Source organism: Ruminococcus sp. AM42-11 (assembly GCF_003480145.1).
Taxonomy (GTDB): Bacteria; Bacillota; Clostridia; order Lachnospirales; family Lachnospiraceae; genus Blautia_A; species Blautia_A faecis.
In genome coordinates this window covers 57,672-99,311 of sequence record NZ_QUIO01000016.1, presented here as the reverse complement: position 1 = coordinate 99,311, position 41,640 = coordinate 57,672, and the positions used below count along the sequence as shown (strand labels likewise).

Annotated in this window: 39 protein-coding genes, 2 pseudogenes and 1 other annotated feature (1 of these 42 cut by a window edge); of the genes and pseudogenes, 7 read left to right on the top strand and 34 right to left on the bottom strand. The window is 41.5% G+C overall.

All coding sequences use genetic code 11. From position 1 onward, the window contains the following. Positions 1–191 precede the first annotated feature (191 nt). The 3 genes from DW904_RS11170 to DW904_RS11160 form a co-directional block, all read right to left on the bottom strand. Complete coding sequence (locus DW904_RS11170) at positions 192–476, bottom strand: YgiT-type zinc finger protein (protein WP_118580492.1); 285 nt, start codon at positions 474–476, stop codon at positions 192–194. Positions 477–515: 39 nt separating this feature from the next. Beyond that, entirely contained in the window at positions 516–674 is a 159-nt protein-coding gene (locus DW904_RS11165; RefSeq protein WP_334291744.1) for a transposon-encoded TnpW family protein, read from the bottom strand. Positions 675–1,018: 344 nt separating this feature from the next. Then, entirely contained in the window at positions 1,019–1,387 is a 369-nt protein-coding gene (locus DW904_RS11160) for a hypothetical protein (RefSeq protein WP_226815322.1), read from the bottom strand. A 12-nt stretch (positions 1,388–1,399) separates the two neighbouring features. Between DW904_RS11160 and DW904_RS11155 the strand changes: the two are divergent. Further along, positions 1,400–2,373: pseudogene (locus DW904_RS11155) on the top strand (ATP-binding protein); the annotation flags it as partial. Between the two features lie 132 nt (positions 2,374–2,505). Here the strand turns inward: DW904_RS11155 and rpsI are convergent. After that, positions 2,506–2,898, bottom strand: coding sequence for a 30S ribosomal protein S9 (rpsI, locus tag DW904_RS11150; protein WP_118580486.1), 393 nt, complete (start codon positions 2,896–2,898; stop codon positions 2,506–2,508). Positions 2,899–2,915: 17 nt separating this feature from the next. After that, on the bottom strand, positions 2,916–3,344 hold the full coding sequence (gene rplM, locus DW904_RS11145; RefSeq protein ID WP_117853326.1) for a 50S ribosomal protein L13: 429 nt from the start codon (positions 3,342–3,344) through the stop codon (positions 2,916–2,918). 644 nt (positions 3,345–3,988) lie between these two features. On the opposite strand from rplM, the gene DW904_RS11140 reads away from it, so the two are divergent. Then, entirely contained in the window at positions 3,989–5,131 is a 1,143-nt protein-coding gene (locus DW904_RS11140) for a cation diffusion facilitator family transporter (RefSeq protein ID WP_118580483.1), read from the top strand. A 132-nt stretch (positions 5,132–5,263) separates the two neighbouring features. Here DW904_RS11140 and DW904_RS11135 read toward each other — a convergent pair whose 3' ends face one another. From DW904_RS11135 to DW904_RS25525, 19 genes and pseudogenes are all read right to left on the bottom strand, one after another. After that, positions 5,264–6,325, bottom strand: coding sequence for a substrate-binding domain-containing protein (locus tag DW904_RS11135; RefSeq protein ID WP_118580480.1), 1,062 nt, complete (start codon positions 6,323–6,325; stop codon positions 5,264–5,266). Next, a complete protein-coding gene (locus tag DW904_RS11130; protein ID WP_118580477.1) occupies positions 6,322–7,917 on the bottom strand; it encodes a response regulator in 1,596 nt (531 codons plus the stop codon). Before DW904_RS11130 ends, DW904_RS11135 begins: the two co-directional genes overlap by 4 nt. A 69-nt stretch (positions 7,918–7,986) precedes the next feature. Beyond that, positions 7,987–9,489 carry a histidine kinase gene (locus DW904_RS11125; RefSeq protein ID WP_118580474.1) on the bottom strand — a complete coding sequence of 501 codons (1,503 nt, stop codon included), beginning with the start codon at positions 9,487–9,489 and terminating at the stop codon, positions 7,987–7,989. Continuing rightward, positions 9,490–10,500: a substrate-binding domain-containing protein gene (locus DW904_RS11120; protein ID WP_118580471.1), complete on the bottom strand. Its 1,011-nt coding sequence runs from the start codon at positions 10,498–10,500 to the stop codon at positions 9,490–9,492. A 193-nt stretch (positions 10,501–10,693) separates the two neighbouring features. Next, positions 10,694–11,851: a sugar ABC transporter permease gene (locus tag DW904_RS11115; protein ID WP_118580516.1), complete on the bottom strand. Its 1,158-nt coding sequence runs from the start codon at positions 11,849–11,851 to the stop codon at positions 10,694–10,696. 17 nt (positions 11,852–11,868) lie between these two features. After that, complete coding sequence (locus DW904_RS11110) at positions 11,869–13,407, bottom strand: sugar ABC transporter ATP-binding protein (protein ID WP_118580468.1); 1,539 nt, start codon at positions 13,405–13,407, stop codon at positions 11,869–11,871. Between the two features lie 98 nt (positions 13,408–13,505). Continuing rightward, positions 13,506–14,633, bottom strand: a complete 1,128-nt coding sequence (locus DW904_RS11105) for a sugar-binding protein (protein ID WP_118580466.1) — start codon at positions 14,631–14,633, stop codon at positions 13,506–13,508. Positions 14,634–15,601: 968 nt separating this feature from the next. After that, positions 15,602–16,996, bottom strand: coding sequence for a magnesium transporter (gene mgtE / locus DW904_RS11100; RefSeq protein ID WP_118580463.1), 1,395 nt, complete (start codon positions 16,994–16,996; stop codon positions 15,602–15,604). A gap of 111 nt (positions 16,997–17,107) precedes the next feature. Further along, positions 17,108–17,254, bottom strand: coding sequence for a DUF6783 domain-containing protein (locus DW904_RS25545; RefSeq protein WP_334285712.1), 147 nt, complete (start codon positions 17,252–17,254; stop codon positions 17,108–17,110). Positions 17,255–17,710: 456 nt separating this feature from the next. Beyond that, positions 17,711–19,036, bottom strand: coding sequence for a phospholipase D family protein (locus DW904_RS23945; RefSeq protein WP_243110395.1), 1,326 nt, complete (start codon positions 19,034–19,036; stop codon positions 17,711–17,713). Positions 19,037–19,270: 234 nt separating this feature from the next. Continuing rightward, positions 19,271–19,576, bottom strand: coding sequence for an MGMT family protein (locus DW904_RS11085; protein WP_118580512.1), 306 nt, complete (start codon positions 19,574–19,576; stop codon positions 19,271–19,273). A 142-nt stretch (positions 19,577–19,718) separates the two neighbouring features. Further along, on the bottom strand, positions 19,719–20,099 hold the full coding sequence (locus DW904_RS23940; protein ID WP_243110396.1) for an IS5 family transposase: 381 nt from the start codon (positions 20,097–20,099) through the stop codon (positions 19,719–19,721). Next, a pseudogene (locus DW904_RS25540) lies at positions 20,084–20,482 on the bottom strand (IS5 family transposase). The gene DW904_RS23940 and the pseudogene DW904_RS25540 overlap by 16 nt, the downstream one beginning before the upstream one ends. A gap of 266 nt (positions 20,483–20,748) precedes the next feature. After that, entirely contained in the window at positions 20,749–21,138 is a 390-nt protein-coding gene (locus DW904_RS11075; protein WP_118580460.1) for a VOC family protein, read from the bottom strand. After that, complete coding sequence (locus DW904_RS11070; RefSeq protein ID WP_118580457.1) at positions 21,138–21,398, bottom strand: HPr family phosphocarrier protein; 261 nt, start codon at positions 21,396–21,398, stop codon at positions 21,138–21,140. The genes DW904_RS11075 and DW904_RS11070 overlap by 1 nt, the downstream gene beginning before the upstream one ends. 13 nt (positions 21,399–21,411) lie before the next feature. Beyond that, positions 21,412–22,770 carry a gluconate:H+ symporter gene (locus DW904_RS11065; protein WP_118580454.1) on the bottom strand — a complete coding sequence of 453 codons (1,359 nt, stop codon included), beginning with the start codon at positions 22,768–22,770 and terminating at the stop codon, positions 21,412–21,414. A gap of 119 nt (positions 22,771–22,889) precedes the next feature. Then, positions 22,890–23,225, bottom strand: a complete 336-nt coding sequence (locus DW904_RS25535; protein WP_347562125.1) for a hypothetical protein — start codon at positions 23,223–23,225, stop codon at positions 22,890–22,892. Positions 23,226–23,232: 7 nt separating this feature from the next. Then, positions 23,233–23,982, bottom strand: coding sequence for a hypothetical protein (locus tag DW904_RS25530; RefSeq protein ID WP_347562124.1), 750 nt, complete (start codon positions 23,980–23,982; stop codon positions 23,233–23,235). Then, positions 23,865–24,506, bottom strand: a complete 642-nt coding sequence (locus tag DW904_RS25525) for a hypothetical protein (RefSeq protein ID WP_347562123.1) — start codon at positions 24,504–24,506, stop codon at positions 23,865–23,867. The genes DW904_RS25530 and DW904_RS25525 overlap by 118 nt, the downstream gene beginning before the upstream one ends. A gap of 407 nt (positions 24,507–24,913) precedes the next feature. Between DW904_RS25525 and DW904_RS11055 the strand changes: the two genes are divergently transcribed. The 5 genes from DW904_RS11055 (at position 24,914) to DW904_RS25510 (ending at position 28,104) form a co-directional block, all read left to right on the top strand. After that, the gene (locus DW904_RS11055) at positions 24,914–26,047 is read left to right on the top strand and encodes an ROK family transcriptional regulator (protein ID WP_118580451.1); all 1,134 of its coding nucleotides are present in this window, start codon (positions 24,914–24,916) and stop codon (positions 26,045–26,047) included. A gap of 273 nt (positions 26,048–26,320) precedes the next feature. Beyond that, entirely contained in the window at positions 26,321–26,473 is a 153-nt protein-coding gene (locus DW904_RS25520; protein WP_347562122.1) for a hypothetical protein, read from the top strand. Further along, positions 26,470–26,772, top strand: a complete 303-nt coding sequence (locus tag DW904_RS11050) for a MarR family transcriptional regulator (protein ID WP_347562121.1) — start codon at positions 26,470–26,472, stop codon at positions 26,770–26,772. Before DW904_RS25520 ends, DW904_RS11050 begins: the two co-directional genes overlap by 4 nt. Beyond that, a complete protein-coding gene (locus DW904_RS25515) occupies positions 26,762–27,604 on the top strand; it encodes an MATE family efflux transporter (RefSeq protein WP_347562120.1) in 843 nt (280 codons plus the stop codon). The genes DW904_RS11050 and DW904_RS25515 overlap by 11 nt, the downstream gene beginning before the upstream one ends. 8 nt (positions 27,605–27,612) lie before the next feature. Then, positions 27,613–28,104, top strand: coding sequence for an MATE family efflux transporter (locus tag DW904_RS25510; RefSeq protein ID WP_347562119.1), 492 nt, complete (start codon positions 27,613–27,615; stop codon positions 28,102–28,104). Positions 28,105–28,179: 75 nt separating this feature from the next. Here the strand turns inward: DW904_RS25510 and DW904_RS11040 are convergent, their stop codons facing one another. From DW904_RS11040 to DW904_RS10995, 10 genes are all read right to left on the bottom strand, one after another. Continuing rightward, entirely contained in the window at positions 28,180–29,883 is a 1,704-nt protein-coding gene (locus DW904_RS11040) for a carbon starvation protein A (protein WP_118580448.1), read from the bottom strand. Positions 29,884–29,957: 74 nt separating this feature from the next. Next, positions 29,958–30,211 (bottom strand) — a binding site (T-box leader). Between the two features lie 78 nt (positions 30,212–30,289). Beyond that, complete coding sequence (locus DW904_RS11035; RefSeq protein WP_118580445.1) at positions 30,290–31,612, bottom strand: sensor histidine kinase; 1,323 nt, start codon at positions 31,610–31,612, stop codon at positions 30,290–30,292. Continuing rightward, positions 31,609–32,319 carry a LytTR family DNA-binding domain-containing protein gene (locus tag DW904_RS11030; protein ID WP_118580442.1) on the bottom strand — a complete coding sequence of 237 codons (711 nt, stop codon included), beginning with the start codon at positions 32,317–32,319 and terminating at the stop codon, positions 31,609–31,611. Before DW904_RS11030 ends, DW904_RS11035 begins: the two co-directional genes overlap by 4 nt. Before the next feature lie 178 nt (positions 32,320–32,497). Then, entirely contained in the window at positions 32,498–35,512 is a 3,015-nt protein-coding gene (locus DW904_RS11025) for a glycoside hydrolase family 3 C-terminal domain-containing protein (protein WP_118580439.1), read from the bottom strand. A 424-nt stretch (positions 35,513–35,936) separates the two neighbouring features. After that, positions 35,937–37,133 carry a hypothetical protein gene (locus DW904_RS11015; protein WP_005333823.1) on the bottom strand — a complete coding sequence of 399 codons (1,197 nt, stop codon included), beginning with the start codon at positions 37,131–37,133 and terminating at the stop codon, positions 35,937–35,939. A gap of 13 nt (positions 37,134–37,146) precedes the next feature. Continuing rightward, complete coding sequence (locus tag DW904_RS11010) at positions 37,147–37,989, bottom strand: serine/threonine-protein kinase (protein WP_005333818.1); 843 nt, start codon at positions 37,987–37,989, stop codon at positions 37,147–37,149. Positions 37,990–38,001: 12 nt separating this feature from the next. Then, complete coding sequence (locus tag DW904_RS11005; RefSeq protein WP_118520129.1) at positions 38,002–38,730, bottom strand: hypothetical protein; 729 nt, start codon at positions 38,728–38,730, stop codon at positions 38,002–38,004. 119 nt (positions 38,731–38,849) lie between these two features. Continuing rightward, complete coding sequence (locus DW904_RS23930) at positions 38,850–39,011, bottom strand: hypothetical protein (protein WP_243110393.1); 162 nt, start codon at positions 39,009–39,011, stop codon at positions 38,850–38,852. Then, the gene (locus tag DW904_RS11000) at positions 39,008–40,402 is read right to left on the bottom strand and encodes a recombinase family protein (RefSeq protein WP_243110392.1); all 1,395 of its coding nucleotides are present in this window, start codon (positions 40,400–40,402) and stop codon (positions 39,008–39,010) included. Before DW904_RS11000 ends, DW904_RS23930 begins: the two co-directional genes overlap by 4 nt. A gap of 69 nt (positions 40,403–40,471) precedes the next feature. After that, a protein-coding gene (locus tag DW904_RS10995) for a recombinase family protein (protein WP_243110391.1) crosses the window boundary here: on the bottom strand, positions 40,472–41,640 show its 3' portion. 409 nt of this gene lie beyond the right edge of the window; the window shows 1,169 of its 1,578 coding nt (coding positions 410–1,578); its start codon lies beyond the right edge, outside the window; its stop codon occupies positions 40,472–40,474.

The following is a 41,640-nucleotide window of genomic DNA, read 5'->3' as shown; positions in this document are numbered from 1 at the left end:
ACTTAACAATACTACTTGTAGGACTTGGTTTCCACTGCTTTTTATTAAAGTGTAAAGAAAAACTGCGCCATAGCCTTGGCAGGCCATCGCGCAGCGATTTTGTTCAACTGGAATTTTGATAAGAAAAAAAGCAGTCAATCCTAAGACTAACTGCTTTGTGTGTATGGATATGAAATTGTCAAAATTGAAATTCACAATATTAATTGAGAGGCAGAAGCTTCTTCATTTTCACATTCTGCATAATCAATATTTTTTACATTTCTTTGAGTGGCATATTGAACAATTCGTTCTTGAATTATTTCATATATAGTTATTTTCCCACATTCAGGACATATTTTTGCTGGTACATTTGTGGCATGATATATTGTGCCATCATAAACTACATCAGTTTCTGTTGTAATATTTTTTAACCATTTTTTACATTTTTGACATCTAACATAATCGCTCTCTCCTTTAACTCCCGATTTGTTACTCACATGATATCATATTTTTCCTTCAATTACATCCACCTAATTTTAATACACTGCCTGTCGGCTTGCTTCTGTAACCAGCATCCGGTTAATTTTCTCCTGCATTGTTTCCTTTGCATCTTCATTGAAATGATAACGAACAACATAGACTGTCTGCCCGATTTTCTTTGTAAATGTGTTCCCCTCTGTTTTTGTATTCATCATTTTTTCCATAATCATTTTTTCCTTTCCTTTTGGATCCCCGGTAGAAAGTCATTCCATTTGTCTCTGTCAGGACACTATTCTTTAAATCAGGCCCAAAATGGGCACTTCCAGTTTCGCAGGCTACCTATATATAGCCTTTTCATTTTTGCTTGCAAAAAGCCTTGTGATCACAGCACTTTTTTAACGTAAAAAGCGTTTTAATATGATGCAGCCAGCGACAAGAAGCATACCTAACAAATGTCATTGTCTATCACTTCTGTTTTCTCTGCTGATATCGCTCTGGTTAATTCTTAATAATGAGCAAAACAAAAGGCACTAACTTTTTTACGGTTAATGCCCTTTGCTTAGTTATTAAGTTTTTCTTTATAGATTTCTATTCTTTCTGCCTGCCGAACTTTTTGACCTTTTTCTGGCAGTTTTTCAGAAACAATTTTATACCATGATTTATCAAAACCAACTGCTTTAAGAATTGTTGATTTATCCATCTGATCTGGTTGTTTTATAGAAATGTGTAAGCGATCTTGAGGTATTTTCTCTATAATTGTAAACTGGCTTCCTCCTGGTTGCCACGTGAATTTATGCAATCCAGATTCTTTCTCATATCCTTCTAAATTTCCACGTTTATTCCACTTAAACTCATATAACTCAGGATCATATCGAATTGTATCAAATTCGAAAACAAGATAGTCTTTATAATCTTTTGATTTAACCAAAACAACAGTTCTACCCTAACAACAGACGCGGTAAAAAAGGATTACAGCTTTACACTTCTGGAAGCAACCTATCTGGAACGGACCGGTCTCCGCTTTGAGCCATCCGATTATGTTTCCTTTGGTTTGACTGATAAAAATGGACTCCTGACCAATGCCGGAAACTCATGACCGATCAGCACACGTTTTATAACTCCCGTATGTTCTGTACCCGGTGGAATGGCTTGGAAAAAGGCTCTATCTTTGATGATGCGCTGGACGATAAAGAATACGAGGGAAATTTGATTTATTTACTGAACAGCGGCAGTGAATTTATTCGCAATAATTCCAAAGTCCGTTTTGTCAAAAAGGCACAGTATCGTGTAGACAAGCCGGATTATGCTGAACGAGCTGTGACAGAGGCTCTTGTCAATGCGCTTATCCATCGTGATTATATTGTGCTTGGCAGCGAAATCCATATTGATATGTTTGATGATCGGGTGGAAATCACATCTCCGGGCGGTATGTTTGGCGGCGGCTCAATTCAGGAATACGATATTTACAGTATTCGTTCGATGCGACGAAACCCTGTGATTGCTGACCTGTTCCACCGCATGAAGTACATGGAACGCCGTGGAAGTGGTCTGCGCAAAATCGTCAGTGAAACTGAACAGCTGCCCGGATACAAAGAGGCATATAAGCCCGAATTTTCCTCAACAGCGACAGATTTCAAAGTCATCTTGAAAAATGTAAACTACAACTTAGAGGGTGGCGCCCACCAAGTTACCCACCAAGATATTGAACTATCAACGGTGTCCAAACAGATTTTGGCTTTTTGCACAACACCAAAATTCAAGAAAGAGCTTGCAATATTTTGCAGATTCAAAGATTTAAGAAACTTCACTTTGAAGCATATCAATCCGCTTTTAGAATCCGGGCAATTAGAAATGACTATTCCCGATAAACCTAAAAGTCGCAATCAAAAATATATTACAGTTCGTTCCGAATAAACAGAGAAGCAGGACATTGGGTCTCATCTCCCATTGTCCTGCTTCTTTTTATTGCCATACAAGTAAGAAAACCCCGGAAAGCCTTGATTTTCCGGGGTTTTTGAACCATTTTGATATAGTCTGAGCAGTCGATTATCGCTTGCTGAACTGTGGAGCGCGACGAGCTGCTTTGAGACCGTATTTCTTACGCTCTTTCATACGAGGATCACGAGTAAGGAATCCAGCTGCTTTAAGAACTGGTCTGTACTCTTTGTCTGCCTCAAGGAGTGCTCTGGAGATACCATGTCTGATAGCACCAGCCTGTCCTGTGTATCCGCCACCATGTACGTTTACAAGTACGTCAAATTTTCCTTCTGTTTCGGTAGCAGCCAGTGGCTGACGAACGATAACTTTAAGTGTGTCTAATCCAAAATACTCATCAATGTCTCTTTTATTGATAGTGATTTTACCAGTACCTGGGGTAAGGTAAACTCTTGCTACTGATTTTTTTCTTCTTCCTGTTCCGTAGAATTTTGCGCTAGCCAATGTTTTCTACCTCCTAATTAAAATGTTAAAACTTCCGGTTTCTGAGCCGCATGTTTGTGTTCAGGTCCGGCATAAACGAAAAGTTTTGTGTACATTTCTCTTCCTAATGGTCCTTTTGGAAGCATACCTTTAACTGCCAGCTCAACAACTTTCTCAGGTTTCTTAGCCATCATCTCTTTTAATGTAGTCTCTTTCATTCCACCTACATAATCAGAGTGATTGTAGTAGATCTTCTGATCCATTTTCTTTCCTGTAACTTTGATCTTGTCAGCGTTAACAACGATTACATAATCACCTGTGTCAACGTGTGGTGTAAACTGAGGTTTGTTCTTTCCTCTTAAAACGCTTGCTACGCCAGAAGCCAGACGGCCAAGGGTGCAGCCTTCAGCGTCAACTACATACCATTTTCTCTCGATTTTATCTGGATTAGCCATATAAGTCTGCATGGTTTTACCTCCTGTTATTTATCAACGATTGTTTGTATAAATGCGAATTCTCGCATATGTTAGTAATATGGAAACGATGGTGCAATTACTGCGGAAATGTCCGAAACCGCTGATAAATACCGTCGCCGGGGCTATTGGCTAAAGTATCTCGCACTACGTCACATTGAGTTATTATATTATAAGCCTCCGTTTCTGTCAACCACTTTTTCCCCATATTTCCATCTTTTTTTCAAAAAGTTTTCCACATTCTTCCTGGATTGCTGATCAGCTTTTCCACAAAGCCTGCTTGCTGTCTCCACCTTATACACGCCCATCCACAACAGGTGTCTTTTGGAACAACAATTTATACACACTTTAATCAGGCATTTTATAAATTTTCTCTGTCAAGCATTTTTTATAAATTTTCTCTGGTATTTTTCTCCGCAATGTGCTACATTAAAAAGAATGTATTCACAGGATACACAGTAACTATTTTATTTTTTCAGATAACTATTCAGCAAATACTATTCCGCGAGGCATTTTCACTATGAAAGCCCCAGGAGACAGCTGTGGAAGTGCCGCAGGAGGGTTCGCCTTTCTGTGCATCACAAAGCGCGTAACTGTAAGAGAACTGAACAGTTACTTTTATTTGAGGTGAAGTTTTCATGATAACATTTTTATCCCGTTTTTTCATCAAAGATTACAAAGACTACAATTCCCCCCAGGTTCGCCAGTCTTATGGCATGCTCTGCGGAGCTGTTGGAATTGCCTTGAACATTTTTCTTTTTATAGGAAAATGGCTTGCCGGAATCCTAAGCGGCTCTATTGCCATCACGGCGGATGCCTTCAACAACTTATCGGATGCAGGCTCCTCTGTGATCACTCTGGTGGGCTTCAAGCTCTCCGGACAAAAACCGGATACAGAGCATCCCTTTGGACATGGACGCATGGAATATATCTCCGGACTTCTTGTCTCAGTTGCGATTCTGATCATGGGCTTCGAGCTGATCCGCTCCTCCATTGACAAGATCCGCACCCCGGAGCCCATTGAATGCAGCCCGGTTATTATTGCTGTCCTTATTGCATCTATTCTGGTAAAAATATATATGTACTACTATAACCGCACTATCGGTCACAAAATCGACAGTACTGCCATGCAGGCTACAGCCGGAGACAGTTTAAGTGACACAGTTTCCACCAGCCTGGTTCTTCTGGCAACCATCATCAGTCAGCTTACCGGACTGGTGCTGGACGGATGGTTCGGTGTCCTGGTGGGCATTTTTATCTTCTATACCGGAACCACTACAATGAAGGATACCATTGATCCCCTTCTCGGACAAGCCCCGGAGAAAAATTTAGTAGAGGAAATCGAAGAGATCGTTCTTGCCCATCCCCTTGTCCACGGCATGCATGACCTGATTGTCCATGACTACGGTCCAGGCAGACTAATTCTTTCCCTCCACGCTGAGGTTCCCGCCCACGGAGATCTGCTGATTATCCACGATGAGATTGACAACATTGAGCATGAGCTTCAGGACAAACTGAATTGTTCTGCCACCATCCACATTGATCCCATTGTCACAGACAACAAGGAGGTCAATGAAATACGCAGCCAGATTGAAGAAATCACCCGCAATCTGGACCGTCGTCTTTCCATTCACGATTTTCGCATAGTAGAAGGTCCTACCCACACAAACCTGATCTTCGACATAGCGGTTCCTTTCGAATGCAAACTCACCAACGTGGAGATCACAAATCTCCTCAAAGAACGCATCCGCAATATGGATGATGGCAACTATTGTGCGTGATTCAAATCGACAGAGTATATTCATAAAAAATTCTTTTCCCCATACAAAAAGACTGGTTCTTCATGCAGCTGCATGAAAAATCAGTCTTTTTGTTATTTCGTCCGCACTGCGTCCGCTTTGAAGCACCTTTCCTTATCGAATATTCAAATAGACATCCTCTCTCGTATGAAATCCCCCGTCAATGATCACCTTATCCATATTTTCCGCCGTCACCGCTATTGGATCGATTTTATAATAAGGAATGTCATATGTCCCGTCATTGAAGGTTTCTACTGCCTTGTATTCCCCTTCTCCGGAAGTAATATCCTCTCCTTTGCCAAGCGCCACTGCGAACTCAGCCGCCGTATTCGCTTCCTGTTCAATAGGCTTATAGACGGTCATTTCCTGTGTACCTTCCACAATCCTCTGACAAGCTGCCAGATCCGCATCCTGGGCCACCACAGCAACCTTCCCTGCCAGCCGATTCTCCGACAATACCTTCACTGCCTGACTTGCCAGATCATCATTTCCGCACATCACCCCTACAATATCTTTTGTAACTTCCAACCCCTGAGTCACATAGTTTCCGGCCAGCTCTGCCATCCAGTTATCGCAATATCCCGTATAAACCACATTCAGATTACTGTCCTCAATAACCTTATTGAAGCCACGCACAACTTCATCCACATTTCTGTCTGTAGGAGATCCATTGATGGCAAAAATATTTCCTCCCTCCGGGCAAGCCTTGACCAGAGCCTCGCCCATAAGGGTTCCAACCTTTTCATTATCAATGGTAATATACAGATCTGCATTAACATTTTCCACAATGCGGTCATAGCAGATTATATAAATTCCCATTTCCCGTGCTTCCTTCAGCACATCATACAGAGCATTTCCATCAATAGGGATCACCACGATCACATTCATCTTTTTCTTAATGAAATACTCTATCTGGGAAATCTGCTCTTCCACAACACCTCCGGCTACCTGCACATTCACTTCTGCCCCAAGGCTCTGGGCAGTAGAAACAAACATATCCCGGTCCCGCAGCCATCTCTCAATTACAAAAGAGTCAAAGCTAAGCCCGATCTGCAGCTTATCTTCCTCTTTTGCTTCTTCCTTCTGCGACTCCTGAGGCTTACCTCCGCAACCTGCTGCCAATGCAGCTGCCAGGAGCAAAGCCAACGACAAGAGCAGCCAACGACACTTTCTCATTTTCCATACCTCGCTTTATACTCACTTGGAGTCATATCCATCTGCTTCTTAAAAATCCTGCTGAAATAATTGGGATCCGAATAGCCGCTCTGGATTCCCGCTTCCTTTACGCTCACATTTGCATCTACCAAAAGCTCTTTGGCTTTATCGATCCGGACTCTGGTCAGATACTCAATAAAATTCTCTCCAGTCTCCTCCTTAAAAATCTTGCTGAAATAATAAGGACTGATATTCACCTGACTGGACACATCATCCAGAGAAATATCCCTGCTGTAATTTTCCTGAATATAAAGCATGGCCTTCTTTACCGCGGAATTAGACTGATCTTCCTTCTGATCCCGGATTGCCCGGCATACATTTACCATCTTTTCCTGGAACCATTTACGAAGATCCTCATAGGTTGAAAGCGACATGGCAGTATCCAAATAGTCCCTGCGGTAACTAAATCCATAATTGATCGCGCCGCTTTCAAAAGCAATCTTCTCACCCCAGATAATAAACTCCAGTATTTTCAGGCGGATATTATTCATATCCTGTGAATAATGCTCTACCATCCAGTCACAGAAAAAGTTCACCTCCTGGAGCATCCCCTCCTCATTTCCCTCCTCAAGGCAGCGGAACATTCGCTTCTCATCATTGCCTGGAAAAGCCTCGTCATAGACGCCATTCTGGGAAAGATCCTCTATATGTATTACCCTGCTCAGGCTTCCGTTTAATGCCCGGAGTGCTTCGCGGTAAGATCTCTCCAGCTCTTCCATTTCCCATACTCTTCCAATTCCCACACGGAATTTTGCATCCAGTCTGCCCTCAAGCCTTGTCACCAGTTCTCTTGCCTTTTCCACCAGATCGATACGGTCTTCGTAAGGATTCTGGAAAATTTCACAAGGCACTACCACAGGAATACGGTTGGACATAATATTTCCAACCACACAGGGAAAAGCAGACTTCACCACATCCCGGAATTCCGGATAAAAGCTCTGCGCCTTCACATTCATTCCAACCGGGCTTACCAGTCTTCCATTTTCATAGCTTTGTCCAAACTGCACCACCATAACATAGCCCTGGCCATATTCAATATCCAGAAGCTGCTGGTAATAACCTGCTGCTGCCATCTCCTTCTGGAAAAGAAGAGAATTCACATAACCAGATTCTACAACCGGGATAACTGTCTCCAGCTTTTCCTGGATTTTCAACAGATTACTTCTCTGATCACGAACCTTATCCACCTTTGCTGTCGCTTCTTCCACCACAGAAATAATCTTACTTTTCGAAATCGGTTTCGTAAGATACTGTTCCACACCAAGATTGATGGCTTCTTTGGCGTAATCAAATTTGTCATATGCAGAAACTACATAAAACAAGGCGGAATTGTTGAACTTCCGGATTTCCCGCATAGCCTGGATTCCGTTAATTCCAGGCATGTGAATATCCATAAACACAATATCCGGGTGAAAGGTCTCCGCCTTCTCGATTACCGCCCTTCCTGTTTTCGCAGTTTCCACACTGCATTTATCTCCGAATTCAGCCAGAATCACTCCTTTAAAAGCCTCCAGCATAAGTCCTTCATCATCTGCTATCAGAATACGGTACATTTTTTTGCTCCCCTTTATTCAGCCTCTGTCACTGCTCATTGCAGCATACTCCATGCTATCACTTTTTACTCATTCACTGGTCCCTTCAACCTCCACAGGTAAGGTGATATGCACACTGGTTCCAAGTCCAAGACCCTCACTTTCTATGGTAAGAAGATCTTTTTGTTTATAATACAGTTCCAATCTGTCAATTACATTTCCTACTGCTATGCCTGTAGAATAACGATCCTCTCCATTATTTCGTGCTTTCCCTGCCATAACGGATTGAATCATCTCCTGTGTCATTCCGGCGCCATTATCACTGACTGTGATTTCCAGGTCATCCCCATCCTTGTGAATGGACATTCTGATTTTCCCAGTTTCCATACAGTCGTGAATTCCATGCTGCACGGCATTTTCCACCAGAGGCTGCAAAATCATGCTTGGAATCCTGAAATTCCCGATTCCCTCATCCACATCTTTTTCATAATTGATATCTCCGGCAAATCGGACATTTAAAATATAAATATAATTGTCAACTGCATCCACCTCTTCCCAGAGAAGAGCATCATCCTCCATTTTCCGCACATTATATCGGAAAAAGTCTGCCATCTTTTCCAGAAAAACGCCAGTACGCTCTGCATCCTCCAGCATGGCAAGCTGGGCCCCGGCATTCAGACAGTTAAACAGGAAATGAGGATTGATCTGAGCCTGAAGATATTTCAGCTGTGCTTCTTTCAGATGAGTCTCCATAAGAAGCTCCCTCTCCTTCATCTGCGCCTGCTTTTCTATACTTTCACGCTGTTGTTTAATATGAATGCGTATGCTGTCCAGCATCTGATTAAAGCTCCGGGTTACCACGCCAACCTCATCCTCGCAGACAACAGGCAGAATTGGCACATTCAGATTTCCCATGGCAACCTCATGCGCAGTACTGGAAAGCTGGGTCAGCGGCCGGATCATGGATTGCACAAACAGAATGATAATGGCCACACCTACTGCCGCCACAATGAAAATAACCACCAACGCCAGCCGATACAGTACATCCATAGAAGAAAGCAGGAGCTGGTAATTGGAGGAATTCATCCGGAAACGCAGATTATTCAGCTTGTAAATATAAGAATTGATATATTCATAAAGCTGCAGTTCTTTTTCATAAGAAGCCTTGTACTTCTCAATATTTCTGCCTCGCTTGGCTTGAACAGTCTCGCTGGTCTGATTCAGATAGCTTTCTGACATTCTGCGTATATTTTTTTCCAGCATTTTTACTTCATTGTCCACATTCCGGTCATTCAGCTTATCCAGAAGCTCCCGGTAATCCTGCTCATAGCGATAGTAATTTTCCAGAGCCTTGGTTCCCTTTATATTCAGATATTCGTAAACCGTTCCTTCCAGCTTGTTTAAGGTATCCGAGAGATCATTAATCGCTGCATTGCTGGAAAAAACAGCATCAATCCGGTCTACACCGGTATGGATCTGTTCAAAGATAAAAAAATTGATGCATACTACAAACACCATGACAAGGGCCATAACAAAGCTTAATCTTGTCTGTATGGAATTCTGGACGGAAAGGCTTCCTTTTCTCTCTCTCACTTAATCCCCCTCCGTTCTGTAAGTCCCAACATTGCTTCTGGTGATCACATGCTGTCCCACACTGTAATAATTGCTGGTATGTCCCAGGGAGGAAAACTCTTCCAGGGCATTCACGCTGTATCTTCCGATTTCATCCATATCCAGAGCGATAGCTGAAGAAATAATCCCTTTTCTGATACCATCCAGAATTACATCGGAATAATAAAAACCAACTACATCCACATTTCCAACCTGGTTATAGTCAACCAGAGCCTGGTAAACGCACTCTGTCACAACCTCGTCCATGCACACCAGCACATCTGGCAGGTTCTCCTCGCTTACAAAAATATCCCGGACAAATTCCTCTGTATCAAAGCCAGAGCTGCTGTCAATGTTGTATTCTGAAATCGTTACGGTCTGATAATCCTTCTTTTTTTCCTCCAGTTCTTTTTTAATCTGGTAATAGATCAGATTGGTCTCCTGTGTCTTGGACTGGGAATTTGACAAAAGAAGGACCTGCGTATTCTCATGCTCCTTTAAAAGTCCAAGGATCTGTTCCGTGTAAGCATTTCCCAGCTGATAACTATTCAGTCCAACAAAGCTGATTCTGGCACTGGAGGAATCATCTGTCAGCACCGTAACTACCGGAATATCCGCATCTGAGGCCTCCTGGATCAGTTCCTGCTCTTCATCGCTTCCATCAGCTTCCAGAATGATCCCGTCCACCTGGGAGGCAATTCCAATACGCAGATAATCCGCCTGACTATAATTGGAATCGTGCCCGGGCTCGATCAATTCCAGATAAGCATCTGCATCCTTTGCCGCCTGGCTGGCGCTTTCATAGATAGAATCCCACATCAGGGTATTTTCCGCTCCTGCTATCATCAGATAATGTTTTGCGTAGCTGGATGCACCCTCGCCTTCACCAAGATCCACCTGATCCAGTTTTTTCTGGAAATAAATCCAGATTCCAGAGAGAAATAACATACAGCCTACTATAATAAAAAAAACAGTCAATGTGGATTTTTTCATAATTAATAAGTTCCTTTATTGCCCGCGCTTTTGCCTGTAGGCAAACCGCCATTTTATTATAAAATAAATATGCTTTCAAATATCTACAGTTTACCATATTTGCATGCTATATGCAAAAGAAGCCATTGCATTTCTGCAACAGCTCCTTTCTAATTACTTTTTACTGCACTCTCAGCAGTTTTTTTGCAATTATTTAGTTGGATTTTCTGTTAGAGATAACATCAAATACAACTGCGATCAGAAGTACAGCACCTTTTACAACATACTGCCAGGAATCACCGATACCCATGATTGACATACCCATGTTGATAACACCAAGGAGAAGAGCACCGATTACAACACCACCTACAGTACCACTTCCACCGTATGCAGAAGCACCACCGATGAAACAGGAACCGATTGCATCCATCTCGAAGGATGTACCTGTACTACCATTTACAGAACCTACACGTGCTGCGCAGAGAAGACCTGCAAGGCCAGCAAGTAAGCCCATGTTTGTATATGCAATGAAATAAACCTTATTTGTATCGATACCGGAAAGCTGTGTTGCTTTCTCGTTACCGCCGATTGCGTAGAAGTAACGTCCAAACGCTGTCTTGGATGTGATGAAGTTGTAGATCATGCAGATTGCAACTACCCATACAAGCATTACGGAGATACCTTTGTACTGATACAATTTGTAGCAATACCACAGAATAACAACTGCAATCACGGCTGCTCTGCTGTAATCAGAAGCTGCGGTATTCTGACGATAACCTTTTTTCGCTTTGTTTGCTCTGGAACGCATAGTGGAGAAAATAATGTAGCATGCGATCAGAACACCAACGATCAGTGCAGAATATTTCTTTCCATCATCAAGTCCCGGAATGTTAATGTAGGATGTAAATACATTCAGGAAAGATTTGTTCTGGATAGATACTGTCTTATTATCCAGTACCAGACGTCCAAATCCACGGAAAATGAACATGCCGGCAAGTGTTGTGATAAATGGAGGAATTCTCTTATAACCAATCCAGTAGCCCTGCCATACACCAACCAGAAGGCCGATTACCAGGCAAAGGAGAATGGTGATAAATGGATTGAAGCCCTTGCTGCCGATCAGAACAGCTGCAACACCACCAACGAAGCAGATAACAGATCCAACAGAAAGATCGATGTTACCACCAGTTAAGATACAGAGTAACATACCACATGCAAGAACCAGTACGTATCCGTTCTGGAGCATAAGGTTTGACATGTTCTGTGCGAAAAGAAGTCGTCCATCAGTCAGAGCACAGAACAGGATAAATACGATTACAAGTGCAATAACCATCGTATATTTTCTTAAAAAATCCTTGATTTTGGAATTCATAGTGTTTTCCCCTTTCATTATTTCTTCTGATTCTGCATGATATGTGCCATGATGCCTTCCTGAGTTGCTTCTTTCGCATCCAGCTCACCGGCCATCTTGCCTTCATTCATAATGTAAACCCGGTCGCACATACCAAGGATTTCAGGCATTTCAGAGGAAATCATGATTACAGATTTTCCCTGTTCCACCATCTGATTGATCAGACAGTAAATATCATATTTTGCACCTACGTCGATACCACGGGTAGGTTCGTCCAGAATCAAAATATCCGGTTCTGTAAACATCCACTTTCCAAGAAGGGCTTTCTGCTGGTTACCACCAGACAGGTTACCAATACGCTGTTCATTGGAAGGTGTTTTCGTTCCCATTTCTTTTGTCATCTGCTCCGCCAGCTGTACCTCAAGGTCCGTGTTGATAATTCCATTATCACAGACTTTGTTCAGACGGGCAAGAGTTGTATTGAAACGAATGGACTCATCAAGGATCAGTCCGTTTGTCTTACGGTCCTCAGTTACATATGCAAGACCATGCTGGATGGCTGCACGAGGATCTTTCAAATCTACTTTTTCACCCTTTATGTACAATTCTCCGGAAATTGCACTTCCATAGCTCTTACCGAAGATGGACATTGCCAGCTCTGTACGGCCTGCACCCTGCAGTCCTGAGAAACCAACAACCTCACCTTTATGTACTTTAAAGGAAATATTGTCGTCTACTATTTTTTCCGGATACAGAGGATGATGAACCGTCCAGTTCTTTACCTCCAGCATCACTTCTTTACTTACATTATGCTCACGTTTCGGATAACGATCTTCCATAGGACGTCCAACCATTCCTTTGATGATCCTGTCCTCGCTTAAGTCATCCACGCCTTTTGTAAGTGTCTCGATTGTGCTTCCGTCTCGAAGAATGGTACAACGGTCTGCACAGTAAATGATCTCATTCAGTTTGTGTGTGATAATAATAGATGTCAGTCCCTGTTTCTTAAATTCCATAAGCAGGTCCAGAAGCATCTTTGCATCTTCATCATTCAGGGATGAAGTCGGCTCATCCAGGATGAGCAGTTTAACATCTTTTGAAAAAGCTTTCGCAATTTCTACCAGCTGCTGTTTGCCGGTTCCGATATCTTTGATCAGGGTCTGGGCAGATTCATGAAGACCTACCTGAGCCATATGTTTCTCAGCCTCGCTGTATGTTTTATCCCAGTCGATGGCTCCTCTTTTATTTTTGATCTCGTTTCCGAGAAACATGTTTTCACCGATGGAAAGCAGTGGGATCAATGCAAGCTCCTGGTGAATAATAACGATACCTTTTGCCTCGCTGTCATTAAGCTTTTTAAACTTACACTCTTCACCCTCGTAGGTAACCGTTCCAGTATAGCTGCCGTATGGATACTGACCACTTAATACGTTCATCAATGTGGACTTTCCCGCACCGTTCTCACCGATCAGCGCATGAATCTCGCCACGCTGAACTTCAAGGTTAACGTTATCCAAAGCTTTGACACCGGGGAATTCCTTCGTAATGTGTTCCATTACTAAAATATTGTCAGCCAAAATGGCGCCCCCTTTCCCATAAAACAGGCGGGGCTTTTCACCCCGCCCACATTTAAAACTTTATTTTTGATTTGTATGACGTTTTCGTTCAGCCTTTATTAGTTTGCCGGATGAAGATATCCGTCATCGTCCATTGTGTAGTATCCTGGGTCAACCAGTGCTTCCTGAAGGTTGTCTTTTGTTACAACTGTAGGAACCAGAAGGAAGGATGGGCATTTGTTGCCTTCAGATGTCTCATAGGACTCTGTATCATATGCACACTCGAAATCCCAACCAGATTTTTCAATCAGGGACTCATCAACTGTATCACCAGCCAGCATTGCTTTTGCAAGATCAAGTGTTACGACTGCTTCATTAGCAACTGCTTTGTAAACGGTCATGGACTGTTTTCCATCAACGATGTTTGCAAGGTTTGCTTCGTCACCATCCTGTCCTGTGATCAGAACTGTGTTATCACCAGCATAGTCAGACTCGATTGCCTGTGTTACACCAAGTGCTGTGGAGTCGTTGGAGCAAAGAGCTACGTCAAGCTGTGTTCCGTCTGCATAGTAGGATGCCAGAATATTCTGCATTCTTTCAAGTGCTGTCTGGGTATCCCATGCAGGTGTTGCAACAGAATCAAAATCAGTCTGTCCGGAAACTACATTTAAGGTTCCTGCATCAATGTATGGTTTTAATACATCAAATGCACCATTGAAGAAGTATCCGGCATTGTTATCAGCAGGATCACCAGCTGTAAACTCGATATTGTATGTCTTGTCTCCAGCATTGTCCAGATCCAGAGTATCTACTACGTACTGTCCCTGAAGAGTACCTACTGTGTAGTTATCAAAAGAAATATAATAGGAAACAGCGTCGGACTTGATCAGACGGTCATAGGAAATAACTGGGATTCCTGCATCTGCTGCTTCATCCATAACTGTATTAAGAGCCTCGCCATCGATAGCTGCTACAACTAACAGGTTAACTCCGTCGGAAATCAGGTTCTGAATATCGTTTACCTGACGGTCTGTCTCGTTGTCAGAGTATGTAAGCTCTACTTCGTATCCAGCATCTTCGAACTGTTTCTGCAGATAGGAACCATCACGATTCCAACGCTCCAGAGACTGTGTAGGCATTGAAATACCGATTTTTCCGCCAGCTGCTCCGTCTTCTGCCATTACTGGAACTGCAAGTGAACCAACTGCCATTGCTGCTACCATTGCCATTGCTACTTTTCTCTTCATGAAAAAACCTCCCGTATCATTTTTATTTGCTATGTTCTATAGCTTTTTGATGGGATTATAATATCATATCGGTACTCTGTGTAAAATGGACTAATTTTGGATTGCTCTTTCATTTTTTGTGTTATGATATGCACAAAATTGTGCTGGGGTGGACATTTTTGTTGTGAAATTATGCTAGATTGTAATTATGTGCTATTGACATTTTTAATGTGTGAAGTGATATGCCAAAAAGAAGTATTGGAAAGGTGCATCTCGAAAATTTGCTATTTAATATGTTGAAAGTTGTTCAAGGCGGACGCATTCGGACAATGGTTATTGCTCACTCGCTGGAGCAATAACCATTGCCCAAATGCTGTGTACTGGCTGGGACTTATTTATACATAGGAACTTTCAACAGGGGGGGGAGGGAGAGTGACTGGTTTCCCTATACTGTATCGCAAACGAAAGTTTATAGAGATTTTGCCCGAAATTAGCGACTTTTACAATTTCAATGAAGTATTTGCACATTTTAAGGGCTGTTTTGCAAGCAAAAAACTTGACATATTATTTTATGCGCCTTCGATATCCCATTTAGATGGTTGATACTTCGCTGCTTTATTAGTTTTACCTAATCTATCATTGCCAAGAAAGTATCGAGAAACAATCACTCCCACCACCTCCTTGTTAAAAGTTCCTAAACAGCATCAGTTTCAGCCAACACACAGCATTTGGGCAATGTGTATTACTCCAGCGAGCCATTTCAGGCGCGTTCTTAGCGTAAGCGAAATCCAGCGCTTACGTAGACTTATGCGTGAGGGCTCTCCCGAACGCATTAGTCGCAGTTAGCGCTTAGTTTGCTGGAGCGTTGCGCCGGCGAGTGAGTAATACACATTGTCCAAATGCGTCCCTCCTGAAGAACTTTTTAACCATAAAAAAGCCCCTTAGGGATTTTTATTGACTTCCTAAAGAGCTTTCAATATACAATCTTATTAACCTGCCAGGTGAAGGATTCCAATGAGGAATACCCAGCCAAGTCCATAATATGTCACAACAGCAACAAGGTCGTTGACGGTGGTGATCAATGGACCAGAGGCTACGGCTGGGTCTACGCCTACTTTTTTGAAAAACAGAGGGATACAGGTACCTACGGCACTGGAGATCAGCATTGCAAGGAGCAGGGCAACTCCGATGCAGCCGGATACGGCGTATGCAAATACCAAAGTCTTTCCTTTAAATAAGTAAATGTAAAGTCCAATGAGTACAAAGGACAATATACCAAGCAACGCACCATTGCAAAGACCAATCCGCATTTCTTTAAATACAAGTTCCAGCTTCTGCTTGCCGGTGAGGGACTCATCCATCAGGACACGGATGGTAACAGCCAGGGACTGCGTACCGACGTTTCCGGCCATATCCAATATAAGGGACTGGAAGGCCATGATGATGGGAAGCTGGGTAACTACGTTCTCAAAGACACCAACTACAGAGGATACAACCATTCCAAGACCAAGAAGAACGATCAGCCATGGCATACGTTTCTTCATACTCTCTTTCAGCGGCTCCTTCAGATCTTCCTCTGCGGTAAGACCTGCCAGCATGGCGTAATCCTCTCCCATTTCATCATCAACCAGGTCGATGATATTGGAAGATGTGATAACACCTAAAAGGCGGTTGTCATTATCCAGCACGGGGATGGAATCCTCGGAATACGCTTTCAGTTCTTCGATACAGTCGTCAATATCCTCTTCGGCATATACATATGGGTAAGAGGTTGCCACCAGATCTTCCAGGGATTTATCCTGTCTTGCAATGATCAGGTCTTTCAGATCAATGGCTCCGTAAAATTTCTGTGACTCGGTTACCACAAAGATTGTGGAAATATTATCGTTCTTAGCAGCCTGTTCTACAAGGCTGTTCATAGCCTGCTTCACAGTCAGGTTCTCACGAATGATAATGCAATTGGTCGTCATGCGGCTGCCGATTTCATCCTCATCAAAGGAAGCAATCATCTCAATATCGTGGCGGACATCATCGTCCATTAATTCGAACAGCAATTTCTTTTTGGCTTTATCAATCTTATGAAGAACCTCTACAAGGGCATCGGTCTCCATACGTGAAAGAATGGCTGCACCTTTTTTCACATCCATCTCTTTCACATATTCTGCTGCATTATCTGAGTCCGTATACTCAAAAACATCGGACAGCATATTCAGGTCCAGAATACGGTACAGTTTGCAGCGTTCCTGAACAGTCAGCCTCGGCATTGCATCTGCAATGTCATTGGCATGAAAATCTCCCAGCTTATCGCTCATAGCTGCCGGAGAGGTATTACTTCTTACTACAGCCAGAATATCCTGGGTGTAGTCCTGCACTCTTTTCTCCATCCTACTTTCTCCAATCTGACAATAAGACAGTTCACCATTTCCAGGTGTTTATCTTATGTATTTTTGACAGACTTATACAAAGTCCATTTTTACGGACAGTAAAATCCGTATTTAAACAGAATATAAGCGTATAGCTTTTCTGTTCTTTGAGCGTGTTTGAAAAAGGTTTTCTGCAAGATGTACGTCACAATTTGTGGGAGATTTTACCAGAATGAGGGCACCATAGTGGGCTACGGCAACCGAATTCGGGTAAAATATACTGCAAAATGGAGCGCAGATTGCGGAAATGCTTTTTCAAACAGGTTCTAGGGAATATTGGATTCTTCTGAAGAACTCATAGGATAGAAAAAAGAAATGAAACAGTGTTCTTAAGCGCAATGCGCCTTTTACATGAAAAGAAGAACAGAATGTGTGCGATGCTCATCTGTCATTTCGTTTTTCCATCCTATGCAACTACTTCGCCCATGAGAATCGCAACTATCCATTCTGTTCACCTGCCTTTGTTCTTAGATTTTGTGGGAATATATTTTATTCCCACAGGTCATTCTAACTGCTTTTATACAAAAAATCAATTCCTATTTTGCTATTTACCTGATTTTTCACCTGATTTTTTCAAGTTTCTTTCCATTTCTTTACATAGCTGTCATTTTTCTGTGGGCAAATAGAAAAAGAGAGACGGCAAAAGCCGTCTCAAAAGAATCAACACGATATCAATTACAGCAACTGGCGCAATGGTCTTATTATAATTCTTAATACTCCATAGAACAGCTTTTTCTGCCAGTTCAGCACTTTCGTTTCGTACTGTGCTCCTTCGGTCTCCTGTCCGTTTGACAGAACTTCTTTACTTTTTTCTATGTAAGTACCTTCCGTGGACTGAATCTGCTGATTCAGTTCTTTGCTGTCGATAACAAGCATTAATTCCGTATCCAGATAAGCACTTCTCATGTCCAAGTTATGGGATCCGACGACAGAAAGTCGGTCATCAAGCAGAACAGCTTTTGTGTGAACTGGAACCTCGTTCATCAGCTCATAGACATCGGCACCGGTATTCAGAATTTTCTTTTTCTGATTCAGGTAGTCGGTGCATCCCCAGGGGTTGGAGCCTTTTTCTACTGCGTTAAGAATGATCTTTAACTGGGCATGGGACGCGATCTCATTTAAAGTGTCGTACATGTATCCGTTGCAGATCACATATGGGGTCTGGATCGTTACATTTTCTGCGTTCTGCGCCAGATAGCGGATTGTCTGAAGTACCAGGGGCGTCTTGGGACCTGCATGGGTTCCGTTGTTGACAAGCGTAATTTTATTCGCCGGAATGGTATCCTCCTGCCAGGAGCTGTAATCTTCAATATCGGTATATTTTTCTTTTAGGGAAGCGTAACGCATTTCTAAAGACTGGTACTGTTTTTCGTACTTTGAAAGCTTTTCCTCTGTCTCGTCTGTTATCTCATTTTCAGCATTCGATTTTCCATTCACAATATCAGAGTTTTTCAAATTACTTTCTGAACCCTCACTGTCGTCTGCTGCTTCTTCTAACACAGAAATTTCCGAACTATTCTTTTTTCTTCCCCCCTTTATTTTTACGCAACCTTCATTCCAAATCTGCTGAAAATATGCTTCCAGGTCCTGCAAGGATTCACCCTTGCCGTTTGTTGTACCGCATACCAGAATATCCCGATCCACATTGATATCTGTGGTATAATCTCCAAGGAAAATATCATTGCTGTTGCGGCCACCAAGCAGATACATTTTGTCATCCACAATCACATATTTATCATGCATACGGTAATTGAGCTTAAATAAGCCAACCGGGCTCACCGGGTTGTAAACACCTACCTCCACATTTTCCCGCGACGCAAGTGCCTGAAATTCCTTGCTTCCATTCAAGAACAACTGCTGGTAAATTCCGTCAATTAAGAGCTTGATTTCCACACCTTTTTCAGCAGCGTGATCCAATGCTGCAAGAAGATCTGTTCCGCTTTCATCTGCCCGCAGATCAAAGGTTGCCAGAACAATACTCTTCTTCGCTGCTCCAATCATCCGCAGTCTCCACAAAAGTGCCTCTTCATTGTCATCAATACAGCGGATCCGTTCGCCCCCTGGCGTATCGGAAGTAAATTCTGTCTGTTTCAGCGTTTCCGCAAATTTTTCATCTGGCTTCCTGCAATACAGCGGCGCAAAAACATTTACCAGTACTACAATAAGTAAAAACCATAAAAATATATTCCGTATTCGTTTTAGATTTTTCTTTATCGTTATACACCCTTTCTAAAATCAACATTCCCACAAATATTTCTTCAAATCTACACAACCATTTTCTTTCAGAGTAACTCCTTCCCCTTTCAGCAGCCACTCCTGCTCTGTCCACCCCGGTGCCAGCCTCCCCATATGGTTCACCACCCGATGGCAGGGAAACTTCCCATAGTTCTCTGCATGTGACAACACTCCCGCCACCAATCTGGAATTCTTCTCCCGCCCGATCAGCTTCGCGATCTGTCCATAGGTTGCCACTCTCCCCGCCGGAATTTCCTCCACCACGGAAAGAATCTCATAGGCAAGATCATCGTTTAATTTGGAGATATTTTCTTTGCGTTTGTTTGTTTTCAGTAAATCTGAAAAGGGATCGTCAATCATAACTTTTGTCACCTACTTTTATTCATTTCTATTTTGCCATGTAGTATTACAACTGCTAGAGCCTGTTTGAAAAAACATTGTAAGTTGTTCATTTTAACCAAATTAATATTGAAGCGATACATATAAATCCCAAGAAAGTTGAAGCCAGCTTATCATAGCGGGTGGCAATTCGACGATATGCTTTCAATTTGAGAAAATAATTTTCTACCAAATGTCTCTCTTTGTAAAGCCACCAATCGCAATGGCGTTCAAATTTAGCACCTTTTCTAGAAGGAATCGTTGGTTCTCCTCCATGGGCATAGATATAATCAATTAGATTGTTACAGTCGTATCCACGATCTGCCAATACATTACTTCCATTGGGATTGACATGATCCAGCAAAGGGATTGCGTAATTGATATCGTTACGCTGCCCTTCACTGATCATAAAATAAACCGGATAACCGTATGCATCTACAACTGCATGGATTTTTGTGCTGGCTCCACCACGGCTGTGTCCGATTTCGTTTGGTGGCCCCCTTTTTTTGCTCCAGCACTATGCTGATGAGCTTTGACAATAGAAGCGTCAATTGACAGTTCTGTTAATTCGGCTTCTAAGCTTAAAACACGAAAAATATTATCAAGGGTGCCGTCTTCAATCCATTTACGGAAATGGGAATAAACAGTTTGCCAGGAACCATAACGTTCTGGAAGGTCTCACCATGGAGCTCCGCTACGAGCAATCCAAACAATTCCTTTCAGAATTGTCCGGCTGCACTTTTGGGGGCGTCCCTGTTTTCCGGAATTTTCAGGCGGCAGTAATGGAGCTATACAGTTCCATTCTTCATCAGTTAATTCGTATCGTCTCAACATAATTAACACCCCTTTTTCTTTATTCTAACATGAAAATGGGTATTAGAATATATGTTTTGTGCAACTTTTATTTTTCAAACAGGCTCTAGCGTAGGCGTAATCGACAGGGAAAATTATGTTGTACACATTTGGACAATTTGAATATAAGACTCCCTCGTAAATCAAAATGCCATCACACCGACTACTCCAAGTGTGATGCATATGCCTTCTTTCTGTATTTTCCTACTTGATTTACGGATGGGTAATTGAATGTTCCCGCCGGGGTATCACAGATACTGGCTAAACTTTATCTTTTCCTTATTCGGTCCCTTAATTGTGAAAAATCTGACTCCGTTTTCCCAGAATGGTAAAAAATGGATCGTATCCCTGGTGGTATTTAAACCAGCATGGTTGATCAGTTCATATACTTTTTCGATGTCTTTTACATCAATTGCAACGTGATCTATAGCGCCTGATTCCATTTTAGCAGCTTTATTCTCATATGTCTCAATTACCAGATTATTCAGCTTGAGGAATGCAACTTTCTCATTTGCTTCCTCGTTGACAGTTTGCAAAGCGACCTCAAATCCAAGCCTTCTATAAAATTCAACGGTTGTTTCTATATCATTTGTAGGAATTCCCACATGCTGAATTCCATTTAACTGCTTCCTTAACATTATTTCTCCTCTTTTTTTTTCTCATATAACAGCCCGGCTTCAGCCAGTTTTTCTAAAATCCACCTCTTTTCCTCTTCCGTCTCAACTGGAATCTGCAATTCTCCATATGCAAAATCCGGCAGGCTTAAGACTCCAAGCATGGATTTCGCGTCCACAATATAGCGTCCATAACAAAGATCCACATCGCAGGAAATTGATTCTGCAATACTGACCAATTTACTTGCATTCTGCATAGTTCCCAATGTTACTTTTATTTTCATCGCTTTCACGCTCCTACGCAAACAGACTAATCACAATAGCACAGACCAGACCTGTAATTCCAATAATGGTTTCCATCATGGTCCAGGATTTCAAAGTCGTTTTCTCATCAATCTCAAGAAGGGAACTGACCAGCCAGAAGCCTGAATCATTTACATGACTGAAAGCAGTTGCTCCTCCGTTGATGGCACAGACCATGGCAGCCAGATAAAGTGGTGACAGTCCTGCTACTCCAGGCATAGCGGCCATGATTCCAGCTGCCATTGTCATGGCTACCACAGCAGCTCCAACAGACGAGCGGATCAGTGCTGCAATGAGAAAAGCAATCAATACTAACGGAAGTCCGCTTTTTCCAAGGGCTGGTCCAATAATATTTCCCATTCCGCAGTCCTGAAGCACCCAGCGGACAATTCCGCCGCCAGTAATTACCAGTAGGATTTGTCCTGTAGGGCGCAGGGAACGGTCCAGAATTTTCTTTAACTGCTCTCCATCATATCCCTGTTTTTTTCCAAGGAAGTACATGGCACACAACACAGCAATGATCAGCGCTACAAATGGAGTTCCCAGAAATTCCAGCACTGGTCTCGCCGGAGCAATACCAGGAATATAAGTTGAAAGTGTGTTACACAAAATCAGTACCAATGGTACAAGGATAATACATAACACTGTAGAAAACTTCGGAAGATTTCCTTCTTCGGCTTCCCAAACTTCCTGAATATTTGAAGGAAGTCCTGCATCAATTTTACTTCCGATAAATTTTGACCATAAAATACCTGCAAAAATCAGTGACAAAATTCCAACAGGCACACCTACTGCGATCATAATGCCAAGATCCACGTTCAGCATATTTGCCACCAGGACAGAGCCTGCTGATGGCGGAATAAATGCAAAGCCTGTGGCAAGTCCAGCCAGAAGAGGGATCACATAATATAAAGTAGATTTCTTTGTCTTTTTTGCAAGTCCGAATGCCAGTGGAATGAGAATCACCACGCCAGCCTCAAAGAATACGGTTGTACCAACTACCAGCCCTGTGATTCCCAATGCAATTCCAGATTTTTTCTCACCGAATTTATTGATCAAAGTCTGGGCAACACATTGTGCACCTCCTGATACTTCCAGGATTCCTCCAAACAAAGAGCCAAGTCCAATTAATAGGATAATTCCCTGCAAGGTATCCCCCGCACCTTTTTCCACTGTACTTACCAGGGTTGGAACCGGCATTCCGGCTCCAAGCCCAATAACCAATGCTGAAATCAGCAGTGATAAAATCGGATGAATCTTAAATTTAATGATAAGAAGCAGAAGCAATATAATTCCTGTCCCTGCCGCGATCAGCAGTCTGGCTGACTCTGCCACAAATACCGGTTCTGTCATTTTGTATTTCCTCCCCAAATTTCTCATTCAATAGTCTACAATTAAACAGATAACAACACCCGCATTTTTGCTATCCTATATTCGGGACTTATCAGCATAGTGCATCCCAGATAAATTTATTACGCTGTAACATATTTATGAATTGTAGCTCTCACAGCTCCCGGCCCTGCGATCATTTCCCTGAACATGTTCTCAATCTTCTCTCCCACACCAGCTTTGTAAAGATCTATGAAAAACAGGCGCTCGTTAGAAAGGATCGGTTTCAGCTGATTCTTAAAAGTCTCAGGCTTTCCAATAACAATATCCTTTAACTGTTCCTGGAGTTCCTCATTCATCGGATCTGGTGCCAGTTCATATTTATTCCCTGCATCATCCACTGCCAGCATATATCTTAACCAGCCAGCGATTCCAAGAGGAATTGCTGTGAGCTTAGATGCATTCCCGAATCTCTTCACATATGCTTTACAGTCTCTCCAAAACGGATTCCAACCATCTGGGATACATCCACAGCAAGACGAAGGTTGGTATCGCCAAGGTATTCATTTGGGAACGATCGTTAAAAAGCTCATCCACAAATGCCTGTGGGGAAAGGATTCCAGGATCAGCAGCTACCGGAAGTCCCTCACTATAGGCTACCATACGTGCCATTTTCATCATGTCTTCATTTGTATTCAGCATATGGGCAAAAAGGTCATATCCAAGAACCACGCCAAGAGGACCAGTTGCAGAATGAACCGGATTCAGACATACCGTTACTTTCATTCTCTCAGAAAGATTTACTGTATTTCTGTCTGCCATGTATACGCCGAAGCCTTTTTCCAGAGCAGGACGTCCATTGGGGAAGCTGTCCTCGATTACAAGATACTGTGGTTTCTCAGCATTTACAAATGGTGCAATATATGTTTTCTTGCTTGTGATAACAGGCTGCATGCTTTCTACGCCAAGCTTCTCAAGGTCAGCTGCAATCTGCTCACTGGGACGAGGTGTGATCTTATCGATCATGGTCCATGGGAAAGCAACCACTTTCTCATCACTTACATAGCTTATAAATCCATCATCTACAAATCCGGCTTTCTTCCATTCTTCTGTCATAGTCAGCACAGACTCACGAAGCTTCGCACCATTCTGGGAGCAATTGTCCATGGATACAAGAGCGATCGGATATTCGCCTGCTTTATATCTCTCGTAGAGCATTGCCACCAGAACTGCCATGCACCTGTGGCCTTATCCGGACCATTCTGGATATCAGCCTGTACAAATGGGAACCAGGTTCCGTCAGCTTTATGTAATGCATATCCTTTTTCCGTGATGGTAAAGGATACCATCTGAAGGGATTTACTGGTAAAAATTTCTTTCAGACGGTTCCACTGAGCCAGTTCTGAAGACTGAGCCTTTACAGCTTCTGCCAGAGCGCCCAAAACCTTATATTCACGGGTTCCGTCTCCATGAAGGATTACATTTAATCCAAGATTGTCATATGGTTCATAAATCTTATCCACTACATCATAGTCAAAGGTCTCCACACAGGTAATTCCTCTGTCCAGAATTTCGTCTTCCAGAAGTCCGTCTGCAATACCACCGATAAATACACGGAAAATATTGCCGATTCCAAAATGTACCCATACTGGAGCTTCTTTCGCTTTGGCAGATATTTTCTCCACATCATAACCTGGAAGCTGAATTCCTGCATTTTCCCATGCTTCATGCTCTTTGATTCCGTTTAATGTTAATTTCATGTTCTGTTCCTCCCTAATTTTCTTATTGTACAGATCTGATTCTCAATCCCAATCTGTTTTGTTGTTCTTTATGTTTCTTTTTGTTTTAACTTATGTGTATGTCTTAATTGTAAGTCGAGTATATATCTTTTCTTTTCAAAAATCCATTGACAGAAATTCTAATTTTTGTTTCTAATTTTTGTATGGTTTTACCAGTAATTTTCTGCTTATTGCTTTTTTAACTGTTCTATACTAAAATGCAAGTAAGACTTAACATTATCTAATAAAGTAAAGATTACATGATTACTGTTCACTTCATAGTCTGCAATACAAGCTTTGTTACCAATGGACAGTAACATTACCTATTTGAATATTTATTAGCAGTCACTAACCTTATGTTGTACTAAAGACATAACCAGGAGACCATCATGAGTGAAAAAGGATTAACCACCATTGCTTTAAAGAAAATAAACCGTTCCAAAATTTACCAATACATTTACCGGAGCAAACTGACCTCAAAGCTACAGATCGTTCAGGATCTGCAGATGGGTCTGTCTACTGTCAGCCAGAATTTAAATCTTCTGGAAAATGAAGGGCTGATTGAGAAAAATGGTTACTTTGATTCCACCGGAGGACGAAAGGCCAATGCCATTCAGATTGTTTCGGATTTCAGAATTTCCATTGGTGTTGGAATATTAAAAAATATGTTTCATATCACCGCCATTGATCTGTACGGAAACACGGTCTATACGGATACAATTCCGCTTACCTACTCAAACACAGCTGCGTATTACCAGCAGATCACTGACAAAGTCAAGGACTTTATTGACAAAAACCAGTATCCGGAGAATAAAATTCTGGGGGTTTCCATCGCTACCCAGGGAATTACTTCCCCGGATAATACCACTGTTATCTACGGAAACATTATGAACAACACCGGTATGCGTCTAAAGGATTTTTCCAGGCATCTGCCTTATCCCTGCCATCTGGAACATGACTCCAAATCAGCTGCTTTTCTGGAATTGTGGAATCATCCGGAGCTTGACAGCGCTGTTGTCCTTTTATTGAATCGAAATCTTGGCGGTGCCATTATCACCAATCACCAGATTCACCAGGGATGTTCTATGCACAGCGGAACAATCGAGCATATATGCGTCAACCCTGACGGACCGCTTTGCTACTGCGGAAACCGGGGCTGTCTGGAAACCTATTGCTCTGCCAACTCCTTGGAACAGGCCAGCGGCATGACTATAAAGGAATTTTTTCCTCTTTTAAGAGAAAAAAAATCCCCCCAGCTTATACAAATCTGGGAGGATTATCTGAAACATCTGGCTTTTGCAATAAAAAACCTGAATCTGGTTATTGATGCACCCATCATTATCAGTGGATATCTGGCACCTTATTTTACGGAAGATGACACGGATTATCTGCTGCGGCAGATCAATTCCATGACTCCATTTGAGCTGAAAGAAGAACAGATTCTCGTGGGCACACATGGGCAGTATACACCTGCGATCGGGGCTGCACTTTTTTATGTGAAGGAATTTATCCAGTCAGTTTGACACTAAAAAAGCTACTGTTCACTCTGTGACCAGCAACACGCTTCGGGATGCACAGAAATCATGCATTCGCATGATTTCGCGCCGAGGTTCTCGTTTTTTCTGTGAGCTTTGCTTACAAAAAACACCTCGCAGAATGTTACCAATAAACAGTAACCTAAAAAATCAATGCAAAATATGTAATTACACATTTTTCTTGACAAAAGTTTTCGCTCTTATTATAATTACCGTTGTTAATTAACAGTGGTAATTATTTTTTTGTAAGGAGAAATAACTATGGACATTGAACTTATCAAACGTATGATGGATGCCTGTTATCAGGCAAGCGAATCCGAGATATGCTGCCGCCTCTGCCAGATGGAGTTGCATCTTCTTTTATTCAATATCTGGATATCATTGAAAAACTGGAAAAACAGGGTATTCGAGTGAAGATATCCGATGTAAGTGATGCTCTTTCCCTTCCTCGTCCCGGTGTAACTCGTACAGTGAAGGACATGGAAGCCAAAGGCTATGTGAAAAAGTTTGCATCCGCCGAGGACGGCCGGGTTACCTATCTGACAGTCACGGAATCTGGAAAAGCCATTTCAGATAAGTACAATAAACGGTACTTTACTATTCTGTCCGGTTATGTAGACAGTATTCCAGAGGAGGACATTCTATGTACCATCCGGACCATGGAGAACTTTTATAAGATTATGTGTGAAAGGAGAATTGACCTTGACAAATGAAAAAAATGATTTTACACAGGGAAGCATTCTGAAAAAGCTTGCCCTTTTTATGCTGCCGATTCTTGGTGCCCTTATACTGCAGGCAGCATATGGTGCAGTAGACCTTCTGGTAGTTGGACGCTTCGGCTCTACATCCGGACTGTCTGCTGTTTCTACCGGCAGTCAGGTGCTGAACCTTGTTACCTTTGTGGTAACACAGTTTGCTATGGGAATCACAGTCCTCATAGCCCGCTATCTTGGCGAAAAAAAGCCTGAACAGATTGGCTCTGTTATTGGCGGTGCTGCAGTTGTTTTTGCTGTCATTTCTGCCATACTTTTTATTGTAATGATTGCTTTCGCCCACCCTATTTCCGTACTTATGCAGGCTCCTGAGGAGGCTGTTTCACTTACCACAAGCTATGTAAGAATCTGTGGAAGCGGTATTTTCTTCATTGTTGCCTATAACCTGCTTTCTGCTATTTTCCGCGGGCTTGGTGATAGTAAATCGCCGCTTTTATTTGTTCTGGTAGCCTGTATCGTAAATATTTTCGGAGATTTATTTCTGGTTGCAGGACTTCATCTGGATGCCACCGGTGCAGCTCTCGCAACCGTTTTCGCACAGGCGGTCAGTGTAGTATGTGCGATCGTCATCCTGCTGAAAAAGGAGCTTCCCTTTTCCATCAAAAAATCCGACTTATGTTTTAATTCCCAATGTAAACGTTTTCTGGGAATCGGACTGCCTCTGGCTCTCCAGGAATTTCTTACCCAGATGTCCTTCCTGGCACTTTGTGCATTTGTAAACAGATTAGGCTGGAAGCCTCCTCCGGATATGGGGTTGCCTGCAAAATTGTAAACTTTGCCATGCTGATTCCAAGCGCACTGATGCAGTCCATGGCCTCCTTCGTTTCCCAGAACGTAGGCGCTGGAAAGCCAAAGCGTGCAAGGCGGTCTATGTTCACCGGAATCGGAGTCGGACTGCTATTCGGATGTCTGGTTTTTGTTCTGGTTTTATTGAAGGGTGATGTACTCGCCAGCCTGTTCTCGACCGATGCCGCAGTTATCCAGAAAGGCTTTGATTATCTGAAGGGCTTCGCTCCTGAAACAATTTTAACAGCAATTATGTTTAGTATGGTTGGTTATTTTAACGGAAATAACCAGACCTTATGGGTTATGTTTCAGGGATTGTTCCAGACACTTCTGGTGCGTCTTCCAATGTCATATTATATGAGCATTCAGCCTGCTGCCAGCCTGACAAAAATCGGTCTGGCAGCACCTGCCTCCACACTGGTAGGCATTTTGCTTAATGTAATTTTCTTTCTGTACTTCAACAAAAAAATCAATAACAGGCAATAAGTAAAAAAACAGTCCCCTACGCAGTCTGTAAAATGTACTGCGTTGGGGACTTATTTTATGACGGGGTTATTCTTATTATGCCCGTTCTGCTTTCTTTTCAGTTTCCGGTTTTTCCAAAAGCTTCTTAATACCCTGGATTGCAACCAGCACACCCAGTATTAACAGTAATACTGCAAATATCAGCTGTAAAGAATTTCCAAGATCCAGACCTGTTGTTACAAATGCTTTGGAAAGCTTTACAATTGTCATTCCAAGTGCGGTAAAGGTAACTGCCATCATAAATACCATTGGTACCCAGAGCATCCAGCCCTGACGCTTGGTTTTCTTTAAAAATACGGCGCAGGCTACCAGTGCCAGTACAGATAACAGCTGGTTTGCAGAACCAAACAGTGGCCAGATTTCCGCATATCCAACCTTTGTAAGCAGGTAAGCAAGTACAAGTGTAATGATGGTTGCAAAGTATTTGTTTGTTACTACTTTCTGGAATGGACTCATATTTTTCTCATCTGTGTCAGAATCAAGGAAAAATTCCTGGAAAGACAGACGTCCTACTCTGGCTACAGAGTCAAGTGATGTAAGCGCAAATGCGGATACTGCAAGGTTGATCAGAGTGAACACAAGGGAGTGAGGCAAACCGATCACAGAAAGGAAGTTTGCAATCGCACCTGCGAAAATCTGTGGCTGGGTGGTAAGTCCCTGTGCAGCTGCCTCTCCTTTTCCAAATGATGCAACTGCGATCAATGCGATGATTGCAAGCATACTTTCCATAAGCATTGCACCAAAGGAAACCGGCAACATGTTCTTTTCATTTTTGATCTGCTTGGAAGCAGTACCGGAAGATACCAGGGAATGGAAGCCGGAAACTGCACCACAGGCGATTGTTACAAATAAGATTGGGAACATGTATTGTCCATCTACATTAAAGCTTGTAAATGCCTGAAGATTACATGCCGGGTTCGCTGCAAATACACCGATAACAGCGCCAACGATCATGAAAATCAGCAGATAACTGTTCAGATAATCACGTGGCTGAAGCAATGCCCATACAGGAGCTACACTGGCAATCAGAATATATACAAAGATAATAATGTGCCAGGTTCCAAGGCTTACATACATTGGGAACTGAAGTCCCAGCACAATTGCTGCAACCAACAGCACAATTGCAAAAGCAGTATTAACCCATTTATTGAACTTTGTATATTTCAGGAAAAATCCAAGTCCAACTGCTTCAAAAATGAATAACATGGAAGTAGTTGCAACAGCTCCGTTTGCCACTACCTTTGTCACTTCTCCTGCATCATTTGTGGCAAATCCGTTAAAGGTTCCGGCTACAACATCTGCGAATGCCGCAACAACCAGAATACAGAACAGCCAGCAGAATAAAAGGAATAATTTTTTTCCAAGTTTTCCAATGTACGCTTCAATAATGTATCCAATTGTACGTCCTTTGTTCTTTACAGAGGCATACATAGATGCAAAGTCCTGAACTGCTCCAAAGAACACACCACCGATCAGGATCCAAAGAAGTACCGGAAGCCATCCAAAAATGGCAGCCTGGATTGGTCCATTGATCGGGCCGGCACCGGCAATAGATGCGAACTGATGTCCAAATACTACATTGGTATCAGCCGGTACATAATCAACTCCATCCTCCATTTCGTAAGCCGGAGTTTTTGCTTTCGGGTCAATTCCCCATTTGTTCTGGAGGTAACGGCCATACAGAAGATAGGCGCCGCCCAGAACTACGATAGCGATTACCATCATCATAATTCCACTCATAATCTTTCTCCTCGTCTTTCATTTGTAGTCAAGTGGTTAATATATATAAAAAACGCCCTTGCTATCCAATGGATAACAAAGGCGGAATTTCCGTGGTACCACTTTGCATTATCGTATCTATTACTAAACACGACCACTCACTGCTGTCTGTATAAACAGCTTCTTCTGTAACGTGAAGACTACGTCCCGGCTTACTGAAATTAGTTATTATTTTTTCAGCGGGATGCTCCCAGGTGATACCACAAAATACCTTCTGCCGCCTCTCACCAGTCTGCGGCTCTCTGTGTTCCGGTTATCTTTTGTAATTTGTCCTGTTCAATGCATTTCTCTTTATCTAACTAAAGTTTTACTACTTTTTTAGAAAATTACAATACATTTTTTGTATATATTATACGATTTTATCAATCTATTTTTGTACATTTTCACTGACCGGTATCAGTATCTTCAGATCAAACCAATTCTCCTTTGTGTCAATGGAAACAGCGCCATCATATTTATTTACCGTATAGCGGATACTTTTCAGCCCATAACCATGAAATTCTTTGTCCCGCTTCGTTGTAATAAACGCTCCGCCCTGATAATTCAGTTCGGTATCATAATAATTTTCAAACCGGAGAAGCAGAAAGTTTTTCTGTTTTGAAACACTGACGTGTATCAGCCTTTTTTCTTTATCCGGAATCTTCAATTCGCATTCAATGGCATTATCCAGTGCATTTCCAAAAATACTGCAGATATCCATAACGTCCATAAAATCCAGCAAGGCTCCATCTGCAACGCAGGTAAAGGTTATGTTATTCTTTGCGCAATAAAGACTCTTGGTAGTCAGCACAGTATCTAGCACTTTATTTCCTGTTTTGTTCTGACTTTCATATTTCTTTATATCTGCTTCCATTTTATCCAGAAATTCTTCTCTTTTCCCAGGATCAGTTTCACTTCTTAACACAGCGATCTGATGCTTCAGATCATGATACTTATAATTGATCAGCTCAATGCTTTCCCTTGACTGCTTGTATTGGGCATACTGATTCTGAAGCACATTCTGCACTGCCTCCAGCTCTTTTCTTACCCGAAGCTCACAGCACTGTATCAAATGTGCATATAAAATTGCAATTCCTGCAACATCTACCATAGTACGGATATTCCCCATTTCAAAAGAATATCTGCCTGTAAATGGCGTGTTCACATTCACATAACTCATATTGCTGACAGCAAATACAGCAATACTGATCAGGAGTCCGGAAAAATATTCCCTTCTGGTGATTTCCATCTGTCCATCCTTTGGCAGATGAACATGGAGAATTTTGTATAATATCACTACAAGCACACCATAGATCAGAAGAATTGCCATTCCCTGCTGCCACCAGGACATCCATGCTTCTTTCCCTGTATAACACAGGATCTGCCACCCGGCAGAAGCCATAAATTCAGCTGCTACAAAAGCAATCATTCCAAAATATGCCGCATCTGTCAGCCTGATCTCACAGCAGCAAAAAACAAAAGCAACCATCAGAAAAACCGCAAATATCATACAGGGGATCCAAAAAATCAGTCTTACCCCACCGGTAGAAATCAGAAATACGCTCTGTATTCCAAATGCACCTGCCACAAGACAGCCTGTTACAGCCGGTGAAAATCTTTTTTTGAAAGGCAAAATAAAAATCAGACAAGCCATCCACTCTGCAAGTGCCGTATAAAGTCTTGGAATATCGGGCAGATAATATTCTGTCATTTTATCACCTCTCCCCAATATCTGGTCAGGGCTTCCATGAATACCTTTCTTCGTGCACGGCTCAATGTCAGATTTTCTCCCTTCACCAAAGCACATCCATCCTGGATCCTTTCCACATGCTGGAGGTTGATCAGATATCCCTTATTTCCACGGCAGAAATTCATCTCCGCAAGCTTTTCCTCCATCTCCTTCATTTTCCCTGTTGTTTCATAGTTTCCCAGTATGGTATGGAGTATCAGAGTATGTCCCTGACTTTCAATATAATAAATATTTGCAACATTAATCCTGACCATGCCGCCTTTCATATTCACCATGATGATCTTCGTTTCCCGCTTTTTCATCCGGCTGATGGCACGGTTAAGCCGCTGGGAAAATGCGAAATAGGACACCGGCTTCAGTACATAATCCAGCGCATCCACTGCATATCCTCTGATCGCATATTGTGCCATATTGGTAATGAAAATGATCACAACCTCTGTGTCAATTTTGCGGATTTCTTCAGCTGCAGACATTCCGTCCATGAATTTCATTTCCACATCCATCAGAATAATATCGTACTGGGATTTATATTTATTTACAATCTGATCGCCGTCTGAATAGACTGTAATGTCAAACATCTCTTTGTTCTCTTTTTCATATTGATGCAGAAACTGCTGAAGCTGCTTTGCATACATTTCTTCATCTTCCACAATTGCAATGCTGATCATGCCAGTCCTCCTTTTTCCTGTTATTACGCCTCCTTTCATAATAAATAATTTTCCCTCACTCTGCAAGACAAAAATCGCATAAAAAAATCCCCCTTTTTGCTCTGGAACTTTTACAGATTCCTCGCTCTGCTTTTTCCAGATTTAAAAGGGGGACTTATGTCTCCAGATTACTGTTTAATTATTCGTTTGCAGCCTGTTTTTTCTTTTTTCTCCAGCGTACAATTACAATTGTATCAACTACAATAAGAACAACTGCAAGAATCACATCAATCATTACAAACAGTTTTGTCATATTGGTCATTCCGGTTGCCGGATTTCCATCTGCATAATATCCGCTGTTTGCTACTGTATAAAGGATATTTTTGCAAGCCTGACGCATTGCAAGAACTGCTGTTGCGCTCTCGTCTGTCAGTTTGTTGGACTCTGCACTGTTAAATCCAAGCATCAGATCATTTCCGTTTCTGATACAATGATCGGTGATCATGTAACCATAGGAACCGTCATAATCGGTTTCTACCATTCCGACGAATCCCCATTCTCCACGGAGTACGTTGTTCAAAAGTCCGTTGTTTGCACAGCTTGGTACTGTACCGATCCAGTTGAAGGAGGACATAACTGCCATTGCTTTTCCTTCAAAGCCCTTTGTTGCAAGCTCGAATGCTTTCAGATATCCTTCACGGATTGTCTGCTCGGAAGCAAATGTGAGAAGGAAAGAGCATCTGTTTGTTTCCTGATCATTTAATGCAAAATGCTTCATGTATGGATAAACACCCTTGGTGGCTGCTCCATTCATTTCATTTGCTGCCATGTATCCGGACAACAGACTGTCTTCTGAATAATATTCGAAGTTACGTCCTGCAAATGCTGTACGGTGGATGTTCATAGCCGGGCCGTACCATCCGTAGTTATCAGCATCTACATATTCCTGTCCCATAGAAACGCCGATTTCATTTGCAAGTTCTTTGTTCCAGGTCTGAGCCATAAGAACTTCAGATGGATAAGCAGTTCCAAATGCCTTTGTGATGAAGTTGTTTAATCCTGCAGGTCCGTCACAGTCAGATGTGGCAATTTTACCTACTGATTTGATTTCTGCGGTCTGCCATCCCCCAACATTGATCAGAGTAGCCATATCTTCGAAGCTGAGCTGGTCTAACAGCTTATCCCAGTCTGCATCGTCATAATCTTTTCCGGTAAGGTCAGCAAGCTGAAGTCCGTTGTCTGCTCCCATTGCCGGCATTTCATCAGAATCATTGTTATATTTGGTTCCATCGTAAATGCCAAATACATTCTCTTCTACGGCTGCCCTTGTCTCGTCGCTCATTACATAAGCATCCTCTTCCGGCACACCGCATGCTTTGTCATAATTTGCAAAACCGTCCTCACGAGAAAGCTGCTCAAAGTCGCCTCTCGCATAATCCTCAAACTGGTTTGTTGCAACAGTTTTGTCGGAAGAACGACCATCTTTGCTGTAATCAATATCTTCATCAACGGTGAACTTCTCTTCACTAAGAACTGTATGAGAGTCTGAACGAAGAGAAATTGTGTATTCGCCAGCCTCTAAGATATAACCGCCTCCGGAGATCTTAATACCTTCAGAATCATAGGAAGCCATATCTTCTTTGTTGATGGTAAAGGATTTTGTCTGGGATTCTCCTGGCTCAATAGAATCTGTTTTCTCGAAAGCGATCAAGTTTGCTGCGGCTTTCTCGATTCCACCGTTTGTGTAAGGTGCTGTGTAATAAATTTCCACAACATCTTTTCCAGCAACAGAGCCTGTGTTCTCTACCGTTACATCAAAGGTGACAGTATCTCCGTTATCCTTGAAATTCTCAATCTGTTTGTCAAAGGTTGTGTAGCTGAGTCCATATCCAAATGGATACTGTACCATATCCTCATACTTGATAAGACCCTCTTCAGCTGCTGTTTCATAGAATTTATATCCTACATAGATTCCCTCTGCATAGTTTACAAATCCCATGCTTCCTTCGTAAGCCGGATCATTTGCTGCAATCTGCTCTTTCAGATCTTCTACGTTTGTATAAGCATTCAGGCCCATATTATTGTAGTATGGAGTCTCTGTCAGATTCTTTACAAAGGTATCTACTGTTTTTCCAGATGGGTTTACAGAACCATTGATGATCTCGCCCAGTGCTTCGAAGCCAGTTGCACCTGCTCCAGGAGCAAAGATAACCGCACCGATCTGCTCATATTTGTCTACCCAGTCCAGTTCCATTGCATTATTTGCGTTTACAACTACAATAACATTGTCAAACTGGGAGCATACTGTATCCAGCATATCTTCCTCTGTATTGGAAAGCTCAAGATAGCTTTCTCCCTCGTCGAAGTCATCATAGTCTCCATTGTTTGTGTAACTTCCTTTTACATATCCGTAATTGTCTGGGGAAACAGATACTTCTTCTGCTTTCTTTGCATAGCTTCCATCAATTACAGATTTCATGTCGGTTGGAAGGTCTGCACCCTCTCCGCCGGAACGTCCAATTACAACTACAGCTGTGTCAGAATACTCTTTTGCTTCGTCCATCAGGCTGTCTGTGTAATACTCCTTAGTCGGCTCAGGCAGTGTCCAGTCCTGCTGCGCCATGGCAATTGTAGGACGGTCAGCTCTGTAGTCAGTATACATCTTGGTAAGAGACTCGTTTGTCTCATATCCGGCATCCTTTAAGGACTGCAGGATACCGATTGCTGTGGAGGAATCAGAAGATCCTGATCCTGTTCCGCCAAACAGCGGGTTTGTAGAATCCCAGCCGAATACATTCAGTTTCTTTGTATCTGAGGAAAGAGGTAAAATACCATCGTTTTTCAGTAACACCATTCCTTCTTCAGCAACCTTCTGAATGGTTGCACGGCTCTGGTCTGTAGTCTCTTGTGCAAGTACTACTTTCTTTGCGTTTAAAACACTTGATACGTTGTTGTACATCGGTCCGTAGCAGATTACATTTACAAGCACTGCAACAATTGCAATAAATGCAATGGCAGCCTGCCAGCGGATCACATGACGGAATCCCTTTTTGGCTTTATGAGCCACAACCATTACTACGATCATCACAACAAGTAAAGCAAGGATTGCGATAACGTAGCCGATCAGCTTCTCAATATAGGATGTAAGGTCAGCCTGACTTACACCGAGACTGCTGAAAACCGGGCTCAGTAAATTTACTAAAAATCCTGTCATAATCATTTCCTCCCTTTGTTATTTTCAGGAGTATTCTATCAGATTTCAGCAGATTCTGTTGTATTTTACATAAACGGTTCTTTTTTTACATAAACGGTAGTTTTATGGCATTCGTTTTATTAATCCATTCGGAAACACTTGGTGTAAAAGTCAATAATCCGACCTGCTTTTTAAAATGTTCAGATTGGGACACTTTAAATTGCTACATCTTGTACATTAATTATCCTATTCTGGCAGGCTACTTTCCAAACAGAGCCGTCCCGAGGATGTCAAGTCATTGCTACAAAAAATATGCGGCTTTTTTGCCACAAAAATGGCTTAAAACCGCATATTTCTGTATAGAGGACGTTATATAATTGTCACAAAGTAGGTGGGGAGGATGTTATGTCATTGCTACAAATATCATTCTCCGCATAACGATTTTTTATAAATCATTCCATTCTTGTGAAAGCGGAAAATGATAAGCCATATCGAAAGCTGAAATAGCTGCTCTATTTACATCCAAAATTTCAGTAAAATCTCGATCTTGCCCTTTAATTCCTTTTTTTCCTAACCCCGATAATAATTGTTCAGCTGTTTCCAACATTAAAACATGTAAATTTTTTGTTTCAGCATAGGTTTCCAGAACACTATTTTGACATTGTTTATGAAGACAATAAAGATAATGCCTAAATGCTTCTTTTTCGCCAAAACCTGTTGATGATGGTAAACTTCCATTGAACAACATTTCACTATATTTATTTTTCATCGTTACTGGAGGTTCAATTCTATCTAATAGGTCCATACGTTTTGCAATGTCTAAAAAAGGAATTTTATACTCTGATAATGCTTGTGGACAATAATACCATACCGCTCGACGGCTAGGCTGTTTATCATCTATTGTTTCAAAATGTTCTGGCTGAAACCATCTTAAATTCAAAAAATTTCCTGATGCAATTGCATCACATTTTGCTAATGCCATACATAATAATTGATGACTTGCATAACCCACAATCGTCATCTTCCGCTGTCTCTTAATTCCTGCTACTAATGACATAATATTAGACACCCACAATGGTCGATCCACCAAATAATATCGTTCCGGATGTTCGCATACAATATATACACCTTCTACATCCCATTCTTCAACATACTCTATCACCCGTTCAATCTGGCTTTCATCATTAAGTACATCACTACTCAATGAAATTGTGTGTATATACTTCATATCAGGTGCATATTTTTTTGCACTTTCTATTATTATTTTCTGTATTTTATTCCATAAATCGTCTATTTTCTTAGCAGTAATGGAAGGCAACAAAAACGCTTCTGCCTCAACTTCGTTATTTAATTTTGATAGTTCTTCTACTACCGTATCAAATTGTCCCATTTCCAATGATGTAATATCACTCTTCGGCCAATATGCATACTGAGACAATTTTTTTTGATATTGTCTAGGATAATACAATTGTGGATCAACAAGTACTTTCCCTTTTTTCTTATGCACCCTAGTTGCATAACCTTTTACCTTATTGGGCAAAATGTTCATAGGGCTAATGATAATAGTTCCACCATCAAACTCTTCTAAATGCTCGAGAGCTAACGCTTGCATATTATGTCCCATTTGTATAAAAAGTTCCATTCTTTAACCCCTTCTATTCATAAACAAATGTCTTTTTAGCTACTTTTAACCAATCTATTGCTTGCTTAGCAGTCCTAGGTCTTCTAGAAGGATATTTTCCCATCATTGCCCCTAATAATGCCATAAACTGACTTTGAGTATCCCCTTTGATTGAATACTGTACAGGTGTAATAGTTTCTGTCTTTTGTAAGACTTCAAGTGCATTTATAGAGCCTTCTCTAAATGGATTTTTTCCTGTAATACATTCATAGGTAACAACTCCTAGTGAAAAAATATCTGCTCGAGAATCAATTTCCTTTTTTAAATTATTAAATTGCTCAGGCGCAGCATATCCAGGTGTATGCGGACCCATCATTGCACCTGTTCTTGTCAATGAATCTGCTCCCAATATCCTTGCAATTCCAAAATCCAGAAAAAATATTCTACCATCATCTGCTCGTATAATATTTTCCGGTTTAATATCTCTATGCACAATACCTTTATTCTCTATACAAGCAATAAACTCTAACCCCTGTTCCAAAAATGTCACTGCTTCCTCTAAAGAAAATCTCTTGCCACTTTCAAGCACCTTCCGTAATTCTGTTCCTTTTACTTTTTGCTCAATAATATATAATGTCTCTGTTCCCTCATACTCTATGGTTCCAGTTTCATATATTTTAGGTACCATGGATAAGTTTAAATCTCTTTCTATTTGTATTTCCCTAAGAGACCTGGGATCGTTAAGCTGAAAATATAATTTAATAACAGTTTCTCCATATGAGTTGTGAACTCCATCAAATACAATCTTCTGTCCACCACGTGCCATCAATTCAATTTTTTCAAATTCTTCTTGACACATTTCTTGAAATTTTTTCATCTCTCATTTCTCCTAACTTAAATGGGCAACAGTCCTTCCAATCCATTCATTAAACTGTAAAGACTGATAACTTGACGGTGATGCTAATTTCTTTGCTTCTACTATTTTTCTAAAACTTCTCTTCTTACAATACAAACCTGTGCCTTGTCTTTCAAACTTTTTAATCGTACTACTTTGCGGATTTGAAGTACTTGTTAATGCATATGATTGTGATGCAAACCATGTATTAATAAGAGACTGTTCAGCAACTTTCTTTATATCCGTCATTTTAGCTTCCACTGAAATCAATTTTTTTATATTATATATCTTTTTGATGTCTACTGGTTTCCATAAGCCGTGATCACGTATAATCATATGTGCATCTAGTAATTTTTCTATGGCCTGAATTGTATCTTTTTCTGGCATCTTAAGTCTTGTTATCAATTCACTTCCTGTACTTCCTTTAGTCATCAATAACTGAGATAACACTTTTAAATCATTCGTTTCCAGATTTTCTCTTTGTTCAGACCAATTCTCCAATATTTTAGGTGAATATGATGCAAATACAATGTCAGGAAATCCGGATGCAACTTTAGGTTCTACAAATATAGCTAAATTGTTTGTTTTATTGCTTTTTAAAAAATTATGAATATAATATTCAATAAAATCTTCAACCAAATCCAACTCATCCCCTTGAGTTGATGGTCGTGTATACAATCCTATATCTTTAATATTATGATCAAACATCAATATCCTATCCATTGTTACATTTCACCCTTTTCAATCTCTCTTTTGCACTTTTTATAGAAACAATTATAACAATCCCGCCTTTAAAAATCAATCACTCAAGGCTTCTTAAAATAAACATAACTAGTATTTTTTCATCCCCACTCTACCTCCACTCTCCCATCATCATACACATATATTCCGGACACATATTCTTCCAGCATTTCTCGTGTTAGCTTCTCATAGCCTAAATACTTCAACATTTGCTCCACCGGAACATTCTTTTTCATCAGGATGTCTTTCTCAGCGTTTATCAACTCAGCCAACTCCTGCACACGCTTCTGCAGTCGTTCTTTTTCTTCTTCCAGCTGCATCTTTGCTCCATGAACTGTTTCTGGTTCATCTGTCCCTCGTGATACTTCTCATAGTTCTGTCGGTTCTGAATCTTTATCTGCTCCTGACGTTTTTCGCAGTCTGCACTTTCCATCTTATAGGCTTCTATACTGTCCTCATGCTGTTTTCTCATAGATTGCTGCATCTGTTCTTGGCTGATATTCTGACGTAAGTAAGCCTTTATTTCTGCCAGCACGATATACTCCAGCATTTTGTTATCCGCTTTCCCGGCAAAACATCCTGTATCTTCTTTTCCTTTACTGTAAGCACAGCTATAAAGGATATGACCATGAACCGGACTGCTTGAAGTCAAGCTTCTGCGACAATTTCCACACTTCACATAGCCACCTAACAGTGTTGTTTCCCTGTCGAATTTGCTTTTCTTGGTGTATCTGATCTGCAGGGACTGTGCTTTTTCAAAAACTTCTTTTGATACGATCGGCTCATGGTGATTTTCCATCACTTTCCACTGATTTCTCGGCACTGGTACTTCTTTCCCTGTTCCGGGATCTGGAATCTTTGTCTTTCCATAGACCATACAGCCTATATAAGTCTTATCATCCACAATCTTCCGTATCATATCACTTGTCCACTGCAATCCTCTTGAAGCAGCTTTCTTGCTGTCTGATTTCTGTCGTCTGCTCATGGACTGCAAGGGAGTCAGTACCCCCTCTTCATTAAATAACCGACAAATCTCCATCTTGGAATACCGCTGATTGGTTAATTCAAATACTCTACGGATTACTTCTGCTTCGTCCTCTACAATCACCAGTTCTTTCTTATTTTCAGGATTGATTCGATACCCATAAGGTGCAGAGCCACAGCAATATTCGCCTTGCTCTCGTCTGGTACTGACTGCCGCTTTTACCTTTACGGACTGGTCTTTCACATAAAAATCTGCTATCAGTCCTTTAAACTGTACTTCAATATCCGAACTCTTTCCCTTATAATCTTTAGAATCATATCGGTCTGAGATAGAAATGAATCGTACTCCCAGGAATGGAAAAATCTGTTCCAGATAAGTTCCCATCTCAATATAGTTTCTGGCAAAACGTGAAAAATCTTTTACCACAATACACTGTACTTTGTTCTCTCTGGCAAATTCCAAAACCTGCTTAATTGCCGGACGATCCATACTGGAACCAGAATACCCGTCGTCGTAGAACTCCTGAAATGGCATAGAAGCCAGTTCCGGGATATTGGAAATATAATCTTTTACCAGTTTTCTCTGATTGATAATGCTGTTACTTTCTCCCTCTGAATCATCTTCCATGGAAAGACGATAATATCCAATAATCAGTTTCTGATCACTCATATTCTACCGCCCCCTTAAACCCGAAGTTGATTTCCAGTCTGCCATCACCATATAGATACATACTTTCAATCAAGCTCTCCGCAAGTTCCGCATTGATTCTGGTTGTCCCATCCAGTTCCAGCAGACTTCGTAAAAATCTGGCTTCTTCTTTCTGCTGTTTTTCCAGCTTTTGTATGGTATGCTCCAGAGTTCTCTTTCTCTCTTCGCAGATACTTTCCAGTTATTACGGTCATCTTTCATTTCTATATAGGCTTCTTTGGAAAGTTCACCCTCTTTATATTGCATGAATGCCTGTGCCAGTTTTTCTGAACGTTTTTCCATATCTGCATCCAGTTTCCTGATCTCTGCTTGAATTTCTTTGATTTTGGCAAGAAAGACTGCACTGCTTATAGCAGACATATCCTTTTTCCGTAAGTCGGATAACTGAAACTGTCTGGTCAGCTCCGAACGGACAATTTTCTGCAGTTTTCCTTCGGAAATAGATTTATGACTGCATTTCCTTTCATCCCGATACTGGGCAGCATTGCAAAAGTAAAGCACATCATTTCCGTATCTGCGTGTGCACATTTTTCGCTTACAATCTCCACAATAGAATACATTGTAAAATGCTCTTTCATCCTCTTCCCATCCTGCTGTAGTTTTTGCTGCTTTCTGTTGTGCTGCTTTTAACCTGACCTGTGCTTTGTCAAACAATTCTCGACTGATAATCGCTTCATGGGCATTTGGCGTAATAATCCACTGACTTTCATCCAGTATGTCACACCATTTTTCCCCTCTTTGAAATCTTGATTCGTATTTTCTCTGAACCAGATCACCATAATAATTATTTCGATTTAAAACCGCACGTATCGAAGAATTTCCCCACTGATGAAGATTCTCTCCGTCCTGACAGTACACATGATGATATTGGTTATAGTCCGAAATCCGATGTACCCCATCTTCAAACAGCCTGTCAATAATACTCTGTATACTATCTCCAGAAGCATATTCTTCAAAAATCCTACGAACAATCTTTGCAGATTCCGGTTCCACCATCAACTTATAAATCCCATTTACCTTTTCCACACGATATCCGTATGGAGCTGTAGATCCCACATATTCACCATTTTTCTGTGCAATACGTTTCGCAGCCCGTTCTTTTGCAGAAATGTCTTTTGCGTAAGCATCATTCACCAGATTCTTGATATTCATGGATAACTCCTGATTCTTAGCACCCGGTGCAAATGAATCGTAGTTGT

What these genes read in the sequence shown, in the direction of transcription:
- DW904_RS11165 (WP_334291744.1), bottom strand. Translation starts at nt 674, where the DNA reads ATGATGAATACAAAAACAGAGGGGAACACATTTACAAAGAAAATCGGG.
- rplM (WP_117853326.1), bottom strand. Translation starts at nt 3,344, where the DNA reads ATGCAGACTTATATGGCTAATCCAGATAAAATCGAGAGAAAATGGTAT.
- DW904_RS11140 (WP_118580483.1), top strand. Translation starts at nt 3,989, where the DNA reads ATGATAACATTTTTATCCCGTTTTTTCATCAAAGATTACAAAGACTAC.
- DW904_RS11135 (WP_118580480.1), bottom strand. Translation starts at nt 6,325, where the DNA reads ATGAGAAAGTGTCGTTGGCTGCTCTTGTCGTTGGCTTTGCTCCTGGCA.
- DW904_RS11130 (WP_118580477.1), bottom strand. Translation starts at nt 7,917, where the DNA reads ATGTACCGTATTCTGATAGCAGATGATGAAGGACTTATGCTGGAGGCT.
- DW904_RS11120 (WP_118580471.1), bottom strand. Translation starts at nt 10,500, where the DNA reads ATGAAAAAATCCACATTGACTGTTTTTTTTATTATAGTAGGCTGTATG.
- DW904_RS11115 (WP_118580516.1), bottom strand. Translation starts at nt 11,851, where the DNA reads ATGAATTCCAAAATCAAGGATTTTTTAAGAAAATATACGATGGTTATT.
- DW904_RS11105 (WP_118580466.1), bottom strand. Translation starts at nt 14,633, where the DNA reads ATGAAGAGAAAAGTAGCAATGGCAATGGTAGCAGCAATGGCAGTTGGT.
- mgtE (WP_118580463.1), bottom strand. Translation starts at nt 16,996, where the DNA reads ATGGAGAAAAGAGTGCAGGACTACACCCAGGATATTCTGGCTGTAGTA.
- DW904_RS23945 (WP_243110395.1), bottom strand. Translation starts at nt 19,036, where the DNA reads ATGATTGGAGCAGCGAAGAAGAGTATTGTTCTGGCAACCTTTGATCTG.
- DW904_RS11075 (WP_118580460.1), bottom strand. Translation starts at nt 21,138, where the DNA reads ATGTTAAGGAAGCAGTTAAATGGAATTCAGCATGTGGGAATTCCTACA.
- DW904_RS11070 (WP_118580457.1), bottom strand. Translation starts at nt 21,398, where the DNA reads ATGAAAATAAAAGTAACATTGGGAACTATGCAGAATGCAAGTAAATTG.
- DW904_RS11065 (WP_118580454.1), bottom strand. Translation starts at nt 22,770, where the DNA reads ATGACAGAACCGGTATTTGTGGCAGAGTCAGCCAGACTGCTGATCGCG.
- DW904_RS25530 (WP_347562124.1), bottom strand. Translation starts at nt 23,982, where the DNA reads ATGGCAGTTCTGGTGGCAATGCTCTACGAGAGATATAAAGCAGGCGAA.
- DW904_RS25525 (WP_347562123.1), bottom strand. Translation starts at nt 24,506, where the DNA reads ATGAAATTAACATTAAACGGAATCAAAGAGCATGAAGCATGGGAAAAT.
- DW904_RS11055 (WP_118580451.1), top strand. Translation starts at nt 24,914, where the DNA reads ATGAGTGAAAAAGGATTAACCACCATTGCTTTAAAGAAAATAAACCGT.
- DW904_RS25520 (WP_347562122.1), top strand. Translation starts at nt 26,321, where the DNA reads ATGGACATTGAACTTATCAAACGTATGATGGATGCCTGTTATCAGGCA.
- DW904_RS25510 (WP_347562119.1), top strand. Translation starts at nt 27,613, where the DNA reads ATGCTGATTCCAAGCGCACTGATGCAGTCCATGGCCTCCTTCGTTTCC.
- DW904_RS11040 (WP_118580448.1), bottom strand. Translation starts at nt 29,883, where the DNA reads ATGAGTGGAATTATGATGATGGTAATCGCTATCGTAGTTCTGGGCGGC.
- DW904_RS11035 (WP_118580445.1), bottom strand. Translation starts at nt 31,612, where the DNA reads ATGACAGAATATTATCTGCCCGATATTCCAAGACTTTATACGGCACTT.
- DW904_RS11030 (WP_118580442.1), bottom strand. Translation starts at nt 32,319, where the DNA reads ATGATCAGCATTGCAATTGTGGAAGATGAAGAAATGTATGCAAAGCAG.
- DW904_RS11025 (WP_118580439.1), bottom strand. Translation starts at nt 35,512, where the DNA reads ATGACAGGATTTTTAGTAAATTTACTGAGCCCGGTTTTCAGCAGTCTC.
- DW904_RS11015 (WP_005333823.1), bottom strand. Translation starts at nt 37,133, where the DNA reads ATGGAACTTTTTATACAAATGGGACATAATATGCAAGCGTTAGCTCTC.
- DW904_RS11010 (WP_005333818.1), bottom strand. Translation starts at nt 37,989, where the DNA reads ATGAAAAAATTTCAAGAAATGTGTCAAGAAGAATTTGAAAAAATTGAA.
- DW904_RS11005 (WP_118520129.1), bottom strand. Translation starts at nt 38,730, where the DNA reads ATGGATAGGATATTGATGTTTGATCATAATATTAAAGATATAGGATTG.
- DW904_RS11000 (WP_243110392.1), bottom strand. Translation starts at nt 40,402, where the DNA reads ATGAGTGATCAGAAACTGATTATTGGATATTATCGTCTTTCCATGGAA.